General features: G+C 58.5%; 48 protein-coding genes, 1 tRNA gene and 2 pseudogenes (1 of these 51 running past the window's edge). 19 read left to right on the top strand and 32 right to left on the bottom strand.

The window, feature by feature from the left end:
- Positions 1 to 764, bottom strand: partial view of an aspartate aminotransferase family protein gene (locus AC1Q5O_RS24980; RefSeq protein ID WP_492566738.1) — the 5' portion only. It extends 442 nt beyond the left edge of the window; only the first 764 of its 1206 coding nucleotides appear in the window; its start codon is at positions 762 to 764; the stop codon falls past the left edge of the window.
- A gap of 483 nt (positions 765 to 1247) precedes the next feature.
- Here AC1Q5O_RS24980 and AC1Q5O_RS24975 point away from each other — a divergent pair, with 483 nt between their 5' ends.
- Positions 1248 to 1775 carry a GcrA family cell cycle regulator gene (locus AC1Q5O_RS24975; RefSeq protein WP_492566737.1) on the top strand — a complete coding sequence of 176 codons (528 nt, stop codon included), beginning with the start codon at positions 1248 to 1250 and terminating at the stop codon, positions 1773 to 1775.
- Between the two features lie 54 nt (positions 1776 to 1829).
- Here the strand turns inward: AC1Q5O_RS24975 and phoR are convergent, their stop codons facing one another.
- Positions 1830 to 3107 carry a phosphate regulon sensor histidine kinase PhoR gene (gene phoR / locus AC1Q5O_RS24970; RefSeq protein WP_492566735.1) on the bottom strand — a complete coding sequence of 426 codons (1278 nt, stop codon included), beginning with the start codon at positions 3105 to 3107 and terminating at the stop codon, positions 1830 to 1832.
- 162 nt (positions 3108 to 3269) lie between these two features.
- Between phoR and ppk2 the strand changes: the two genes are divergently transcribed.
- Entirely contained in the window at positions 3270 to 4112 is an 843-nt protein-coding gene (ppk2, locus tag AC1Q5O_RS24965) for a polyphosphate kinase 2 (RefSeq protein WP_492566922.1), read from the top strand.
- Here the strand turns inward: ppk2 and AC1Q5O_RS24960 are convergent.
- Complete coding sequence (locus tag AC1Q5O_RS24960; protein ID WP_492566734.1) at positions 4081 to 5925, bottom strand: glycosyltransferase; 1845 nt, start codon at positions 5923 to 5925, stop codon at positions 4081 to 4083. The genes ppk2 and AC1Q5O_RS24960 overlap by 32 nt on opposite strands.
- Before the next feature lie 367 nt (positions 5926 to 6292).
- Between AC1Q5O_RS24960 and AC1Q5O_RS24955 the strand changes: the two genes are divergently transcribed.
- From AC1Q5O_RS24955 to AC1Q5O_RS24945, 3 genes are all read left to right on the top strand, one after another.
- Positions 6293 to 7081, top strand: coding sequence for a transporter substrate-binding domain-containing protein (locus AC1Q5O_RS24955; protein WP_492566733.1), 789 nt, complete (start codon positions 6293 to 6295; stop codon positions 7079 to 7081).
- Positions 7082 to 7187: 106 nt separating this feature from the next.
- Positions 7188 to 8846: a lysine--tRNA ligase gene (locus AC1Q5O_RS24950; RefSeq protein WP_492566731.1), complete on the top strand. Its 1659-nt coding sequence runs from the start codon at positions 7188 to 7190 to the stop codon at positions 8844 to 8846.
- Positions 8847 to 8883: 37 nt separating this feature from the next.
- Positions 8884 to 9267, top strand: coding sequence for a VOC family protein (locus tag AC1Q5O_RS24945; RefSeq protein WP_492566729.1), 384 nt, complete (start codon positions 8884 to 8886; stop codon positions 9265 to 9267).
- Between the two features lie 14 nt (positions 9268 to 9281).
- Here AC1Q5O_RS24945 and AC1Q5O_RS24940 read toward each other — a convergent pair whose 3' ends face one another.
- The 6 genes from AC1Q5O_RS24940 to AC1Q5O_RS24915 all read right to left on the bottom strand — a co-directional run bounded on the left by AC1Q5O_RS24940 (position 9282) and on the right by AC1Q5O_RS24915 (position 17607).
- Positions 9282 to 10169 carry a thermonuclease family protein gene (locus AC1Q5O_RS24940; RefSeq protein WP_492566727.1) on the bottom strand — a complete coding sequence of 296 codons (888 nt, stop codon included), beginning with the start codon at positions 10167 to 10169 and terminating at the stop codon, positions 9282 to 9284.
- A 16-nt stretch (positions 10170 to 10185) separates the two neighbouring features.
- The gene (locus AC1Q5O_RS24935) at positions 10186 to 10830 is read right to left on the bottom strand and encodes a S24 family peptidase (protein ID WP_492566725.1); all 645 of its coding nucleotides are present in this window, start codon (positions 10828 to 10830) and stop codon (positions 10186 to 10188) included.
- A gap of 276 nt (positions 10831 to 11106) precedes the next feature.
- Positions 11107 to 13329 carry a 3-hydroxyacyl-CoA dehydrogenase NAD-binding domain-containing protein gene (locus tag AC1Q5O_RS24930; protein ID WP_492566723.1) on the bottom strand — a complete coding sequence of 741 codons (2223 nt, stop codon included), beginning with the start codon at positions 13327 to 13329 and terminating at the stop codon, positions 11107 to 11109.
- Positions 13330 to 13342: 13 nt separating this feature from the next.
- Positions 13343 to 14551, bottom strand: a complete 1209-nt coding sequence (locus tag AC1Q5O_RS24925; protein ID WP_464662682.1) for an acetyl-CoA C-acetyltransferase — start codon at positions 14549 to 14551, stop codon at positions 13343 to 13345.
- Positions 14552 to 14577: 26 nt separating this feature from the next.
- Entirely contained in the window at positions 14578 to 15750 is a 1173-nt protein-coding gene (locus AC1Q5O_RS24920; protein ID WP_223611901.1) for an acyl-CoA dehydrogenase family protein, read from the bottom strand.
- A gap of 63 nt (positions 15751 to 15813) precedes the next feature.
- Complete coding sequence (locus tag AC1Q5O_RS24915) at positions 15814 to 17607, bottom strand: acyl-CoA dehydrogenase C-terminal domain-containing protein (RefSeq protein WP_492566720.1); 1794 nt, start codon at positions 17605 to 17607, stop codon at positions 15814 to 15816.
- 535 nt (positions 17608 to 18142) lie between these two features.
- On the opposite strand from AC1Q5O_RS24915, the gene AC1Q5O_RS24910 reads away from it, so the two are divergent.
- The 3 genes from AC1Q5O_RS24910 to AC1Q5O_RS24900 all read left to right on the top strand — a co-directional run bounded on the left by AC1Q5O_RS24910 (position 18143) and on the right by AC1Q5O_RS24900 (position 23522).
- Positions 18143 to 21592: a peptidoglycan-binding protein gene (locus AC1Q5O_RS24910; protein WP_492566718.1), complete on the top strand. Its 3450-nt coding sequence runs from the start codon at positions 18143 to 18145 to the stop codon at positions 21590 to 21592.
- A gap of 191 nt (positions 21593 to 21783) precedes the next feature.
- The gene (locus tag AC1Q5O_RS24905; RefSeq protein WP_223611906.1) at positions 21784 to 22737 is read left to right on the top strand and encodes a sulfite exporter TauE/SafE family protein; all 954 of its coding nucleotides are present in this window, start codon (positions 21784 to 21786) and stop codon (positions 22735 to 22737) included.
- Entirely contained in the window at positions 22734 to 23522 is a 789-nt protein-coding gene (locus AC1Q5O_RS24900) for a TIGR02186 family protein (RefSeq protein WP_226904557.1), read from the top strand. Before AC1Q5O_RS24905 ends, AC1Q5O_RS24900 begins: the two co-directional genes overlap by 4 nt.
- Here the strand turns inward: AC1Q5O_RS24900 and AC1Q5O_RS24895 are convergent, their stop codons facing one another.
- From AC1Q5O_RS24895 to AC1Q5O_RS24865, 7 genes are all read right to left on the bottom strand, one after another.
- Complete coding sequence (locus AC1Q5O_RS24895; RefSeq protein WP_492566716.1) at positions 23523 to 24434, bottom strand: class I SAM-dependent methyltransferase; 912 nt, start codon at positions 24432 to 24434, stop codon at positions 23523 to 23525.
- A gap of 6 nt (positions 24435 to 24440) precedes the next feature.
- Positions 24441 to 25487: a hypothetical protein gene (locus tag AC1Q5O_RS24890; RefSeq protein ID WP_492566715.1), complete on the bottom strand. Its 1047-nt coding sequence runs from the start codon at positions 25485 to 25487 to the stop codon at positions 24441 to 24443.
- Positions 25488 to 25660: 173 nt separating this feature from the next.
- Complete coding sequence (locus tag AC1Q5O_RS24885) at positions 25661 to 26440, bottom strand: amino acid ABC transporter ATP-binding protein (RefSeq protein WP_346305632.1); 780 nt, start codon at positions 26438 to 26440, stop codon at positions 25661 to 25663.
- A gap of 14 nt (positions 26441 to 26454) precedes the next feature.
- Entirely contained in the window at positions 26455 to 27426 is a 972-nt protein-coding gene (locus tag AC1Q5O_RS24880) for an amino acid ABC transporter permease (RefSeq protein WP_288191684.1), read from the bottom strand.
- Positions 27423 to 28319, bottom strand: a complete 897-nt coding sequence (locus AC1Q5O_RS24875; protein ID WP_464662668.1) for an ABC transporter substrate-binding protein — start codon at positions 28317 to 28319, stop codon at positions 27423 to 27425. Before AC1Q5O_RS24875 ends, AC1Q5O_RS24880 begins: the two co-directional genes overlap by 4 nt.
- Positions 28320 to 28359: 40 nt before the next feature.
- Positions 28360 to 29160, bottom strand: a complete 801-nt coding sequence (locus tag AC1Q5O_RS24870) for a deaminated glutathione amidase (protein ID WP_492566712.1) — start codon at positions 29158 to 29160, stop codon at positions 28360 to 28362.
- The gene (locus AC1Q5O_RS24865; protein ID WP_492566710.1) at positions 29157 to 30152 is read right to left on the bottom strand and encodes a substrate-binding domain-containing protein; all 996 of its coding nucleotides are present in this window, start codon (positions 30150 to 30152) and stop codon (positions 29157 to 29159) included. Before AC1Q5O_RS24865 ends, AC1Q5O_RS24870 begins: the two co-directional genes overlap by 4 nt.
- Before the next feature lie 104 nt (positions 30153 to 30256).
- On the opposite strand from AC1Q5O_RS24865, the gene AC1Q5O_RS24860 reads away from it, so the two are divergent.
- Together AC1Q5O_RS24860 and AC1Q5O_RS24855 are read left to right on the top strand one after the other, a co-directional pair.
- Positions 30257 to 31597 carry an aminotransferase-like domain-containing protein gene (locus AC1Q5O_RS24860; RefSeq protein ID WP_464662664.1) on the top strand — a complete coding sequence of 447 codons (1341 nt, stop codon included), beginning with the start codon at positions 30257 to 30259 and terminating at the stop codon, positions 31595 to 31597.
- Between the two features lie 141 nt (positions 31598 to 31738).
- Positions 31739 to 32701 carry an NAD(P)H-dependent flavin oxidoreductase gene (locus AC1Q5O_RS24855; protein ID WP_492566708.1) on the top strand — a complete coding sequence of 321 codons (963 nt, stop codon included), beginning with the start codon at positions 31739 to 31741 and terminating at the stop codon, positions 32699 to 32701.
- Here the strand turns inward: AC1Q5O_RS24855 and AC1Q5O_RS24850 are convergent.
- Positions 32698 to 33216 carry a GNAT family N-acetyltransferase gene (locus AC1Q5O_RS24850; RefSeq protein WP_492566706.1) on the bottom strand — a complete coding sequence of 173 codons (519 nt, stop codon included), beginning with the start codon at positions 33214 to 33216 and terminating at the stop codon, positions 32698 to 32700. The two genes, AC1Q5O_RS24855 and AC1Q5O_RS24850, sit on opposite strands and share 4 nt — an antisense overlap.
- A gap of 29 nt (positions 33217 to 33245) precedes the next feature.
- On the opposite strand from AC1Q5O_RS24850, the gene AC1Q5O_RS24845 reads away from it, so the two are divergent.
- Positions 33246 to 33815: a helix-turn-helix domain-containing protein gene (locus tag AC1Q5O_RS24845; RefSeq protein WP_492566704.1), complete on the top strand. Its 570-nt coding sequence runs from the start codon at positions 33246 to 33248 to the stop codon at positions 33813 to 33815.
- Here AC1Q5O_RS24845 and AC1Q5O_RS24840 read toward each other — a convergent pair.
- From AC1Q5O_RS24840 to AC1Q5O_RS24830, 3 genes are all read right to left on the bottom strand, one after another.
- Complete coding sequence (locus AC1Q5O_RS24840; RefSeq protein WP_492566702.1) at positions 33812 to 34612, bottom strand: FAD binding domain-containing protein; 801 nt, start codon at positions 34610 to 34612, stop codon at positions 33812 to 33814. The two genes, AC1Q5O_RS24845 and AC1Q5O_RS24840, sit on opposite strands and share 4 nt — an antisense overlap.
- An 11-nt stretch (positions 34613 to 34623) precedes the next feature.
- A complete protein-coding gene (locus tag AC1Q5O_RS24835) occupies positions 34624 to 36969 on the bottom strand; it encodes a xanthine dehydrogenase family protein molybdopterin-binding subunit (protein WP_492566700.1) in 2346 nt (781 codons plus the stop codon).
- A gap of 88 nt (positions 36970 to 37057) precedes the next feature.
- On the bottom strand, positions 37058 to 37546 hold the full coding sequence (locus tag AC1Q5O_RS24830; RefSeq protein ID WP_105736548.1) for a (2Fe-2S)-binding protein: 489 nt from the start codon (positions 37544 to 37546) through the stop codon (positions 37058 to 37060).
- Between the two features lie 278 nt (positions 37547 to 37824).
- Between AC1Q5O_RS24830 and AC1Q5O_RS24825 the strand changes: the two genes are divergently transcribed.
- Positions 37825 to 37900, top strand: a tRNA-Thr gene (locus AC1Q5O_RS24825).
- A 29-nt stretch (positions 37901 to 37929) separates the two neighbouring features.
- Here the strand turns inward: AC1Q5O_RS24825 and AC1Q5O_RS24820 are convergent.
- Genes AC1Q5O_RS24820 through dcm form a run of 3 tightly spaced genes read right to left on the bottom strand, consistent with a single transcriptional unit; the run spans position 37930 to position 40962 of the window.
- On the bottom strand, positions 37930 to 38343 hold the full coding sequence (locus tag AC1Q5O_RS24820) for a very short patch repair endonuclease (protein WP_492566698.1): 414 nt from the start codon (positions 38341 to 38343) through the stop codon (positions 37930 to 37932).
- Positions 38344 to 38375: 32 nt separating this feature from the next.
- Positions 38376 to 39695, bottom strand: a complete 1320-nt coding sequence (locus AC1Q5O_RS24815; protein WP_492566696.1) for an MvaI/BcnI family restriction endonuclease — start codon at positions 39693 to 39695, stop codon at positions 38376 to 38378.
- Between the two features lie 55 nt (positions 39696 to 39750).
- Positions 39751 to 40962 (bottom strand): DNA (cytosine-5-)-methyltransferase, encoded by a 1212-nt coding sequence (gene dcm, locus AC1Q5O_RS24810; protein ID WP_492566695.1) that lies wholly within the window; start codon positions 40960 to 40962, stop codon positions 39751 to 39753.
- Positions 40963 to 41486: 524 nt separating this feature from the next.
- Here dcm and AC1Q5O_RS24805 point away from each other — a divergent pair.
- The gene (locus AC1Q5O_RS24805) at positions 41487 to 41810 is read left to right on the top strand and encodes a hypothetical protein (protein ID WP_492566693.1); all 324 of its coding nucleotides are present in this window, start codon (positions 41487 to 41489) and stop codon (positions 41808 to 41810) included.
- 6 nt (positions 41811 to 41816) lie between these two features.
- On the opposite strand, the gene AC1Q5O_RS24800 is transcribed toward AC1Q5O_RS24805, so the two are convergent.
- Positions 41817 to 42032: a VapE domain-containing protein gene (locus AC1Q5O_RS24800; RefSeq protein WP_492566920.1), complete on the bottom strand. Its 216-nt coding sequence runs from the start codon at positions 42030 to 42032 to the stop codon at positions 41817 to 41819.
- A gap of 162 nt (positions 42033 to 42194) precedes the next feature.
- A complete protein-coding gene (locus AC1Q5O_RS24795; protein WP_492566691.1) occupies positions 42195 to 42848 on the bottom strand; it encodes a Crp/Fnr family transcriptional regulator in 654 nt (217 codons plus the stop codon).
- A 350-nt stretch (positions 42849 to 43198) separates the two neighbouring features.
- On the opposite strand from AC1Q5O_RS24795, the gene AC1Q5O_RS24790 reads away from it, so the two are divergent.
- Entirely contained in the window at positions 43199 to 44419 is a 1221-nt protein-coding gene (locus AC1Q5O_RS24790) for a hypothetical protein (RefSeq protein WP_492566688.1), read from the top strand.
- A gap of 183 nt (positions 44420 to 44602) precedes the next feature.
- Here AC1Q5O_RS24790 and AC1Q5O_RS24785 read toward each other — a convergent pair whose 3' ends face one another.
- The 5 genes from AC1Q5O_RS24785 to AC1Q5O_RS24765 form a co-directional block, all read right to left on the bottom strand.
- A complete protein-coding gene (locus AC1Q5O_RS24785) occupies positions 44603 to 45400 on the bottom strand; it encodes a hypothetical protein (protein ID WP_492566686.1) in 798 nt (265 codons plus the stop codon).
- Positions 45401 to 45448: 48 nt separating this feature from the next.
- Positions 45449 to 46270 (bottom strand): acid phosphatase, encoded by an 822-nt coding sequence (locus tag AC1Q5O_RS24780; RefSeq protein ID WP_492566685.1) that lies wholly within the window; start codon positions 46268 to 46270, stop codon positions 45449 to 45451.
- A gap of 63 nt (positions 46271 to 46333) precedes the next feature.
- Positions 46334 to 47278, bottom strand: coding sequence for a DUF1254 domain-containing protein (locus AC1Q5O_RS24775; protein ID WP_492566683.1), 945 nt, complete (start codon positions 47276 to 47278; stop codon positions 46334 to 46336).
- A gap of 329 nt (positions 47279 to 47607) precedes the next feature.
- Positions 47608 to 48609, bottom strand: a complete 1002-nt coding sequence (locus AC1Q5O_RS24770) for a helix-turn-helix transcriptional regulator (RefSeq protein ID WP_492566681.1) — start codon at positions 48607 to 48609, stop codon at positions 47608 to 47610.
- 113 nt (positions 48610 to 48722) lie between these two features.
- Positions 48723 to 49553, bottom strand: coding sequence for a transporter (locus tag AC1Q5O_RS24765; protein WP_472461816.1), 831 nt, complete (start codon positions 49551 to 49553; stop codon positions 48723 to 48725).
- A gap of 265 nt (positions 49554 to 49818) precedes the next feature.
- Here AC1Q5O_RS24765 and AC1Q5O_RS24760 point away from each other — a divergent pair, with 265 nt between their 5' ends.
- The 5 genes and pseudogenes from AC1Q5O_RS24760 to AC1Q5O_RS24740 form a co-directional block, all read left to right on the top strand.
- Complete coding sequence (locus tag AC1Q5O_RS24760; protein WP_492566679.1) at positions 49819 to 49980, top strand: hypothetical protein; 162 nt, start codon at positions 49819 to 49821, stop codon at positions 49978 to 49980.
- A gap of 493 nt (positions 49981 to 50473) precedes the next feature.
- On the top strand, positions 50474 to 52879 hold the full coding sequence (locus AC1Q5O_RS24755) for a phosphoketolase family protein (RefSeq protein WP_492566678.1): 2406 nt from the start codon (positions 50474 to 50476) through the stop codon (positions 52877 to 52879).
- 4 nt (positions 52880 to 52883) lie between these two features.
- Entirely contained in the window at positions 52884 to 54065 is a 1182-nt protein-coding gene (locus AC1Q5O_RS24750) for an acetate/propionate family kinase (protein WP_492566677.1), read from the top strand.
- A 299-nt stretch (positions 54066 to 54364) separates the two neighbouring features.
- Positions 54365 to 56341, top strand: a complete 1977-nt coding sequence (locus AC1Q5O_RS24745; RefSeq protein WP_492566675.1) for an oleate hydratase — start codon at positions 54365 to 54367, stop codon at positions 56339 to 56341.
- 69 nt (positions 56342 to 56410) lie between these two features.
- Positions 56411 to 56491 (top strand): annotated as a pseudogene (locus AC1Q5O_RS24740) (IS5/IS1182 family transposase); the annotation flags it as partial.
- A 5-nt stretch (positions 56492 to 56496) separates the two neighbouring features.
- Here AC1Q5O_RS24740 and AC1Q5O_RS24735 read toward each other — a convergent pair.
- Both AC1Q5O_RS24735 and AC1Q5O_RS24730 read right to left on the bottom strand, forming a co-directional pair.
- Positions 56497 to 56919 (bottom strand): DoxX family protein, encoded by a 423-nt coding sequence (locus AC1Q5O_RS24735; protein WP_492566918.1) that lies wholly within the window; start codon positions 56917 to 56919, stop codon positions 56497 to 56499.
- 606 nt (positions 56920 to 57525) lie between these two features.
- Positions 57526 to 57671 (bottom strand): annotated as a pseudogene (locus tag AC1Q5O_RS24730) (class I SAM-dependent methyltransferase); the annotation flags it as partial.

Raw genomic sequence — 57671 nt, 5'->3', positions numbered from 1 at the left:
AGCGGGAAACCGCCGCCGATGCCCTTGGCGACAGCCATGATATCGGGCGTGATACCCGACCACTCATATGCAAAGAACTTGCCCGTACGTCCGACACCCGACTGAACTTCATCGAGGATCAGCAGCAGGCCGTTCTCGTCGCAAATCTTGCGCAGACGGCGCAAATCCTCATCCGGCACGGGACGCACACCGCCCTCGCCCTGGATCGGTTCAATCAGGATGGCAGCGGTCTGGGGACCAATGGCCGCCTTCAACGCCTTCTCGTCGCCGAAGGGCACCTGATCGAAGCCCGAGACTTTGGGGCCGAAGCCTTCGAGATACTTTTCCTGGCCGCCGGCAGCGATCGTCGCCAGCGTCCGGCCATGGAACGCGCCTTCGAACGTGATGATATGAAACCGTTCCGGGTGACCGTTGACATAGTGATAGCGCCGGGCGGTCTTGATCGCGCATTCCAGCGCTTCCGCCCCGGAATTGGTGAAAAACACCTTGTCGGCAAACGTGTTGTCCACGAGACGCTGACCAAGACGCCTTTGCCCCGGAATTTCATAAATATTGGACAGATGCCAGAGCTTGTCAGCCTGGGCCTTCAGGGTTTCGACGAGATGCGGATGCGAATAACCCAGCGAATTGACGGCAATGCCGGCAGCGAAATCCAGATAGCGTTCGCCGCTCTCGGTCGTCAGCCAAACACCGTCTCCTCGCTCAAAGCGCAGATCCGCACGAGCAAAAGTGTCGTATAGCGGTTGCGCGTTTGCGTCCGTCATGTCGTTTCGGGCCTCCAATACCCTGTTTTGATCTGCTGTTTGCTAAGAAGAAACCGGCAGCGATGAAATCAAAAAGCCGCCCACAAGGGCGGCCTGACGCTGGTAATATCATCATTCAATCCGCAATTGTCAAATGAACACTTCAAAAACATAACCGCGACAGTGCGTCCGCGCGAGGCGGTCTTTCCATAAGGTTTTCAAATCTGTAGCCAAGCGACCATACGGAAAGCGACGGGATTTGCGAGAAATGTCATTTATGCCGCGTTTTCACGCGCAAGTTGGGGAAAACCCAAAAAAGCAAGCCGCTTCCCACGCCCGACTCTTGTCACAGAGTCATCGCATATTGTAGCTTGAGAAACGGAATAGCTAGATTTCGTGCGGCGGACCTCGTCACCTGGATAGATATAGTATCTGCAATCTGGAGCAATCCAGATGTGAGGGAAGGATTCAGCCTAGAGTCCGCACAATACGGAGCCAAGGAAGATGAACTGGACAGATGAGCGCGTAGAACAGCTGAAGAAGCTTTGGGCCGAAGGTCTGAGCGCAAGCCAGATCGCTGCACAGCTGGGTGGCGTCAGCCGCAATGCGGTCATCGGCAAGGTGCACCGCCTGAAATTGTCAGGCCGCGGCAAGACCACATCGACCCAGACACGCAGCAAGAAAGTCAACACGACCGTTTCGGCCGGACATCGCAGCAGCGTCAGCACGTCGGCGCAGATGACGAGCCGCGTTGTGACCAAGAGCGTTGGCGCAACAGCGCTGCAGCAGGAATATTTTGTCGACACGGTTACACAGACCGTGATGAAGCCCTCGACGGATGTCGTGGTGCCGATCTCGCGGCGTCTCGAACTGGTGCAGCTCAGCGAGCGCACCTGCAAGTGGCCGATGGGCGATCCGTTGCAGCCTGATTTTCACTTCTGCGGAAATGATGTCGGCGAAGGCGGCCCATACTGCACCTATCATGCCCGCCTGGCCTATCAGCCGGCGTCCGATCGCCGCCGCGCCCGGTAATCGGCAAGGCACGTAGATAGGGAAAGGCGCCGTCAGGCGCCTTTTTTGTTGGCGTCAAGCCTTGGCTTTCTGCGGGCCGAAGGCAACCGTGAACGATGAGCCTTCGCCGACGCGGGAGCGAACGACAAGCCGGGCCCGGTGCCGCGTAAGGATGTGCTTGACGATTGCCAGACCGAGGCCTGTGCCTTTCTGGGCCCGGCTGGTTTCGATATTGACGCGATAAAAGCGCTCGGTCAGCCGCGGGATGTGCTCCTCCGGTATACCCGGGCCAAAATCCTGAATAGTGGCTTTGATCCCCTCGCCATTGTTTTTGAGCTCGACAACCACCTTCTTGCCGGACTGGCCGTATTTGCAGGCGTTCTCCAGAAGATTCTGGAAAACCTGCGTCAGTTCATCCCGGTCACCGAGGACCATGACCGGCCCGGGATCGATGTGACGCTCGATTTCAATGTCGAGGTTCGTGGCGAGCGGGCGGAGCGTATCCACCACATGATTGAGAACGATGGTCAGGTCCACCTGGTCCTTCACCGCGATATGGGCCTTCATTTCGATGCGCGACAGCGACAGAAGATCATCGATGAGCCGCGCCATGCGCTCAGCCTGCTTCTGCATGATCTCCAGAAAATTGTCGCGGGCAACGGCGTCGTTGCGCGCGGGACCGCGCAGCGTTTCAATGAAACCGCTGAGTGACGCCAGTGGTGTGCGCAATTCATGGCTGGCATTGGCGATGAAGTCCGAGCGCATGCGCTCCAGACGATGCGCCTCGGTCAGATCGCGGAATGACAGGAGATACTGGCGATCGGAACCGCCCTGATCCAGACGCAGCACTGTGGCGCGATACCAGCGTTCAACCGGGACACGCTCGGAATAATCAATCGATCCGGCCTGCGCATCCGACATGACCGACTGGACCAGCGTCTGCATCTCCGGTGCGCGGAAATGCAGGAGCAGCGTACCGCCGCGCGCCAGAGGCCCGAAGGCGCCGTTGGCCGCCGGATTGACGTAAAGAATTGTCCCTTCGTGATCAAAGATGATCAGGGGATCGGGCAATTGCGCCGCAAGCTGCTGACCGGACAGGCGGAAGATCGCCGGATCGCTGACCGGCTGCGCACGGTTGGTGTCGTCACTGCGCGGAATGCTTGCCGACAAGGCGACCACGCCCAGGAGCAGCACCATCAGAATTGCAAAGCTCAGCCACCAGGACACGCCGGAATTCAGAACGAGCGCGGTGAGAAAGGCAGCGGCACCAAGAATATAGCGTGCGCGGATGATCCGCTGCATCGCCCTTTGCCGCAAACCGCGGCTTTCCTGCCCTGAACCGAATATGCTCATGCGTTCAACTCCCTGCCCTGCCATGCTTGTCATCGACACTGGACGCCACAACGCTGTCCCAATAACATGGCTTCATGTCAATTGAGGGAGACTGTCTTGGCCAAAAATTCGAAAGAGAAATCCGACCAGCCGCATGTCGGTAAGACAACGCTTAAACTCAGGATCGATGGGAAGAAGCGGAGTTTCGATATCGACGATGCCAAACTGCCGGACTGGATTGACGACGGCGCCCTTGCGTCCGGTGACTTTCCCTACACGGATAAAATGAACAGGGCGGAATACGAAAAAACTCTCGAACAGCTGCAGATTGAGCTGGTCAAAATGCAGAGCTGGCTGCAGGAAACCGGCGGCCGCGTGATAACCGTCTTCGAAGGGCGCGATGCCGCCGGCAAGGGCGGAACGATCTTTACCTTGCGCCAATACATGAATCCCCGCAATGCGCGCAACGTTGCCCTGCCCAAGCCCACGGAAACTGAAAGCGGACAATGGTACTATCAGCGCTACGTCTCGCATTTTCCGACAAAGGGCGAATTCGTCACGTTTGACCGCTCCTGGTACAATCGCGGTGGTGTCGAACCCGTCATGGGTTTCTGTACGCCGGAACAGCATGAATCGTTCCTCGAGGAAACACCCGGCTTCGAACGCATGATCGTTGCCGACGGTATCTTCTTCTTCAAGTTCTGGCTCAATATCGGCCAGATCATGCAGTTGAAACGTTTTCACGATCGACGCCACAGCCCGCTGAAGAACTGGAAGTTCTCGCCGATGGATATTGCCGGTGCCGAAAAGTGGGATGACTACACCAACGCCCGGAACGAAATGATGGCCCGGACCCATACGGCGCATGCGCCGTGGACCGTGGTGCGCTCCAATGACAAGCGCCGTGCCCGCATCGCCGTTATCCGCCGGGTTTTGCTGAGCTTGCCCTACAAGGGCCGGGATGTCGGGGTGATCGGCAATGAAGACGCTCTGATCATTGGTTCCGGTCCGGGGTTTCTTGCGTAGATTGCGCGGGCCGATGCGGCGTTTTCTCCCATAGGAAAGGCCGCGTGTTCAACTGCCCCAAAGCGCGCCATGCCGCAAGGGACATGAGCAACCAGTAGAGCGGTATCCATGGCAGGATTCTGCCGGGCATCCCCTTGCCCGCCAGCGCACGCTGCCCCAGCCGGTGGAATGAGAGATACCCCATCACGATATTGATAAGATCGATGCAGAGAATATCCCGATGCCGGGCAAAGACATCGCTTCCGGAAAGCCAGTACAAGGTGACCGAGAGCATAAACAGCAGCGTGACGGGATAGAGCAGGGATGAAACGATCATCCCCACCGCCAGAAGGTGATAGACGACGAAGCGCAGAATGCCCAACTGGACGAGCAGGGTAAACGGCTGGCGCATCTGCACAAGCCACGTCTGCATCCAGCCCTTGAACCAGCGCGTCCGCTGGCGAAACCAGATGCCGATTTCAGTTGGCGCATCTTCGATCGTCGCGCGTTCGATCATATCCGTCCGATACCCCAGGCGCGCCAAACGGGTTCCGAGCTCCGCGTCCTCCGTAACGTTGTGCGGATCCCAGCCTCCGATGGCGGTCAGGCAATCGGAACGAAAATGATTGGAGCTGCCGCCAAGGGGCAAGACCAGCCCGCGATGCGCAAGCCACGGCAGGAAGCTCTGGAAGTGCGCCGCATATTCGAAGGCGAACAGACGCGCCACAAGACTTTCATGCGCATTGGCGACCTTCAACGGAGCCTGAAGGCAGCCGAGCTTTTCATCGGCGCGCTGGAAGCGTTGAAAGGCTTCCAGCAACTGGTCTGGGTGGGGGCGATCCTCTGCATCGTAAACCACGACAAACGCTCCCTTCGACAGCAGGAGCCCGTAATTGAGCGCCTTTGGCTTCGTCCGCGGGCCATATCCGGATACGGAAATGATGTCGAAGGGCTGAGGCAGCCCCTGGCGCCTCAATGCGGCGAGCGTCGCCGCGTCATCCCCTTCGCAGAGGAAGAGAACCTGAAGCTTTGAACGCGGCCAGTTCAACGCCAGCATGGCTCTGACGAGCTGCGGAACAATGTCTGCTTCCTGATACAGTGCAATCATAACCGTGTAGATCGGAAGCTCTGCTGGATTTATTGCCAGCAGGGGTAACGGATTGTCGCCACGCGCATTTTTGCATGCCACCAACCGCAGCAGGACACAGGCAAGAAAGAACAACGAGAGGATGACATGCGCACCCTTCCAGCTCAGCTGCTGCTTTTCAAAGGCGCCCAGCAGCAGACAGCTTGCCAATATGCCGATCAGGATGCCCTGCTGACCTGTCAGGACAGTTTTGGCCGAGTATTCGCAGCGGGAGTCTTCGATCATTCTTGCGGCTCTATCGGCGAGCAGATGCTGATGCCCGGCCCTGAGAAGCGCGCGCACCCCTGAGGGCGTGGTCACGCTCAAGCGGCCAGCCAGATCTTTGCGGCTCGACAGATAGCGTTTGACAACAGCAATGTCGGCGATTGTCGGCGCAATATAGGTCAATGCATTGCTGTCGTGGTTGAGCGTCGTCGCAATGCGTGCGTGCGGCAGAATGGTGATGTCCGGGCCCGATCGCAGAAAAATGCCGGTTGTTTGCGGTGCCGCTTCAAAAGCCAGTCCCGTTATGTCGGCGATACATTGGCCGATCAGCGCATCTTTGCCGCGAACGCTGGCATAGAGTTCGTCGATAAAGGACGTGTTGCCGGCAATGGAATCCCTGAAGGCCCGTACGATCAGGATTTTCGCCAATCCGGCGCGGTAGAGCCGCGCGGCCAGAGCCACTTCGATGTCTCGATGCAGCATCTTCCCTCTACCGGGAGCCTGATCTTTGAATATTATTGATCGTCAAGGCGCGTGTTTTCTGTAGAGGGAACGCCAACAGCATGAACTCAACTCACAATTCAAAATTGAAAATAAAATTCGGAACAATTTATAGCGTTATAAGCGAAGAATAATATTGTTACGTCTCTTTATACCAGTGGCAATTCTTCATAAGTCGAAGAACGGAACCTATTGCAGCCCATCACTCCGTGCAGCGGCACAGGACGGCCATCAAACCTGTCATGTCAGGATCACCCGTGCTACTCTTCGGGCAAATCACATGGGCTTCTCAAATCGAATGCATATCCGCACAATCGCTTTTTGCACGGCAGTTTTCCTTGGGGCAGGATTGTCTCAAATCAGTGCAGCATCGGATTTCCCGCACTATTGGGATGGCCGGGAACATGTTGCCAAGCCAAATCTTTCGACGGTCGAGCGCATCCGGTTTGTGACCACGGTGGACTATCCTCCGTTCAATTTCATCGACGCGAGCGGACGGATATCAGGTTTCAACATCGATCTCGTGCGGGCCATCTGTAGCGAACTGAATGTGACCGCGATTTGCCAGATCGAAGCGCGTCCATGGAATGAACTTCAGCAGACCGTGGAAAACGGCGAAGCCGAGGCCATTATCGCCGGATTGAAGCCCACGACACAATTGCGTGAAAAGTTTGCATTCACCGCCCCCTACATGCGGCTGCCCGCCCGTTTCGTCACCCTGAAGGAAACGACACTGGAGGAACCCCTGGCGGACAAGATCGACAAGAAAGTGGTTGGCGTCGTGGACGGGTCGGTGCATCAGGCGATTTTCGCCGATTACTTCCCCAGGGACAGATGGGTCGGCTATCCCACACGCGCGTTGATGCTGAAGGATTTGCGTGACAAGAAAATCGATGCGGTTTTTGGAGACGGATCCGACCTGTCGTTCTGGATCGGCAGCCCGGAAGCGCAGAATTGCTGCACATTTTCCGGCGGCCCGTATATCGCACCACAGTTTCTGGGCGACGGCATGATGATTGCCACAACAGCGAAGAACACCGATCTCGTCGACGCCTTCAATTTTGCATTGAAATCCATGGAGGAAAAGGGCACGACCTCTGAACTCTATCTACGGTACTTCCCCGTCGATTTTTACTGAAACCGCATGCAAAAGCCTTGTGAGACGCCGTGGCAATTGACGCGGCGAAGCTGCCGCCATAGTGTCCGCGCGCTTCACCACATGGCAGGAAAACAGGAAACCAAGAATGACTTCGCGCCCAAACACCCAAATCGAACTGACCCCCGAGTTGATCGCGGCGGCAGCCGAGGCCAAAGCATGGCCCTTCGAAGAGGCGCAGAAGATCATCAAACGTTATGAAAAGTCCGGCTATCCCGACTCGATCCTGTTCGAGACAGGATACGGCCCGTCCGGCCTGCCGCATATCGGCACGTTCGGCGAAGTCGCGCGCACGTCGATGGTCCGCCACGCCTTTCGTGTCCTGACGAAGGACAGCGTCAAAACAAAGATCCTTTGCTTCTCGGATGACATGGACGGATTGCGCAAGGTTCCGGACAATGTGCCGAACCGGGAGATGATGGCTTCGCATCTGGGCAAGCCGCTCAGCCGCATTCCCGACCCGTTCTCCAACGAGTATCCATCGTTTGGTGCGGCCAACAACGCGCGGCTACGGGCGTTTCTCGACCGTTTCGGTTTCGACTACGAATTTGCCTCGGCAACGGACTATTACGCCTCGGGCCGGTTCGACGAGACATTGCTCAAGATGCTGGCGGCCTATGATGATGTCATGAACATCATCCTGCCCACCCTGGGCGAGGAACGCCGGGCGACCTATTCGCCGTTCCTGCCGATCAGCCCGCGCACCGGCGTTGTCCTGCAGGTCCCGATGATCGCGCGCAATGTGCAGAAGGGCACCATCACCTATGAGGACCCCGATACCGGTGAACATGTCGAAACGGAAGTGACCGGCGGCAAGGTCAAGTGCCAGTGGAAGGCTGACTGGGCCATGCGCTGGACCGCCCTTGGCGTTGACTACGAGATGGCCGGCAAGGATCTCATCGACTCCGTGACCCTGTCATCCAAGATCTGCCGCGCCATTGGCGGCCGGGCGCCCGAAGGCTTCAATTACGAGCTCTTCCTCGATGACAAGGGACAGAAGATTTCCAAGTCGAAGGGCAATGGCCTGACCATCGATGACTGGTTGACCTACGCGCCGACCGAGAGCCTGGCACTTTACATGTTCCAGAAGCCGAAGACGGCGAAGAAGCTGTACTTCGACGTGATCCCGAAGGCCGTGGACGAGTATTTCACCTTCCTGTCCGCCTATCAGCGGCAGGAATGGAAGGAGCGCCTCGGCAATCCGGTCTGGCATCAGCATTACGGCAATCCGCCCGTGCTCGACATGCCGGTGCCCTTTGCCATGCTGCTCAACCTCGTCAGCGCGTCGAATGCCGAAAATGCCGATGTCCTCTGGGGGTTCATCTCCCGCTATGCGCCCGGCGTGACGCAGGACAACAATCCGAAGCTGAACGAGCTCGTCACCTATGCGATCCGTTACTTCAACGATTTCGTCAAGCCGACCAAGAAGTTCCGCCCCGCGGACGACGTTGAGCTTGCGGCGTTGAAGGGTATTGATGCGCAGCTTGCCACCTTGCCGGCGGATGCGGATGGCAATGCCATCCAGAACGCCATGCTGGATGTTGCCCGTGGCATCGAACGCTATCAGGATCACACCAAGAAGAGCCCCGAAGGCGGGCCCGGCGTATCGGTGTCGTTCTTCCAGATGCTCTATGAAGTGCTGATCGGACAGGAACGCGGGCCGCGGTTCGGTTCCTTCGTCGCGCTTTACGGCATCGCCGAAACGCGGGCCCTCATTAAAAAGGCGTTGATGGGCCAACTGGCATAGTCGCTCCATATCTGGAGCGAAATCGAGGGAGGACGGAATGATTGACCATATCGGAGTGAATGTCAGCAATTTCGACGAGAGCAAGAAATTCTACGAGAAAGCCCTCGCGGCCATTGGCTATGAATTGATCCTCGAGTTCCCGGCATCCGTGACCGGGAGCGCCGACGTTGCCGGCTTTGGCGAAGGCGGCAAGCCCGATTTCTGGATCGCCAGCGGCATCGCGAACAATCCGCCGGCGCATGTTGCATTTCGTGTCAACACGCGCGCACTCGTCGATGCCTTTCACAAGGCAGCCCTGGAAGCTGGCGGCAACGACAATGGCCAGCCAGGACTGCGCCCCCATTACCATCCGGACTATTATGGCGCCTTCGTGCGTGATCCGGACAACCACAATATCGAGGCCGTCTGCCACGAAGGCTGACACCTCCAACCTTTCTACTGCGGCTTTGGCGGGAACGGCGCATCCGGAGCGGGTACAGCCAGCGGTGCCGGCTGTGGTTCTGCCGATGGCAGCGGCAGGTCGCCGGCCGCAACGGGAGATGGCAAGTCGCTGGCGGCGGGAAGCGATGGCGGCGGGCTGCCGAAAATGCCGCGTTTTGCCTCCTGCGCCTTTTTCATATTATCGGCCAGGGGCGAGCCGTCACTGGCTCTCGCCCAGCCATTGTCAACTAGCCATGCGGCCAGATCGGTCGTACCAAGCTTGCACTGGGTGGAAACGAGCGCTTCCGGAGGAAGGTCGGGAACATTGCATTCTATGGCGCGCGAACGCAGCCAGTTGCGAAAGGCAGTGCGCGCCGCCGTGCCGCATGGCCACGACGTCCCGCCATCGACAGCGCATGTTTCTTCCGGCGGCACGACATTGATCCCCTCGATGGCGATCCTGTAGCCTGAGACATCCACGGTTCCTGCGGCCGTCGCTACCGGGCGGTAAAGCAGTTTGGGCCGTGCCGTCGTATCGACAGGCACGGGAGGCGGAGGGGGTGCAGGCGGGGTCGCGTGACCCATGTCACTCAAGGGTTGGCGTGGTTCGATACGCTGCAAGGGCCCGGATTGCTTGCCGGTCATCGAAAATCCATCCGGATCGACCTGCCGTGCGGCAGTGGCGGTTTGTGTTGGGGGTGATGCAGATTCCGGCTGTTGCGGCGGTGTGTCCGGCGCGGCCCCAACTGTATCAGCCGGCACCTGAAAATTTTCGGGGACAATCGTCACGTCCTGCCCGCTTACCCCTGCCGCTGGCAGCCCGATATAGAACGGGGAAACAAAGACATAAGCCAGACAAAGTCCGACCAGAACGGTCAGAACGTAAAGCGGTATCCGGCGCATGGGAAACGGCTCCCTGTTATTGGCTGGCCCACAGGATTCGGGCAATCCAGTCGATATGAACCGCATCAAACGTCCGGTTGGCATGCTCCGGATTCATTGATTGCAGTTCAATGGTGCGCGGGGTCTGGCGCGTCAGAATCTTCGCCATGACCTCGCCTTCCTTCGTACGGACCACGACGCGGTCGCCGCGGCGCACCGGAGCGCCAGGAGCGACAATGATCGTATCGCCGTCGCGATAAAGCGGCAGCATGGAATCCCCGGAAACCTCCAGCGCATAGACCGCATCTCCGGAACCGACGGGAAACTCAACCACATCCCAGCCCTGGCCGACCGGAAATCCCCCATCGTCGAAGAAGCCTCCGGCGCCCGCCTGGGCAAACCCCAGAAGCGGCACGGACCGCATTGCACCCATGCCGGCCCTTGTACCCTTGCCGCCGACAACCAGCGTCATGAATTCATCGATCGAAGCGCCTGTCGCTTCCATGATCTTGGCCAGCGACTCCGTCGACGGCCAGCGGGCACGACCGTCGACCGCATAACGTTTGGATTTGTTGAACGTGGTCGGATCAAGCCCGGCGCGTTTCGCCAGTCCCGAAACGGAAAGCGAATGACGTTCCGCCAGCGCATCGATGGCCGCCCAGATACGGTCATGTGAGAACATGGGACTCTTCCAGATAAAGGAAAAAATACCTTCACTAAAGTTTTAGGAGGGAATTGGGGAAAAGTCGAGATAAAACGCGGAAAACTTTCTTATATTGCGAGAGGACTCGTGCGTGGTTCGACAAGCTCACCATGAGGGAGGGCAAGGATTGCAGGGAGCTATATTCTGCAACGTTCGGGATTGGCCTTGCAGCCAAATCACTCCCCTCATGGTGAGCTTGTCGAACCACGCACAACAGCAATGAGGGGATCAGCAAGTGATCCCCTCATATCTCAGTCAGGCCGCCTTTTTCTTCTTGGCTTCAACCGGATAGGGATTGAAGCGTTCATAGAAGGTGTCGCCCTTCTCGGCCATGTCGAGCAACAGCTTCGGCGCCTTGAACTGGGCACCGTATTTGCGCTGCAGGCCCTTGGCGATTTCCACGAACTTCGCCGCACCGATGCCATCGATATAGGACAGCGTTCCGCCCGTATAAGGCGCAAAGCCGAACGCCAGGATCGAGCCGACATCCGCTTCGCGCGGATCGGTGACAATCCCCTCTTCCATGACCCGCGCCGCTTCCAGCGCGATGGTGAAGAGGAAGCGCTGCTTGAGCACTTCCACATCGATCTTGTCGGCGTCCTGCTGCGGATAGAGCGTCTTCAATTCCGGCCAGAGATGCTTCTTGGCCGGCTTGGCCGGATAATCATAGAAGCCCTTGCCGTTCTTGCGGCCACGGCGGTCGTACTTGTCGACAAGCGTGTTGACCAGTTCCACATGCCGCGGATCGACAGCCTTCGGTCCAAGATCGGCAAGCGTCGCCTTGAGGATTTTCTGCGACAGATCGATGGCCGTCTCATCATTGAGCGCGAGAGGCCCGACCGGCATGCCTGCCATGCGGGCGACATTCTCGATCATTGCAGGCGGAACGCCTTCAACGAGCATGTTGTAGGCTTCCGACATGTAGCGCAGGACGCAGCGATTGACATAGAAGCCGCGGGTGTCGTTGACGACAATCGGGGTTTTCTTGATCGCACGCACGTAGTCCAGCGCGACGGCCAATGCCTTTTCCGAGGTCTTCTTGCCGAGGATAACCTCGACCAGCATCATCTTGTCGACGGGCGAGAAGAAATGGATGCCGATGAAATTCTTCGGACGCACCGATACCTTGGCAAGGCCGGTGATCGGCAAGGTCGAGGTATTGGAAGCAAACACGGCCGCAGGCTTCAGCACGGCTTCCGCCTGCTCCGTTGCCTTGCGCTTGACATCGCGGTCCTCGAACACGGCTTCGATCACAAGGTCGGCACCGTCAAGCTCGGCATATTGCGTGGTGGCGGTGATCAGGCCAAGGAGCTTTTCCTTGTCTTCCGCGGTTGCCTTGCCACGCTGGATATCCTTGGTAATCAGCTCAGCCGTATGCGCCTTGCCCTTATCGGCGGCTTCCTGCGTCTGATCGATCAGGACAACGGGAATCCCGGCCTTGGCTGTGACAAAGGCAATGCCCGCTCCCATGAAACCGGCACCGATGACACCGACCTTCTTGAATTTGGTCGGCTTGACGTCGGCCGGGCGGCGCGCACCCTTGTTCAGTTCCTGCAGGGAAACGAACAGCGAGCGGATCATCATGCCCGCTTCCGTGCTCTGCAGGATATTGGTGAAGTAGCGCTGCTCGATCTTCAGACCGGTATCGAAGGGCACGAGGAGGCCTTCATAGACGGATTTCAGGATCGCTGCGGCACCGGGATAATTGCCATAGGTTTCGCGGCGCAGGATGGCCGTGGCGGCCGGCCAGAGATTGGCGCCGGCTGCCGAATAGATCGCGCCGCCGGGAAGCTTGAAACCCTTTTCATCCCATGGCTGGACCGGCTTCAAACCGGCCTTGATCATCTTCTTGGCGGTTTCGACGAGCTTCTTCGCCGGCGCGATTTCATGCACGAGGCCCATGGCCTTTGCACGCGCGGCAGTCAGGCTGGAGCCCGTCGTCATCATCTGCAGGGCATCCTGCTGGTTGGTCAGGCGCGGAACGCGCTGCGTGCCGCCGGCACCCGGGAAAATGCCGACCTTCACCTCAGGCAGGGCCATCTTCACCGACGGATCATCGGAAACAACGCGGCCATGGCAGGCCAGCGACATTTCGAATGCGCCGCCCATGCAGGTGCCGTTGATGGCCGAAACCCATGGCTTGCCCGATGTTTCGAGCTTGCGGAACAGGCCGCCCATCTTGCCGGTGTTTTCGAACAGGAGTTCGACCGCTTTCTTTGGGTCTTTGGCCTTTTCCTCCTGGAACAGCTGGAACATGCGCTTGAGCATGGTCAGGTCCGCGCCGCCGGAGAATGTATCCTTGCCGGATGTGATGACCGCACCCTTGATCGCCTCGTCCTTGGCAACGCGGTCGACGATGGCGTCGAGTTCCTTCATCACCTCTTCGGTGAAGACATTCATCGACTTGTCGGGCATATCCCAGGTGACCAGCGCAATGCCGTCCGCGTCGACGTCGAATTTGAAGTTTGTATAGCTCATCTTCTGCTCTCCCTCAGACGCGTTCGATAATCGTTGCGGTGCCCATGCCGGCACCAATGCACAGTGTGACCAAGGCCACATTCAGGTCGCGGCGTTCCAGCTCGTCAAGCACCGTGCCGAGGATCATCGCACCGGTTGCCCCGAGCGGATGGCCCATGGCGATGGCACCGCCATTCACGTTGATCTTGTCGCGCGGAATGTTGAAGGCCTGCATGTAGCGCAGCACAACAGCCGCAAAGGCCTCATTCAGTTCGAACAGGTCGATATCCGAAATCTTCATCCTGGCGCGCTTGAGCAGTTTTTCCGTCACATCGACCGGGCCGGTCAGCATCAATGCCGGATCGGAACCGATATTGGCAAAGGCGCGGATGCGGGCACGCGGCTTGGCACTCAATGCCTTGCCGGCACTTTTCGAGCCGAGCAGGACACCGGCGGCACCATCGACGATGCCGGAGGAATTGCCGGCGTGGTGTACGTGGTTGATGGTCTCAACTTCTGGATGCGCCTGAATACCAACGGCGTTGAAGCCGCCCATTTCGCCCGGCATCACAAAAGAGGGATTGAGCGACGCCAGCGCCTGCATGTCCGTTGCCGGACGCATGTGTTCGTCATGGTCAAGGATGGTCAGGCCGTTCTGGTCCTTGATGCTGAGAACCGAATTCTTGAAGTAGCCCTTCTTCCAGGCTTCCCCGGCACGCTTCTGGCTTTCGACGGCATAGGCGTCGACATCATCGCGGGTAAAACCATACTTGGTGGCGATCAGATCGGCCGATACGCCCTGCGGCATGAAATAGCCGGGCAAACCCACCGACGGGTCCATGTACCAGGCACCGCCGGACATGCCCATGCCGACGCGCGACATGGATTCCACGCCGCCGGCGATGACGATGTCATCGGCACCCTGCACGATCTTGGCGGCAGCAAAATTTACCGCATCGAGACCGGAAGCGCAGAAACGCGAAATCTGCATGCCGGGCGCCTTGAAATCGTATCCGGCTTCGAAAGCCGATGAGCGCGGAATGACCGCGCCCGCTTCGCCGACAGGATCAACGCAGCCATAGATGATGTCGTCGACCAGTCCCGTGTCGAGACCATTGCGGTCGCGCAACGCTTCCAGCACCTTGGCGCCAAGACGGACGGCGGGCACTTCATGCAGGCTGCCATCCTTCTTGCCCTTGCCGCGCGGCGTGCGGACGTGGTCATAAATATATGCTTCGGCCATTTCATTCTCCCTTTTCGAACCGCACCTCAGAGGCTGCGGGCGATCAAAAGCTTCATGATTTCATTGGTTCCGCCATAGATCCGCTGGACGCGGGCATCGCGGAACATACGTGCGATCGGGTATTCGTTCATATAACCGTAGCCGCCATGCAGCTGCAGGCATTCGTCAACGATCTTGTTCTGCAGGTCGCTCAACCAGTATTTCGCCATCGAGGCAGTGACCGGATCGAGCCCGCCATTGACGTGGCGTTCCACGCAGTGATTGTAGAAGACGCGGCCGATGGTGGCTTCCGTCTTCATTTCAGCCAGTTTGAACTGGGTGTTCTGGAAGTCGATGACCGCCTTGCCGAAGGCCTTGCGTTCCTTGACATAGTCCGAGGTAATCGCGATGGCGCGCTCGGCCATGGCAATCGCCGTGCCGCCGATCTGCAGACGTTCCTGCGGCAGTTGCTGCATCAGCTGGACAAAGCCCTGACCCTCTTCGGTTCCAAGCAGGTTCGCTGTGGGCACGCGGACATTGTTGAAGAACAGTTCCGAGGTATCGTTCGATTTCAGCCCGACCTTGTCGAGGTTGCGGCCGCGCTCGAACCCTTCCTGTCCGTCCGTCTCGACCACAATGAGCGATGTGCCCTTGGCGCCCTGCGACGGGTCGGTCTTGGTCACGACGACAACCAGATTGGCGAGCTGGCCATTGGTGATGAAGGTCTTCGATCCGTTGATGACGTATTGATTGCCGTCCTTCTTGGCGCTTGTCTTCACGCCCTGAAGGTCGGAACCGGCACCCGGCTCCGTCATGGCGATGGCGCCGATCAGTTCGCCGGTCGCCATCTTCGGCAGCCACTTCTTCTTCTGCTCTTCCGAACCATAATGCAGAATATAGGGAGCAACGATTGAATTGTGCAGGGCTATGCCGAAGCCATCGACACCAACATGGCTGATGGCTTCCAGGATGGCGCTTTCATGGGCATAGGTACCGCCGGCGCCGCCATATTCTTCCGGCATGGAGGCGCACAGAAGCCCGTTCTCGCCGGCAAGCTCCCAGATGGAACGGTCGAAAATTTCCTGCTTCTCGAAACGGTCGTAATGCGGCAGAACCTCGGCTTCGAGAAACTTCGAAGCCATATCCTGCAGCATCACCACATCGTCAGTCTTCCAGTCGGGTTTTGGTACGCCCAACACATCTTCCGGCCGAATAGACATCTCTAACCTCCCTAGAAATCACCTTTCGCTGCATATGGGAGCCTCCGCTCCCTTTTGCATCAATCAGAATGCCTCCGCCGTCAGCGCCATCATCGTGTCCGCACCGGTCTGGATGCGGGCGAGATGCGCCGATGTTTCCGGCATGACGCGTTCCATGAAGAACTTCCCGGTGACGAGCTTGGTCTCGTAGAAATCCTTCTTCTCGGCACCTTCCGCCAGCTTCGCATGGGATGCCTTGGCAATCTGCGCCCACATGTAGCCAAGCGATACCAGACCGAAGAGATGCATGTAATCGGTCGATGCTGCCCCGGCATTGTCTGGGTTCGCCATACCATTCTGCATCAGCCACATCGAGGCGGCCTGCAGGTCATTGAGGCCTTTCTTCAGATGCTTGGTGAAGAAGGCGAGGTTTTCATCGCCGCGGTTCTCCTCGCAGAAATCACCGACCTCCTTGAAGAACGCCATGACGGCGCGGCCGCCATTGGCGCCGAGCTTGCGGCCGACGAGATCGAGCGCCTGAACGCCATTGGCACCTTCATAGATCATGGCAATGCGCGCATCGCGCACATACTGGCTCATGCCGTGTTCTTCGATGTAGCCGTGACCGCCATAGACCTGCTGCGCCATGACCGCATGTTCAAAGCCCTTGTCCGTCAGGACGCCCTTCAGAACCGGGGTCATCAGGCCGAGAATATCATCGGCAATCTGCTTGTCACCCTCGTCGTCGGAACGGTGCGCGACATCGGACTTGAGCGCGGACCACAGGATGAAGGCGCGGCCCGCTTCATTGAACGACTTGATCGTCATCAGAATGCGGCGGATATCCGGATGCACGATCAGCGGATCGGCTTTCTTGTCCGGCGCCTTCGGCCCGGTCAACGAACGGCCCTGGAGACGCTCGCGCGCATAGTCCACCGCGTTCTGGTAGGCGATTTCCCCGATGGACAGGCCCTGCAGGGCAACGCCGAGACGCGCCTCGTTCATCATCGTGAACATGGCGCGCAGACCCTTGTTCTCGCCGCCAATCAGATAGCCCGTGGCTTCGTCATAGTTCATCACGCAGGTCGAATTGGCGTGGATGCCCATCTTCTCTTCAATCGAGCCGCAGGACACGCCATTGCGGGTACCGGCATTGCCGCTGTCGTCGAGATTGAACTTCGGCACGATGAACAGGGAAATACCTTTCACGCCTTCCGGCGCACCCTCGATACGGGCAAGCACCAGATGGATGATGTTTTCCGACATGTCATGCTCACCGGCGGAGATGAAAATCTTCTGGCCGGAAATCTTGTAGGAGCCATCGCCATTGGGCACGGCCTTGGTGCGCAGCAGGCCGAGATCGGTGCCGCAATGCGGTTCGGTGAGGTTCATGGTGCCAGTCCAGGTGCCATCGACCATTTTCGGCAGATAGGTCTGCTTCTGATCGTCGGTGCCATGCGTCAGGATCGCGGCAATCGCGCCCTGCGTCAGGCCAGGATACATCACCAGCGCCATATTGGCCGAGGACATGTATTCGCCCACCGCAACATGCAGCGCATAGGGAAGACCCTGACCGCCGAATTCCGCCGGTATGGCCAGGCTCATCCAGCCGCCTTCGCGGTACTGGTCAAAGGCAGCCTTGAAGCCTTTGGGTGTGGTGACCGTGCCGTCCGCATGACGCACGCAGCCTTCGTGATCTCCAGACTGGTTGATCGGAAACAGCGTATTTTCGGCCAGCTTGGCGCCTTCGCTCAGGATTGCCGCAACGATATCGGGCGATGCATCGGCGAAACCTGGCAGGTTGTTGTAGCGTTCATAGCCCAGGACATCATTGAGAATGAAAAGCGTGTCTTCAACGGGCGCGCGATAACTCGGCATCAGTTTCCTCCAAAACATAAACGAGCAAAACGGCCCGGAGACTTCGGTGCCGTCGGATTTTCCATCTCTTTAACAAATTTTGACGTTTCCGTAAACGTCAAAATTTTGTGAAATTTTGCTCCTGTGGATCAATCTTTCTGAATGGGATGCCCTGTTCAACGAGACGATGGCGATGAGAGATGGATTCTAGCGATTTCGGCTGGTGCCGCGTCTATGAATTACAATGCCAGCGTATCACATTTTTAACGCTTCTGGCCCATCTCTTAACCAGTTGTTTACCACGTTTCGCCAATGTCACGGTGTCGGTAAACCGTGTCTATGAGTGATTTGTTTTTCACGGCTTGTCGGACCGCATGGGGCAAACGGTCCCGGCTTTCCGGATTGGCAATGTGCAGAACGCATTCTTGAAGTTCGGAAGACCGAGACCAGACAAAGCCAGAATGGCAGGCGAACATCGCCAGCGCTTCCGGCCCTGCCCCGCGGAACAGAATTAACCCGCCGGATCACTGGCGTAAACACGGCAAAGCAGGCGTCCATGACGAACCAAAGGTCACTACTGGAACAGGTCAATGTGAACCGGTCACGCCGCGAGACCACATCGCTCGACAGTATCAACCGTACGCTCGAAGCGCTGGAAAGCCAGCTGCGCGAGACGATGGAGCCGGATTATCCGGATTTCGACCAGGACCAGACGGATATTGCCGACCGCTTCGCCGCACTGGCTTCCCGCGCGGGCGCGGCATCAGCGCCGAGACACAAGCCATCCGACGACCTGCCGTCCTTTGCCAGCAAGCCCCATAACGGCAAGCACGATCTTTCGGCCATTGCTGCCCGCATCAAGCAGTTGCGCGAAGAAATGCGCGACGATGCCCGTGCACCGGCCCGGCATCATGCCGAACCGCACACGGAAACCTTGCAGCGCCTGCACCAGTCAACTGCAAGCCGCAATCTGGACGACAGGTCCGGGCGCGCGGACAATGGTCATCTGTCGATGCTGCGCGGCGATCTTGATGAATTGAAACGCACCGTTACGACACTCGCCCGCGAAGAATCGGTCAAAAGCCTGAACAATCGCTGGGATGCGATGGACGAACGCTTCGACGCCTTCCGTCAGGATCATCCGCTGGGCGGCCGGCTCGACCAGATCCGCCAGGCGGTGGATGTATTGCCGCAATCAATTCCGCTGAAGAAGGTCGAAGACAAGCTCAAGACACTGGCAAGCGCCGTGGAGCAGATGTCGCGCACGGGAACATCAGGCGTGAATGGCGACTTCATGCGCCAGATGGACGAGCGGCTCGATGAAATCAGCCGCGCCATCGTGGCAACAGCCCGCCCTGCCCAGGCAAATCACATCGACACCGACGCGTTCGAGCGCCTTGAAGCACGCATCGCAACCCTGAGCAGCAAGGTCGAAGCGGTTGCCTACGACCGCACCTCGGACACGATCCTGCAGCGCATGGGCGAACTGGCCGAGCGCGTTGATCATCTGGCAGCGATGCGCGCAACACCGGCCATCAATCTTGACGCGCTGTCCGAACAGCTGTCGTCCGTCACCCGTCATCTGGAGAATACACCGGCCTCCATCAGCATTTCCGATTTCCGCGATCTGGAAGACCGGGTCCTGCACATCATCCATCGTCTGGAAACAGCGCCCCAGCAGGCACCGGCCGCCGATCCGGCATTCATGCACCAGATCGACCAGCGCTTCGAAGAGCTGACCCGCCGCCTCGATGACCATCACATGATGGCCGAGCACAGCGACATCCGCCTGACCGACAATCTCGAAGCCCGCTTTGACGATATGGCACGCTATATCGCCCAGAACGTGCCGCAGGCCGATGGTTCGAACGATGCCATCCGCAATCTCGAGTTGCAGATTGCCGGTCTTGCCGAGCATCTCTCGCATTCCAACGATCGCTATTCGGAATTTTCGGCCATTCCGCCGCGCCTCGACGCCATCGAGGAATCGATGGCCATGAACCGCGACTTCGTCGTGGAAGCCGCGCGCCAGGCGGCATCGGAAGCCATCCGCAATTCGGCCAATTTCGGCAATGCCCATGACGGTGTCATCGCCCGCGAGCTCGCCGACGATCTGAAAACACTGGAAAGCCTTGCCCGCAAGTCGGAAGACCGCAATTCCAAGACTTTCGAGGCCATTCATGACACGCTTTTGAAGATCGTTGACCGCCTTGGCTCCCTGGAGAATGGCGCTGTCGCCGGATCGCATGTCACGGCGGCCGCCAAAACCAAGACCGTGGTTGATGCCTATGAGGCACCATACCGCGACGCCGAGGCCGCTTTTGAAGCCCCGGTCTTTTCCAAGCTGGATGATGTTCCGGCGCAAGTGACAATGGCCGCAGACGACGCTGACCAGCTGGAACAGACGACTCCGGCGCGCAAATCCCTGCTGGGCAGCCTGACCCGCGGCATGAAATCCCGCAGCAAACAGGAACAGGCGCATCGGGAACCAACCATCGAGACAATCGGCAGCGATGAAAAGATCGACGACAAGGCCGATCTTGACGCCGAAATTCTCAACCGGCCGCTTGAACCCGGCTCGGGCATGCCGGATCTCAACTCCATCCTCAAGCGCGTGCGTGACGAACGCCGCGAGATGAACCTTGGCGGCGATACGGGCATTGGCAAGGCGGATTTCATTGCCGCAGCCCGCCGCGCCGCGCAGGCAGCGGCAGCGGAAGTCGAAAGCCAGACACGCGGTTCCAGCCGCAGGGACAGCGCGGAGGGCAAGAAGGGCAGCCTGCTGGCCCGCCAGCGCAAGCCCATTCTCCTTGCCATCGGCGCCATCATGATTGCGATCGCGGGCCTGCAACTCAAAAACGCCTTCTTCAGCGGCCCCGCAGCAGTGAACGGCGATACCGGTTCCGTCGCTGCGCCGATGGTACCGACAGTCGAACCCAAGGCGCAGCTTGCCGCATCGGCAGCTCCTGCAGCACCGGCACCGTCCGCTCCTGCCCCCGCACCGCAAACTGCCGCCGGAAGCACCCCGAACGAGGAACAGACCGCTGCACCGGCACCAACGCAGGAAACCGTGGGCAGCCTGATTGCCGCCCAGTCTTCCGGTACGGATGTCCCGGCATCGGCGAAGGTCGATACGAGCGTGAGCCAGATTCCTGCCATCCCGGTCGAAGCAGGCCCGGAACCGCTGCGCGAAGCGGCGGCCAGCGGCAATACCAAGGCTCTGTTTGAAATCGGCGACCGCTACATGGAAGGCCGGGGCGTCCAGAGCGATTACACCAAGGCCGCCGAATGGTACACGCTTGCCGCCGACAAGGGCTTTGCGCCGGCTCAATACCGCCTGGGGAATTTTGCCGAAAAGGGTCTCGGCGTTCCGCGCGACCTTGCCAAGGCAAAGACCTATTACCAACTGGCCGCCGAACAGGGCAATGCCAGCGCGATGCACAATCTGGCCGTGCTGTTCGCAGCCGGAGCGAATGGCGCGCCGGACAATGAATCCGCGGTCATGTGGTTTACCAAGGCAGCCGAACTCGGCGTGAAGGACAGCCAGTTCAACCTCGCCATCCTGTCGGCCAAGGGCATGGGGATGCGGCAGGATCTGGAAGAAAGCTACAAATGGTTTGCGCTTGCCGCCAATGCCGGTGACAAGGACGCAGGCCAGAAGCGCGACGAAGTGGCAAAGGCCATGACCTCCGATCAGCTGACCCGGGCCCGCGAAGCCACCGCGCTGTGGAAGCCAAAACAGATGAACCCGGAAAGCAATGCCTTGAGCGTGCCGGAGGAATGGCGCGAGAGCCCGGCCACCACCGGTTCGATCAACATGGAAAAAGCCGTCCGCAATATTCAGCTAATCCTCAACAAGAATGGCTATGACGCCGGCGGCTCGGACGGCAAGATGGGCACGAAAACCCGCGATGCCATCATGGCGTTCCAGAAGAGCAACGGCTTGAAGCCAACGGGCAATATCGACAAGGACCTGGTCAAGCGGCTGCTCGAAAAGAACACCTGAACCGGCCAAGGCGACTGTTGCGACACACGGGTTCGTGTTTGGGGCAACACGTTGACGCCCCAGCAGTCATTGTTTGACTTGGCGCGCGGCTGAGGGCAAGAAACTTTAACGCATTCTGTGTCAGCCTGCGCGCAGAATGCATTAAAGAATTTCTGTCATTATGGTGTGCGAACAATCGCCATAACGCCGTGATGGGTTCGGGGTCTGAATTGGGAATCTACCTGCCAATAGCCGAGATTTCGGTCAATATCTTCGTGCTGTTCGGCATGGGGGCAGCGGTTGGATTCCTGTCGGGCATGTTCGGCGTCGGCGGCGGATTTCTCATCACGCCGCTGCTGATCTTCTACAACATCCCGCCCGCCGTTGCCGTTGCCACCGGCGCAAACCAGGTTATTGCCTCGTCCTTCACCGGTGCGCTGTCGCATTTCAAGCGCGGCACGCTCGACGTCAAGCTGGGAACGCTGCTTGTCATCGGCGGCGTGGTGGGCGCAGGCGTCGGCATTTACGTCTTTGTCCTGCTGCGCGAACTCGGCCAGCTCGACCTGATCGTGTCGCTGCTCTACGTGATCTTCCTGAGCACGATCGGCGGGCTGATGCTGCTGGAAAGCGTCAGGTCCATGCGCCGGACAAGGGCCGGCCAGCTTGCCAGTCTCAAGAAACCGGGACAGCACAATTGGGTGCACCGGTTGCCCTTCAAGATGCGGTTTCGCGCCTCGAAGATCTATGTGAGCATCATCCCGATCCTGGCGCTGGGCGCGGCCATCGGCTTCCTCTCGTCGATCATGGGCGTCGGCGGCGGCTTCATCATGGTCCCCGCCATGATCTACCTTCTCAAAGTGCCGACCAATGTGGTTATCGGCACTTCGCTCTACCAGATCGTTTTCGTGACGGCTTTCACCACCGTCATGCAGGCAACGACCAACCAGTCGGTCGATATCGTGCTGGCCTTTCTGCTGATGAGCGGCGGCGTCATCGGCGCGCAGTACGGCACCCGCATCGGGCAAAAACTGCGCGGCGAACAATTGCGTGCATTGCTGGCCACGCTGGTTCTGGCCGTGGGCCTGCGCCTTGCCATCGAACTTTTTGTCACCCCCGACGATCTCTATTCGATCGCCATCGCGCTTGCCGCGCCGGGGGCGTCATGAGAATTCTGGCAACTGCCCTTCTCCTCATCCTGGCGTCGCTGTCCGCGGCCATGGCACAGCAGTTGCCGGGGAACAAGGAAACGATCGAGATTGGCCTGTCGACCGATACCATTGCCATCACCTCGGGCTTTCGCGGCACGGACCTAACCGTCTTCGGCGCGCTCGACAATGCCGATCCGCTGATCCAGCGGCAGGGCCGTTATGATATCGTCGTGATCCTGCAGGGACCCGAACGCGATTTCGTCGTGCGCCGCAAGGACCGGTTTTTCGGTGTCTGGATCAATGCGGAATCGGTGTCGTTCCAGCATATTCCGGCATCCTATTCCCTGGCCTCGACGCGGAACCTTCAGGACATCGCCGTTCCCAAGACATTTGCCCAATTGTCACTCGGCGTGAACAATATCTTTTACGAGCCCATGCCCGACGGTTTCGGCTCCAGCGCATCGCTGCGGGAATTCACCAAGGAGCTGCCAAGGCTGAAGCTCAAGCAGAACCTGTACAGCCAGCGTCCCGGTGACGTGCAGTTCCTGTCATCGACCCTGTTCCGCGCAACACTGTCCCTGCCTGCCAATGTGCCGGTCGGCAAGCATCAGGCGCGGGCCTTTCTGTTCCGCAATGGCGAATTCCTGCGTGAAAGCTCGACCAGCCTCAATATCGTGAAAGCGGGGCTGGAATACCGCATCTATAAGGCCGCGCACGAGAACAGCCTGCTCTATGGTCTGTTTGCCGTGTTCCTGGCCGTGATTACCGGCTGGATGGGCCGCCTGATGTTCCGGAAAGACTGATCAGGCGCGCCCGGCAACGACGATCAGGCCCTGCAGGGGCTCACCGCGGTCAAAGCGGATCGCCTCGCGCCCGATCGTTGCCGGAGCAAGGCCATGTTCGGCCAGAAGGCGGCGGACATAGTCTTCCGAATGGGTGTAGCGCAGCGAGGATTGCAGGATCAGTTCGCCATCGTCGGCATGGGTTTCCACCGAGAAGGCAAACAGCCCGTTGGGGCCGAGCGCATGGACAAGACGGGCGAAGGCTCTGTCGAGATCGCCGACATAGACAAACACATCCGCCGCGATAATGAGATCGGCCGAACCTTCGGGATAATCGAGTTCGTTGACATCGCCTTTGAAGAGGCGGTCATAGACGTGCTTTTCCTCGGCCTTCTGCAGCATGGCTTCGGAGAGGTCCATGCCTGCCATATGTTCCACATCCGCCCGGAAATAGTCGCCCATCAGCCCGGTGCCGCAGCCAACATCGAGCATGGACTGATAGTGTCTTGCCGGCGCCGCCGCCTTGATGGCCTTGGCCAGCAGTTCCGGCACGCGATAGTGCAGCTTGTCCAGAAGCGCCGCCTCGAAGGTCGGGGCATAGGCATCGAACAGCGTCTCGACATAGGCCGTCGGCGGATTGTCCGGCACCACCGCATAGCCGGAGGCCGCCAGTTTCAGCGTCGCACCAAAGCGGTCGTCGGGATCAAGTTCCAGCAGGCGCCGCCAGGTTTCGGCTGCGGCGTCCTCGTCACCCGCGGCTTCCTCCATTTCGCCCAGGCGATAGAGTCCGGCGGTCCATTCCGGCGTGATGTCCAGCGCCTGCCGCATCAGATCGGCGGCGGCTACGTGATCACCGGACTCGAACAGCATGTCGGCATAGGAAGCGCGGCGGTCCGCAATCAGATCACCCGAGGACAGGAACGCCCGCGCCATGCTGGTTCAGTTCGCAACCAGCACGCGGATGGAAAAGATATCGATCGCTTTCCCCGTGCGGGCAATGTCCGAGTTGATCTTGATGATACCGCCCGCACCCGGCTTCTTGCCTTCCGGGAATTGCAGTTCGAACAGATACTCGTTGCTCGCATCGGTCACGTCGTAACGCTTGCGTCCGCAATCGCCGAGGGCACCGAAATCACAGCTGACCGCCATCTGCGTCGCGGAACCGTCCTCGGCCTTGGCAATGATATCGAAGATGGCATGCTTGCCCGCCAGTTGCTGCAGAACGCCCTGCCCGACCTGGAAGCTGATATCGTCGTTCTCGCCCGGCGACTTGATGCGCACGAATTTCTGCAGATTGTCGCCGGCAACGCTGGCGGTCGCCCGGCCCGCCATCGAAACGCGGGTCATGTCGGACGGGTCGAAAATCGAGATCCAGTTGCCATCCGCGGCAAGCTGTCCGCCCTTCATCGGCTCGTGGCTGCCAACGGCAGGACCAGCACTCGATGAAGGCGGTGTGCTGCCCGATGGCTTCGAATTGATCAGGCCCGATGCAACAAGCCAGAGAAGGCCGATGGCTACCAGCAGGATCGCCACCATGATGACGAATTTCTTCAGGCCACGCGCCTTCTGGCGTTCGCGGGTCTTCTTGACACGCGGCTGGTTGTAGGCGGGCCGGTAATTGTCGGCGCGGCTGTTGTCCGTCGGGCCGAGGTCGGAATCCAGCGATCCGCCCATGGAGGGTTCGACGCGGCCGGATGTTGTCTGCCTGGATTGCGCAGGGCCCACCGACATGGAAGGCTCGCGCCGTTCCGCGACGGGTTCCGGCGCAACACGCGAAGAGTCGCGCGATTCACCCTCTATGCGTGTGATCGTGGCCTTCAGATGCTCCCGGCGCTCTTCACGCTCGGCCTCATCCAGCGCGCCATTCGCGATCAGCGAACGCTCATGCGCGGTCCAGGCTGATTCGTAAATTTTCTGACGAACGGCAGGGTTGCTCACATCCGCTTTGGCGAAAGCATTTCGGATGGCTTGTTCAATCGCTTCCAACTCGACGATTTCCCCTTCAAAGCAGCTCGTATGACCCGGCTAGGCATAGACGATTTGACTGCTTATTCAAGACTACCGCGGCGCAATGATGGCGGTTTTCGCCCGAATTGGCGCTCTATACAAAGCGAATATCCCCGGCATCGAACGCGAGCGGACGGCCGGGGGATCGATATTCAGATGAAACGGCTGAGAAACGCCCGCGTGCGGGGATGCTGCGGGTTGCCGAGAACGTCTTCGGGTTTGCCCTGTTCGACGATGTAGCCGCCATCCATGAAGACCACCCGGTCAGCGGCTTCCCGGGCAAAACCGATTTCATGCGTGACCACAATCATGGTCAGCCCCTGGTCAGCCAGATCGCGCATGGTCGCCAGCACTTCACCGACCAGTTCCGGATCGAGCGCCGAGGTCGGCTCGTCGAACAGCATCAGTTTGGGCCGGATCGCGAGGGCGCGTGCGATGGCGATGCGCTGCTGCTGGCCCCCGGACAATTGCCGGGGGTAGGCATCGGCCTTGTGGGTCAGCCCGACGCGGGCCAGCAGTTCCATGGCAAGTTCCGTGGCTTCCCTGCGGCTTTGCTTGTGCACGCCGATGGGCGCTTCGATGATGTTCTGCAGGGCGGTCATGTGCGGGTAGAGGTTGAACTGCTGGAACACCATGCCGATCTGGCGCCGCTGCACGGCGATGGCCCGCGCCGGCAGCTTGTTGAGCCGGCCATTGCGCAGGGAATAGCCGATCTGTTCCCCCGCCACGACAATCGAACCGCGATCGATCGCCTCCAGATGGTTGATGCAGCGCAGGAACGTGGATTTGCCCGAGCCCGAAGGACCAAGCACAACCACGACTTCGCCAGGGGCAACATCGAGGTCGATGCCCTTCAACACTTCCACTTCGCCGAACGACTTGTGGACATTGCGGGCCCGCACCAGCGCTTCGCCCGGTTCGGTGCCATTCATGGAAAACTGCGCGGTCATTTGCTTGCCTCCTGCGCCAGGGCTGGCACTGCGGCGCTCAACGCGGCAGCGGCAACCTTGTCCTGCTTCCTGGCCGTTGAAGAACCCCGCTCGCCGCGACCGTAGTAGCGCTCGATGAAGCCCTGTCCGACGTTGAGGATCGAGGTGATGAACAGATACCAGATGACGGCGACCATCAGCATCGGGATGACCTCGAAGGTCCGGTTATAGACCGCCTGCACCGAATAGAGCAGATCGGCCATGGCGATGACGCTGACGAGTGACGTCGCCTTGATCATGCTGATCAACTGATTGCCGGTCGGCGGTACGATGGACCGCATGGCCTGGGGAATGATGATGCGCCTGAGCGCGCGGGTGCGCGTCATGCCGAAAGCTTCGGTGGTTTCGATCTGCCCCTTGTCGACGGACAGAAGACCGCCGCGAATGATTTCGGCCATATAGGCAGCCTCGTTCAGCGCAAGGCCGGCAATGGCCGCCGTCATCGGCGTGATCAGATCATTGGTATTCCAGCTCGCCAGCGTCGGGCCGAAGGGAATGGCAATGGAAATTTCCGGAAAAAGCGTCGAGAGGTTGTACCAGAAGATCAGCTGAACCAGCAGCGGCGTCCCGCGGAAAAACCAGATGTAAAGACCCGCCAAGGAACTTGCCAGCCGGTCGTTCGACAGGCGGGCAATGGCAAGAACCAGCCCGATGACCACGCCGATGGCCATGGCAACAACGGTTAGGCCAAGCGTGACATAGAGGCCGCGCAGCACGGTGGCTTCGGTGAACCATTGAAACACGATCGGCCAGCCGAAATTCTGGTTGTTGGCGACGATCCAGAGGAAGTTCGCGGCAATGAGAAGCGTGATACCCCACAGGAGCCAGCGATCCGTGCGAAAGGGCTTATGCGCATTCGCCACATCGCGAAGCGCAGCCTCCGCATCGCCCTTTGCGGGCGATGCCAATGTTTGCGTGTTTCCGGTCATTTTGCGGCTTTGCCCGCGAGATTGATCCCGGGCTCCTTCAACATGTTCTTCTCAAGGCCCCACTTCTTCAGAATGGCGGCGTAGGTGCCATTGTCCATGAGGGTCTTGATGCTTTCCAGAAGGACGCCGCCAAGCGGCGAACCTTTGGCGACCACGGCGCCCTGGAAAATATCGTCGAATCCGTTTTTCAGGCCGGTGCCCGTCAGTTCAAGCTGGCCATTGGCCTGCTCGACGAAATAGATCAGCGGCGCCTGCGAGGAGAAGAATGCGTCGGACCGCTTTGAGCGAACCGCCAGGATGGAAGTGGGCTGGTCGGTGAAGGACTGGACCTCGATGGCCGCCTTGCCATCTTTGGTGCATTTCTCCGCCTGCTCCTTGATGACTTTTTCCGCCGAACCGCCAGCCATGACGGCAATGCGGCTGCCGCAAGTGTTGTCGAGTGAGGTGATGCCCTTGGGATTGCCCTTCTGCACGGCAAACACCACGAACTCCTGCACATAATCGACAAAATCATTGGCACCCTGGCGCGAGGGATAATCGCCCACGGGGCCCATGGCGAACTGATAGCGGCCGGAATTGATGCCGCTCAAGAGCGCCGGAAGGCCGCTGACCGTTGCGTGCTTGATCTCGACACCCCACAACTCGCCGACAGCCTTGGTCAGATCGGCGCTGGCGCCCTGCATTTCAGTGTTGCCGGTGACGATTTCATAGGGCGGGAAGGAGCCGTTGTTGACCGAGGTGATGCTTCCGGCCTTGCGGATTTCCTCGGGCAGCTTGGCCCGTAGTGCCTCGTTGACCGTCTGCTTGGCGATGGCCACCTCCGCGGCCATTGCGGGTGCAGCGACGAGCGTTGCCGCAAACAGCGCGGCAAAGGTCAGGTGTTTGAATTTCATTATTATTCCCCTTTTTATATCTTTTGAAAACCTATTGCGTTCAGGCAGTCGTATCGGCCAGTTCGGGCCGGGCAAAACGGCGGTTGGCGAGAACCGGCAGGACCGCACGCGCATGACTGATGCGCTTGGGATCGATGTCGGCGAAGATCAGCGCTGGGCCTTCCCCTGCCCGCACGACGGCCACTCCGAGCGGGTCCACCACCATGCTGGCACCGATATTGCGCTCGCCGCACTCGCCCACGGCAACGATGTAGCAGGTGTTTTCCAGCGCCCGCGCCGTCACCAGCACCTCCCAATGCGCCTCCTTGCCGGGGCCCTTGACCCATGCGGCGGGAAGGATGAGCACATCCGCGCCATCCACCGCATGGCGGCGCGCCAGTTCCGGAAAGCGCAGGTCGTAACAGGTCATGAGGCCAAGCTTGAGCCCTGCAATTTCGATAAGACCGGGAATCTCGCCGCCCGGCTGTACATTGGTGGATTCCTTGGCGGCAAAAGCGTCATAAAGATGAAGCTTCAGATATTGCGCGACGATTTCGCCGCCGCGGATGGTCACCAGATTGTTGAAGACGCGCTGACCGCCGGTCGGAACGTGCACGCACATCATCACGGTCATGTCGCTGTTGCGGCTTTCGGCCAGTAATTGCGTCATGAACGGGCCATCCAGCGGCTGCGCTGTCTTCAGCACGATATCCGGATCGGTGATGTCACGGGCAAGGATGCCTTCCGGCAGAACCAGGAGATCGGCACCGCCCGCATGCGCATCGCGCATCAGCTTCGTGCAGATGTCGGCATTTTCCTGCCAAACCTTGCTGACGACAAATTGACCCAGCGCCACCCTCATGCCGGCACTCCCGTGCGGCTGGTGGAGCCGGAAGTCTGGCCGCTGTGATGCGGGAAAAGGTCAGCGGGCGAGAGCAGCATCGGTGTCAATCCTTGCAGGTGCAGTTGTTCGGCAAAATCGGCGATCATCCGTTCGTTGACGGCAAACCCGCTGTCGTTCCAGTGGGCCGGCAAATCCCGGGCGACGTGGCCAAGCTCATCAATGATCCATGGCGTGGTATCGGCATATTTGCGCCGCTTCTCCAGCCAGACCCGCTGGGATTCATCCAGCAGGTTGCTGAGCTCATCCGGCAGCCAGGGATGCTCGGCGACAAAGGATGTTTTCAGGCCCAGAAGATGCATGCCGGGAACGTAGCCAACCTCGTGGAAATAGGCGAGTTCCTCTGCCCGGAAATCCGTCAGCACATGGCGGAATTTGGAAGCTGGGCTAAAAAAGCCTTCCGGCATGAATGGGGTGAACACGGCGTCAAGCTCGCCGGTTTCCAGCAGCTGCATCATCGGCCGCTCGCCCGGCACCGCTTCGATGCGGCCGGGGCGGCCAAAACCGTCGAGCCTGTCGGTGATGGGATGGGCCTCGGTCAGGCGGCCGGCATACCAGAATGCGTCCTCGATACCGACGCCGGCATGGGAAAGCGCCGCACGGGTCCAGGTATTGCCGGAATCGCGCCAGCCGGTCACGCCGATCTTCTTGCCCGCCAGATGTTCCAGCCGGGTCACCGGGCTGTTCCTGGCCGTGATGATGCAGCGATGGCGAAAGCCGCGCATGACAAAGTTGGGAACGCCAAGGACATCGGTTTCGCCATTGGCGCGCGCTGACGCATAACGGCTGAAGGACATTTCAGCGGCATCGTGATGCGGATCGGCGGCGACATTGCCGATCAGCGTGCCGACGCGATCAACTTTGACATCAAGCCTCTCGGAGGTGACGTCACCCAACGCCAGCGGCGTATAATAATCCCAATCGCGAACAGCCAATCGAACAGTGATACGCAAGACATTTCCTCGTTGCAATTTCGGTTTTCGTGCGGGAAGCTAAATGTTCATTATTGACTGATCAAATACTATTACGTTACTGAACATTTAAAAGAGGGACAGATATGAGCGAATTGGCCTCAGTTCAGTGGTTTGCAGAGAAGTTACGTGACCGGACGATGCGCGGCATCGCCATCGAGACCAGCGCACTGATCCGCGCCGGCGCCATTCCCGTCGGCACCAAACTGCCCGCCATCCGCGATCTTGCCTACACCCTCGGCATCAGTCCGGCGACAGTTTCCGAGGCCTGGAGCGAGTTGCGGCGGCAGAAGATCATCACCGGGCGCGGGCGCAACGGCACATGGGTCAGCGGCGACCGCATTGCGCCGAAACCCCTGCGGCTGGCGAGTTCAGGCGATTACGGCGATGGCGTGCTCAACCTTGCCATCGCATCGCCTGACGTGGATGTGCTTCCGCCTCTTGAAGAAGCCTTGAAACATGGCGCGACAGCGGAAGCGCTGAACAGTTACCAGCGCGTCCCGATACTGCCCGAGTTGCAGGCGGCGGTGGAGCCGAACTGGCCCTGCAGGCCGGAGGCGTTTCTTGCGACCAATGGCGGCTATAACGCCGTCTACGCCCTTCTGCATGCGCTCGTCATGCCGGGATCGTTCGTGGCGATCGAGGAGCCGACAGCCCTCAGGCTTCTCGACATCCTCGAGGATCTCGGCGCGCACATCCTGCCGGTGGCGTGCGATGACAACGGCCCGCTGCCCGATGCTTTGATGGAGGCCCTCAAACGCAAGCCGGCTGCTTTCCTTTTTCAGCCACGCACCCACGCGGTGACCGGACGGGGTGTCAGCCGGGAACGGCTTGCCGCGCTGGGCGATGCCCTTGCCGACAGCGACGCGCTCATCATCGAGGATGACGGTGTCGGCGATATCTCGTCCCTGCCACCGATCAGCCTCGGGGACCGGTTTCCGGACCGGGTCATTCATATCGTTTCCTATTCGAAATCCCTCGGCCCCGATCTGCGGCTGGCAGTCCTGTCGAGTTCGACGCGCATCGTCGAACAGATCCAGTCCTACCGCAGCTTCAGTGCAGGCTGGACCAGCCGGGTGCTGCAATCAGCCGTGGCTTTCCTGATCAAGGACGCGGCAACACAGCTGAGCTTACAGAGGGCAAGAGGTATCTATCGGGAGAGGCGCGAGGGGTTGATGCAGGCACTGCGCGAGCGCGGCGTTCATCTTTCCGGCGGCGAAGGGTTCAGCCTCTGGGTTCCCGTGGCTTCGGAACAATTTGCCCTCGTGACCCTCGCGGCACGCGGAATCGCGGTGGGCATCGGCCGCAAGTATGTCGTGAACCCGTCGCCGCATATCCGCGTGGCCACCAGCATCTTGCGGGACAGGGAAGACGAGGTGGCCGATGCGATCGCCCTTGCGGTGAGGCACCCGGATCATCTTTACTGAGATCAACGCATCGCCCACGCTCACACGCCTTTGATCAGGCGCAGGCAACCGCGCCAACCTTTCGCTTGATCACGGCACGCGGTCTGATAAAAAGAGTTACGTTTACGGAAACGTCAAAATTTATTCCATGGGAGGAAACACATGGCATTGCCCGAAATCCTGACGAAAAAGCTGCGCATTCCCGTTGTCGGCGCGCCGCTGTTCATCATTTCGCATCCGGCCCTCGTGCTGGCGCAATGCAAGGCCGGCGTTGTCGGCTCCTTCCCTGCCCTGAACGCACGGCCCGAGGCCCAGCTCGACGAATGGCTGGCCGAAATCACCGAAGGCCTGCGCGACCACGACGCCAAAAACCCAGACCGCCCGGCAGCACCGTTTGCGGTCAACCAGATCGTGCACCGCTCCAACAAGCGGCTCGAACATGACCTTTCCATGTGCGTGAAATACAAGGTGCCGATCGTTATCTCCTCTCTCGGCGCCGTACCGGAAGTCAACGCTGCCATCCACTCCTATGGCGGGATCGTGCTGCACGACATCATCAACAACCGCCATGCCAACTCAGCCATCCGCAAGGGTGCGGACGGGCTGATCGCGGTTGCCGCCGGTGCAGGCGGGCACGCCGGACCATTGTCGCCCTTCGCGCTCATCCAGGAAATCCGCGAATGGTTTGACGGGCCGCTGCTTCTGTCCGGCGCCATCGCCACGGGCAAGGCCGTCCTGGCAGCACAGGCCATGGGTGCGGACCTTGCCTATATCGGCTCGCCTTTCATTGCGACCAAGGAAGCGCGGGCAGTCGACGCCTACAAGCAGATGATCGTTGATTCCGTCTCGTCCGACATTGTCTATTCCAACTATTTCACCGGCATTCACGGCAACTATCTCAAGCCGTCCATCACCAAGTCTGGCATGGATCCCGATCACCTGCCGGAAGCCGACCCCTCAAAGATGGATTTCGAAGCGGCAACCACCGGCGCCAAGGCCTGGAAAGACATCTGGGGTTGCGGCCAGGGTATCGGCGCGATCAAGGAAGTAACCGGCGCCGCAGAATATGTTGCGCGGCTGGAACGCGAATACCACGAGGCGAAGGCAAAACTCTGCGCCGCCTAACGCGGTGGAGCCTTGTCCAAAGTGATCTGCATGAATGTCAGGTCAAGCCATTTGCCGAATTTGGTTCCAACTTCCGGCAGATGGCCCACCGCCTGAAAGCCCAGTTTTTCGTGCAGGCGGATGGACACCGCGTTGCCGGACTCGATACCGGCAACCATGGCGTGCTTGCCAAGCTCGCGGGCTTTGCCGATCAGCGCCAGCATCAATGCCTTGCCGATCCCGCCGCCGCGCGCCGCCTTGTGCACATAGACGGAATGCTCGACCGTGTGACGATAGCCATCGAAAGCACGCCAGTCGCCGAAGGAGGCATAGCCGGTGACACCACCGTCATCATCGACGCTGACCAGCACCGGAAATCCCTTTGACTGCCGCTCGCTGAGCCACGCCTTGCGGTTGGCCAGATCGACCTGCGTTTCGTTCCAGATCGCCGTGGTGTTCAGCACCGCATCGTTGTAAATCTCGAGAATGGCTGGAAGATCCGCCTCACTGGCCGCACGCACGATCACAACTTGCATCCTTTTCAATCGTCTACTATAGTTTCACTATGTCTCATAAAATAGACGATGTCGATGCAAAAATCGGTGCCCGCATCCGGATCGAGCGGGAGGCACACGGCTGGTCGCTGACAGAACTCGCGGAAAAATCCGGCGTATCACGCGCCATGATCAACAAGGTGGAGCGCGGCCAAAGCAGCCCGACGGCCATGCTGATGGCGCGATTCTCAGGCGCTTTCGGCCTGAGCATGTCGACGCTGATGGCACGGGCGGAAATGCAGGAAGGACGGCTGCTGCGCCACAAGGACCAGCCGCTGTGGACCGATCCCGAAACCGGCTATATCCGCCGCCATGTCTCGCCTGCCTCCGACCTGCCCATGGATGTGGTGCATGTCGACCTGCCGGCAAAGGCGCGGGTGGCACTCCCCGCGTCCGCCTACACCTTCCAGCGGCAATTGATCTGGATTTTAGGCGGCGTGCTGAGCTTTACCGAGGGTGAAACGTTTCACCGGCTCGAAAAGGGCGATTGTCTCGAACTCGGCGCCCCCCATGACTGCGTCTTCGCCAATGAGAGCGCTGAGCCCTGCCGCTATGCGGTGATCGTACTGCGACAGGCCTAGCCCGCAATCTCCGCCACGGCGCGCTTGGCCATGACCTTCACCAGATTGGCGCGGTAATCGGCCGAGGCATGCATATCGGACATCAGGCCATCGGCGGAAACCACAACGCCGTCCAGCGCCGCAGCACTGAAACTCTTTGCCAGAGCCGCCTCCAGCGCCTGCGCCCGGAACACGCCATTCTCGCCAGCCCCGGTCACCGCAACCCGCACCTCGCTGCCAGCCTTGGCAACGAACACGCCGGCCATGGCATAGAGCGAGGCGGGATTCGGGAACTTTTTGTAGGCCGCCCTGTCGGGCGCGGTGAATTCGACGGCCGTGACAATCTCGTCCGGCTCCAGCGCCGTTTCGAACAGACCTGCAAAGAAATCCGCGGCGGCAAGCGAGCGCGCGCTGGTGATGACGGTTGCATTGAGGGCGAGCAGCGCCGCGGGATAGTCGGCCGCCGGATCGTTGTTGGCGACCGAGCCGCCAATGGTGCCCATGTTGCGCACCTGCGGATCGCCGATATGTGCCGCGAGATGCGTGATCGCCGGGCAGAGCCTTGCCAGCTCGGCATGGGTCGCGACGTCATAATGCGTGGTCGCCGCGCCGATACGCACGGTTTTGCCCGTGATGGTGATGCCTTTCAAACCGGGAATATGGCGCAGGTCGATCAGATGGCTCGGTGACGCCAGCCGCTGCTTCATGGTCGGGATGAGGGTCATGCCGCCGGACAGGAATTTGCCGTCCTCTGCTGCGCCCATCTGCCTTGCGGCGTCCTCGACCGAAGTGGCCCGATGATACTGGGTTTCATACATGGCACATCTCCCTATTTCGCCGCCTGAATGGCAGCCCAGACCTTTTGCGGGGTCGCGGGCATGCTCAGGCTGTTGTTGCGGATGGCATCGGTGATGGCATTCATCACGGCAGGCGGCGAACCGATGGCGCCAGCCTCGCCGCAGCCCTTGATCCCCAGCGGGTTGGACGGGCACGGGGTTTCCGTCGTCATGATGTTGAACGACGGCAGGTCCTGCGCGCGGGGCATGGTGTAGTCCATGTAGCTCGCCGTCAGCAGCTGGCCGCTTTCATCGTAATGCGTGCCTTCCAGCAGCGCCTGGCCGATGCCCTGCGCCAAGCCGCCATGCACCTGCCCTTCGACGATCATCGGATTGATGATCTTGCCGAAATCGTCGGCAGCAACGAACTGCACGATCCTGGTGGTGCCGGTTTCCGGATCGATCTCCACCTCGCAGATGTAGCAGCCTGCCGGAAAGGTAAAATTACTCGGGTCGTAGAACGCCGTTTCCTTCAGCCCCGGCTCCATGCCGGAGGGCAGGTTGTGCGCGGTGTAGGAGGCGAGCGCCACCTGGAACCACGGCAGCGACTTGTCCGTCCCCGCCACCCGGACATTGCCGTCCTTGATCTCGATATCCGCCTCGTCGGCCTCGAGCAGGTGCGCGGCGATCTTCTTGGCCTTGGCCTCGACCTTGTCCATGGCCTTGACCACCGCGGACATGCCGACCGCACCGGAGCGCGAGCCATAGGTGCCCATGCCCATCTGCACCTTGTCCGTGTCGCCATGGACGATGGAAATGCTGTCGAGCGGTACGCCGAAACGCTCCGCCGCCAGCTGGGCGAACGTGGTTTCGTGCCCCTGCCCGTGCGAGTGCGATCCGGTGAGGATTTCGATGGTGCCGACGGCATTGACCCGCACCTCGGCGCTTTCCCACAGGCCGACACCGGCGCCCAGCGCCCCGACCGCCGCCGACGGCGCGATGCCGCAGGCCTCGATGTAGCAACTCATGCCGATGCCGCGCAGCTTGCCGCGGCTGGCTGCCTCGGTGCGGCGCTTTTCGAAACCGGCATAGTCCGCCGCCTTCATGCTGGCGTCGAGCGTCGCGTCGAAATCCCCGGCATCATAGGCCATGATGACTGGCGTCTGGTGCGGGAAGGCGCGGATGAAATTGCGCCGCCGCAATTCCGCCGGCGATATCTTCAGCTCGCGCGCCGCTGTCTCCATGATGCGTTCCAGCACATAGGAAGCCTCCGGCCGCCCGGCGCCGCGATAGGCATCGACCGGCGCCGTGTTGGTGTAGACCGTCTTCACATTGGCGTGGATCGCCGGAATGTCATACTGGCCGGACAGAAGCGTCGCGTAGAGATAGGTCGGCACGGAACTCGAAAACAGCGACATGTAGGCGCCGAGATTGGCGATGGTTTCCACCTTCAGGCCGAGAATTTTGTGGTCCTTGTCAAAGGCGATCTGCGCATGGGTGGCGTGGTCGCGCCCGTGCGCATCGCACAGGAAGCTTTCCGTGCGGTCCGCCACCCACTTGACCGGAACGCCCGTCTTCTTCGACGCCCACAGGCAGACGATCTCTTCCGGATAGATGAAAATCTTCGAGCCGAAACCGCCGCCGACATCCGGCGCGATCACCCGCAGCTTGTTCTCCGGGGCAACATTGTAGAACGCGCTCATCACCAGCCGCGCCACATGCGGATTCTGCGAGGTGGTCCAGCAGGTGTAATGATCTTCTGCCGCATCGTACTGGCCGAGCGCCGCGCGCGGCTCCATGGCATTGGGCACGAGGCGGTTGTTGTCGATATCCAGCGTCGTCACATGCGCCGCGCGGGCAAAGGCGTCAGCCGTCGCCTTTTCATCGCCGATATCCCAGTCGAAAATCAGGTTGCCCGGCGCTTCCCGGTGCACTTGCGGCGCGCCCGGCTTCAGCGCCTCGACGGCACTGACGACGACGGGCAGCTCCTCATAGGCGATTTCCACCGCCTCGGCGGCATCGCGCGCCTCGCCCTTGGTATCGGCGACGACGATCGCCACCGCATCGCCGACATAGCGCACCGTATCGGTGGCGAGCGGCGACCAGGCGCCCATCTTCATCGGCGTGCCGTCCTTCGACTGGATCATCCAGCCGCAGATGAGATTGCCGATGCCGTCGGCCTTCAGTTCCTTGCCGGTGAGCACCCCGATGACGCCGGGCATCTTGAGTGCCGCGCCCGTGCTGATCCCGGTGATTTTCGCGTGGGCATGCGGGCTGCGCACGAAGACCGCGTGCTTCATCCCCGGCACGACCATATCGTCGGTATAGCGGCCCTTGCCGGTGAGGAACCGCTTGTCCTCCTTGCGCAGAACGCGTGATCCAATGCCTTCGACACCCATGACATTACCTCCCTGTCGCAGGCGCCTCGCCAAAATGTCTCAATTGTCTGTTTGGCCGGAAGCGGACTGCACGACGTGAATTGATTTCTCAGGCGGCCTTGACGGCGCCCTTGCCCATTTTTTCCGATGCGTCGAGCACGGCCTGAACAATGTTGTGGTAGCCGGTACAGCGGCAGATATTGCCTTCCAGCTCCGCGCGCACCGTCGCCTCGTCGAGCCCTTCCGGGTGGCGGCGGATCATATCCACCGACGACATGATCATCCCCGGCGTGCAGAAACCGCATTGCAGACCGTGATGTTCGCGGAAAGCCGCCTGCACCGGATGCAACTCACCATTGAGGGCAATGCCCTCGATGGTTGTCACCTCGGCGCCGGACGCCTGCACCGCCAGCATGGTGCAGGATTTGACGGCCCGCCCGTCCACATGCACGACGCAGGCGCCGCATTGCGAGGTGTCGCACCCCACATGGGTTCCCGTCAGTCCCAGATTTTCACGCAGGAAATGCACAAGCAGCGTGCGGTCTTCGGCTTCGCCCTTGACGGCGCGCCCATTGACCACCAGTTCGACTTTGGCCATCGGTTCCTCCCAGAACGCCTTGGTCACCGCCCCTCCCTGGGCCGCATGACCACAACCGAAAGTTTAACCTGTCCTGCACGCTTGTCTATCGGCAAAATGGAAATATTCCAATCTGGCTGTACTGTGCGGGACAGAGGTGGTGCGTAGAGGGATTTTCGCGGTTTCAGCCAAAAGCCGGCATGACGAGGCTTGCATTCCGCATGCAATAACGCTATCAGGCGCGTCATCCCTCCGGCACATTCCGATGGCCGGTCCAGGGATCGGGAAGTCCCTTCCCTGCCGCTTTAGCTCAGTTGGTAGAGCACATCATTCGTAATGATGGGGTCCTCGGTTCGATTCCGGGAAGCGGCACCACAACTTCAATGACTTAGAGGCGTCTTGCCTCAGCTTTCAAGAAAATCGCGAAGTCGTGCAGCAACCACGTTCTCGTCTTTAAGCTCACATTCCCAGATTGTCAGCACACGCCATCCGTCCGATACAAGCGCTGCTTCATTTGCCGCATCACGCTCTTTGTTCTTTTCGAGCTTCGGCACCCAGAAATCCATACGTGTTTTTGGAATCACCGAATTCCTGCATGACGGGTCGGGATGACTGTGCCAGAAGCATCCATGTACAAAGACGACCGCCTTGCGCGATGAGAACACCAGGTCGGGCTTTCCGGGAAGATCCTTGCGGTGCAGGCGGTAGCGATAACCCATCCCGTATGCGATGCGCCTGACAGTCATTTCGGGCTTGGTATTTTTTGCCCGAATGCGGCTCATGTTTGCACTTCGGCGCTCGGGTGTGATCTTGTCCATGTGCTGGAGGAGGCTCCTGTCCGGCTTCAGAACTAACCTAGCTCAATCCTCTCGATCGATGAATAGAGATCCTTGAGCTGATTATGCCGCACGCGGAACTGACTGCGTTTTTTGGGTAATGGTCTCGCAAGACGCATATTTTCCAGCTTCATACCAGGATCGAAATAAACGGTTCCTGCAGCAATCGCCTTGATAAACAGATCAAAATCAGTACCGACGCACAACTCCACGAACCTTCCATAGGAATATTCGATGGGTGGCTCTCGTTTCAATGACGGCACATACACCGTCTTGGCATGCTTACGATTCCAGTGCGCAAGCAATCCTGCATAGTGCCAGATAGCCGCAACGGTGCCGTCCGTCGCTACGAGAGCAATGCCTTGTGTAATATCCGTTATAAGCCCCCGATCCTTATCGAAGCCAAGCAGCTGCAGTTCCACTTTTGTATCAAGATGAGGTGGCGACCCCACTTTGTACACACCGCCGAAATTGAAGCGGTCTGCCTTGCCGCTTTTATCCGCATAACCGAAGCGGCGCATGAAGAATTCAAAACCATCGGATTTGTAGCAACCCCCAGTTGGTTCGGGTGTCATCAGAGTTACCGGATTTTGAGGCAGGTAGGCCGTGAAATTATTCACCGCATACTGTTTCACTTCCCATCCGAGATAATCAGGCTCGGAATACCCGTTCGGAGAAATCCCGAGTTCCGCTTCAAGAGTATATCCACCTCCATTGCGGGCGGCATAGGGCATGAGCCCTTTGGCACTTAGGCGTTGAGACGGAATCCATGACCTGCGATGAATACGCAGCAATTCCGCAAGCAGCTGACCACGATTATCTCCCGAGGCGGTCGCATCCGCACTTAGTTCAATGAAGACACCGATTTGGGATGGATTACCCATCGCGTCAAGCTCCCGCCGAAGCGGGCTATCAGGCCAAACCGCATGACCGAATATCCTGCCGTCCGGCGTCACACCCAGAAACAATGTGCGCCCTTCATCCCGGCAGGTCATGATTGCGGACGGTGCCTGACGTGCTCTCAGCAGAAATCCTGACATCCGCACTTCAGGATACTCAGGGTAGAAGATCAGCTTGGCTTCCGGAGCGTGATGAAGACCAGCCTCATCAACCCAGTAGAAGGACAGACCAGCCTTTGCGCGATCACGCTTTGAGCCTGCTCGATGCTTGGCGTCGATCTCTACAGATCCGAACGGGAGAAGATTGATCGCGTTGAAACCTTCACCCAGATAGACCTGATTTTTGGAGTTGTCGTTGGGTGAAAGTTTCTTGGCATAGAATTTGGCGGCCCCATTGGCCTGCATGGCTGCCAGCAGCTTCTTCAGACTGTCCATTCACTCCCCCGCAGCTTCGAATCGAGGGAAGCGTAGGAAAGAATCGGAACTGTAGCTAGTCCTGCCTCACAGGCAGCAATGAAAGGATATGAGGCAGCATTGTACGTGCGACCGCCCGGAAAACAGGAACCGCCACCGAGTTGCCGAACTGCTTGTAGGCCTGAGTATCAGAAACGGGTATCCGGAAACTGTCATCATACCCCATAAGCCGCGCGCATTCCCTCGGCGTCAGGCGCCGAGGGTTTTTCCCCACGCCGCGACTGATCAATATTTCCGAGCCGTCCTTGTAGTAGCGTGCAGAGAGAGTTCTGCACGTATCATCAGGGCCAACGAGTCCGTAACCGAAACCATTGCCCTGAGCTTTATGCTTCTTCGCATAATTCTGCAGGTACAGCCAAAGCTTGCTGGTTAGTGTATATTTGTCATTGACGGAGGCTTTTTCTCCCAGTGTGAATTGTCCTTCCGGGTTCTCTGTTCCATCTTCGGGATGCAGAATATCGGACATCACCCTCTCGCCGATCGGCGGTAATTCAAGGTCATCCCACGAGAACGGTACGTTTTCCCTGAAACCCACAATAACAATGCGCTGCCTGTGCTGCGGCAGAAAGTGCCGCGCATCAATGACTCTCTCATGCACGTGATAACCCAGTTCATCCCTGAGAACGTCACAAATGATTTTGAATGTCCGGCCTTTATCGTGGCTTTTAAGATTCTTGACATTTTCAAGTAGAAAGGCCGCAGGCCTGTGATGCTTGATTATGCGCGCAACATCGAAGAACAGAGTTCCCTGTGTTTCGTCAGCGAAACCATGTTTGCGGCCGAGTGCATTTTTCTTCGAGACACCGGCAATGGAAAAGGGCTGGCACGGAAATCCGGCTACAAGCACATCGTGAGCTGGTATTTCTCCCTCGTCAATTTTTGTAATGTCGCCTTCGACCGGGCGATTATCACGAAAATTGGCCAGGTAGGTCTGCTGGGCATATTTATCCCATTCTGACGTAAAAACGCATCGGCCTCCGATGCTTTCAAATGCCCGTCGCAGGCCTCCGATCCCGGCAAAGAGATCGATGAATGTAAACGGCGTGGGTTCTTCAGCAGATTGGGTGGGGGGAACAAGATTTTTGAGAGCCGAAATAACCGAGGCTCTCGGCACCACGTCACCTTTTTCCAATCGATGAAGGTGACGCATGCTGTAACCCAGTTGCTCCGAAAGCTGACTGTCGTCTAGTCCTGTCTGAAGTTTCAACAGCGCAAATTCATTGTGCATGGCAATCTCGATTCGGGAATGATTCTGTCAAAATGTCAAATTTTATCCCCCCGCTCAAGATGAGACCGTACCGATCCACGTCTGTACACAGAGGAATTCTGGTTGAAGATGAAATCCAAATTTAAAATGCTCTAAAAAAATTGATAAGCAACGCTCTTACTAATACCGGCTTTGCGCCGAAACACAATCAGGGTGCAAACAATCCAGACATCATATCTATGGCACTTCTCGTATCGAAACTCTGATTTCCTCCCCACCCCTTTCACCTCCTCCCATTTCCCACTATGATTCCCGGTGAGACCGGTCGAAATGGATCGGTCTTGGGGCTTCGTATCCTCTTACTAGGCGGTCGGTGTCGACCGCAATGACACCTCCTCAGCCCTATGGCCGGGGAGGCTTCGGCGTATGTCCAGAGCTTCGGCTTAAAGGCCGTAGCGGTCGTCCTAGTACGACTACGAACTCCCCGGTCACCAGAGGATAAACCTCGGGTGGCCGCTTTCCTCACGCGAGAAAAGGGAGTGCACATGAACGATTACAATTTCTGGTCAGACCTGCTCGATACGTTTCAATCCTCGCCGGACTGGATCAAGGCTTTGTGGCTGCTGATCCCGCCCGGCTTTCTGCTTGGCCTTGTGGCGCTGACGCTGCGCTTCAGGATCGCCGCCAAACAGATGGAGCAAAGCGCTGGGGGTGAGCTGATTTATTCAATCCATCGCGATGCGGGCCAGTTGCGTGTCGTCAGCCATATCCCCATTACGGACGGCAATCCGGCATTGCTCCTGCTTGACCCGCCTGCCAGCGGCGAAGCGGGATCGCAGGAAACGAGCCGCCTCGCCCCGCCCGCATAGGCGCCGTCAGAACGCGCAAGCCAGGTAATGCCGGGTATTGGCGGCCAAGCAGGCAAGCCCTTGGCTTGTAACCTGTAACTGTAACCTTGGCCTCAAAAGAAATACGCGGGGAGTGGCAACCGCCTCCGCCCAAAGCTGATGGACATCACGGCTGGAGCGTTCAATGTCGACAGTCTTCACCCGCACCGGCCAGAACCGGCGATTGCCGGTGAGGTCGCGCAGATAGGTTGTCTGCGAGGCTTACCGCCAGTCGGGGCGCAGATGTTCTTGCCGCGTTTTCACGAGCGCGGCGTCGGATTAATGACAAGACCGGTCGCGTATTGCATGCGAGCGGCTGCAGCCAAACTCGATGCTTCGCCACGGCACTCCGGCCGCTGGAACAGGTCAGTCCGCAACATCCTGTTCTGCATGCCGCCGCAAAGCCACGGGGTTGGTGACGGTTATGGACCGATAACCCGTCTCAATCCAACCCGCCTCGATGAAACGTTGGATGGCGCTATTGACCTGTTTGCGAGAGGTGTTTGTCAAGATACCAAGATTTTCCTGGGAAACGGAAATCGGAACATCCGTCGCCCATGACATGCGATGCAGGACTGACGCGATCCTGGAGCTGACACTTTTTTTCTGCAGATCATGCACGATCCTGAGAAGCTTATCGGCTGCCAAGATGGAAATGACGCCGAAAGCGCGAATGTTGCCAGGATCCGAGGCGGCCATCTGCTCCATCGTCTCAAGCGGCACATGCATCACCCATGTCTCACTCCGCGCGAATAGCTCTATCCGTCTCGGCTTGCCGGTCATGAAGCTGTCTTCGCCGGTCCATCCGCCGGGTACGGCGATATGGATCAGGCGCGGCGTTGAGTCGAGAGGCGCGGTATCCACCGTCACAGTCCCTGAGACGAGACCATAGATGCCGCCGGCCGGGTCGCCCGGGCGGAATATGACCTGGCCTGCGTCAAATTTCTGAAGCAGCGCATTTTGCAGCAGGCGCACCCGGAAGGTTTCGGGCATTTGAGCCAGCCAGCCGGCCTCGCACATGATGCGTTCCGCATTCGCCCGTGACATACGCGCCATTTTCTTCCCCCCGATTGTGCGGTTTGACACAATGTCCCGTTCAAAAGCCTTGTATCAACTTTGTGACAAGAGAAAAGAGGCCGCGACGATCGGGGGGGCAAGGCGGCTGGCATCGAAACCGAAGCGCGTTTTGCGGGCGGCGACGGCTTATGGCTGCTCGCGTCCTGATGCCTGCCCATCCCCATTGAATTGTTCGGCCGCGCCTGCGTAACCGCCTTGAGGTCGCATGCGCAGGACTGCCATGGGAACGACAACCATCCGTGATCGCAGCATGGCGTTGTCGAGGGTCGCTATGTCAACAGATGGATTGCGAAATGAACGATACATCCAACCAGAGTTCAGCGAATACAGAAAATCCGGTCCTGAGTGGCGAGCCTGGTCTCGATGAATTTCTTGTCTCCCACGGCGGGCCCTTCTTCGAACTTCAACGGCAACTGAAATTGCTTCGCCACAATGCGCTTTGCGTCGGGCCCCGAGCCGCCCTGTTTGTGGCCCTGGCCTGGGGCGTTCCGTTTCTGCTTGGCTTACCGCGCAATTTCTCTTTGGAGCACAGCCAGGGAGCCTATCTTGCCGATCTCGGAGTATGGGCAAAGTTCTTTATCGGGATCGGTGCCTTTGTTCTGGCCGAGCGACAGGTAGAAGCTGGCCTGAAGGCCAGGCTGTCCCATCTTGCGCGCGCACCCATCATAGCCCCGACATTCATCCCGACCGCCGCCGGCATCGTAGCCTCCACGCTTCGCGAGCGCGATTCCCGCATGGCTGAATTTGCCTGCCTGGTCCTGGCGCTTTTCGCCTCGATCCTCTCCTATCTCAACCTCCACGCGACACAAGAATCATCATGGGCGGTTGAACATCTCGCTGCCGGCAATCGCGTTACGCTTGCCGGCTGGTGGTCGATCTGTGTCAGCCTTCCACTGTTCGTCTTTCTTCTTGCGCGGGGCGGATGGAGGCACTTCTTGTGGGCACGCATGCTGCGCAAACTTGCAAAGCTTGATCTTCGACTGGTTGCAACCCATCCTGACGGCAAGGGCGGATTGGCGTTTCTGGGACGGTATCCGAATGCCTACGCCATTTTTGTCTTTGGATTGAGCTGCGGCATTGCGTCAGTCGTCGCCAAGAGCCTCGCCCACGAGGATCCCTCCATAACAACACTCAGCATGGTCATGAGCGGTTGGCTGGCGATCGTCATCGGCTTCTTCGCCTACCCGCTATCTGCCTTCACCCCTCCTCTTCTTCGATTGAAGGAGGAAAGCCTTTCGTTGCTGGGCGCTCAGGCAACGCAATTTTGTCGATCTGCGGAGCGCAAGACCCTTGGCCGGAACGTGTTTTCCGATGCCGCGTCCGAGCCTGATACGGAGCTTTCGGACCCAAGCAAGCTCTATGACGCGACACGCAAGCTTTCAACGATCCTCGTTGACAGAAGCGCCGTCGTGCCCGTTGCGGCCGCGGCCCTCATTCCGTTCGCAGTAGTGGGCGCGACGAAACTACCCTTCAAGGAGGTGCTATCGCTCGTGAAGAAATTGCTCCTTCTTTGATGCACAGGGCCGATCAACAGTAACGGTGAACACGGCAACCGGCATGGGCTCCAACGCGAGGGCCTCAATCAGGAGGTGAAAGCGCAGGAGCACCCGTCCTTTGAGCCCAGCATCAATCGTTGAGCGGTGAAATTCACACCACCTGCGTAGGAGAACGCCGATTTCACATCCGTTCGCCCAGGGCTAGAAATGGAACACCATTCCCAATATTGGTCCCTTTTGAACCACGTCGTAGACGAAGCCATCCCGACTGTAGTCGACACCAAGCGCGCGATAGCCTGCGACCGCCGACAGGTTGTCTCTGAACTGGTATCCGAGTGTTCCGGCCAGGTCCCAATCGAGCTTTGCCTGTCCGGCACCCACGACGCCCCAGCCGCTGAAATACACAGTGTCTGTGAGGAAATATTTCCCCCTTATGCCTGCGACAGCATCAACCCATGCGGCGCTGTCGCGCCCGCTGTGTCCGTCGAACAATCCGCCATTAAAGGAGATTTCCGTGCTCGCATACCAGACGCGTCCTCCCGCCACTGCGTCAAGACGGTTTTTTCCATCTTCAAGCAGACTGTAACCTCCGCCGAAAAAGCCGGAAAATGTCTGAGATGTAACATCGACACTTTTGCTGAAGACGCCGAGAGGGGTCTGACCAGCTGTCGATATCTTTGTATAAATGATATCGCTGAACAGACTGTAGCGGTCATAATGCCCTTCGATGATACCCATGAACGAGAAGTCAAGGTCATCGAAAAGGCTGCCGAAGTCGGAATGCATTTTTGCAGGAGGCAGCCCAAATTGACCCGCAGTGCCACTGATACCGGCGGCCCAGAAATAAGGACTTGCGCTAAAACGCCATCCATCCGGTTTGATCTCCCGCCTGTCAAATTCAGGCACGGCGGGCGTCAACGGAATATCCGCGGCGACAGCCACAGACTGGCTGCCAATCAACGCAGCCAGTGAAAGCGCGAGTAGTCTATGGTGATGCATTGGTCCCCCCGAAATTGCGCTGCGGTGATTTGTTTGGAGAATGATTTGTCAGCGCTTTTGCTCTGAGAGCACTTCGTTCTCGACGGCACAGTCGACTGCCGGGGAACTGGCTGTTTCCAATTCCTTGCGCGCGGTTTGAATATCGGCAAGGAATTCGGGATTGCTATGGAGTTTAGCAACCGTCGCGGCGCCCATAATGCGTCCCCCGTCGACATCGCTTTGCCAGTGGGCGTTGCAGATCACCCGGCTTTGCCCGAACGACAATCCGCGCTCGAGCAGATTATCAGCTCGCTTTGGATTGACTTCGGCCAAAGTGAGCGCCCAGGCCCAGCCCGCAGCAGTGTGCCCCGATGGATAGGAACCATCCTGGCGCAACACAGCTTCTTCGTCTGGCTGACACGTGCCCTCATTGTGCACGACGAAAGGACGGGTCCTGTTGTACCGGTTCTTGATGCCATAGGTCGACAACCCTGCATCCGTCAGCACGCGCTGCATCAGGCGATAGAGATGCGGTGTCTTCTCTTCGCTGATATCCGCGCCCATAGCACAAGAAAAGTTCTTCGCAGGCTGGGGAAACTGCAGATCAGCGTCTTTGCGCGCAAAATCCCAGCGCGCTTTTCCGCGCAGCGCCATCGTAGCTTCTCTGGCAGCCTCATCGCGCGCCAGCGCCGCACTTCCGTCCGCTGGAGGGGGCCCAAGTAAAACGAGACTGTTGGGAAGCTCGCTCGGTTGCAGATAGCCCGGCGCCAGATGAAAATGTGGATCAGTCACCGTCGGCCCAACGGCCGTTTCCGCGATAGCAGAACTTATATTCTGGCCAGATAAAGCCACCGCGGTGAACAAGGCCATTTGACAGATCTTTGACAACATCCAACTGCTCCTCAAGATATAGCTCCGGATACCATCTGCGCGTGGTTCCACCCGGGACTGGGTTTAGTGCTTGGCCTCGGGAAGCTTCCACTCACCACTCACAAGGGTTGGCTCCGGACGATAAAGCCGTACAGTGTAGTTCCAGCCCTCAACGATTGGCAGGCAGTTCGGGATTTTGCCGTCGCAGCCTCCGAACTGGGCAGTCACCGATCCGTCGGCATTTTTCGTCGCAGTGATGTCATTGATCGAATAGGCATTGTAGTCGTTTTTCTCGAAGAAGCCTTTTGCGTTGTAGACGCTGATCGACCAGAAAGCCTTTACCGGCACGCTCTTTGGCACGTTAAGGGTGTAGACCGTCTTGCCATCGTTTTTCTCAGGAGTGAAACTCGGGTACATGGCGTCCTTTTCCGGAATGCCACCCCAACCGGAGGCAGTGCCAATCAAGTGCTGGATCGGATCGACCTCGCCGCGGGCTCCAAAGGAATCGTGATAGGACGTCTGATGTTTTGCCAGCGCAAGCAGCGCATTGCGAACATCCGTGAGGCCCTCTTCATCCCAGTTTGGAAGGTCGAGCTTGCCTGCGTCCTTCTGGCTGACCTTGATGGCATCCTGAAGCTTGTGAACCTCGTCGAGATCCTTTGGATCATTAGGGTCAACCAGCGTCCGGACAGCGACGAAGGCATATCTGGTGCCAACCGATTTCTGCGTCAGCGTAACCGGGTTCGTCCCGTAGGCGACGATTGGCAGATAGTGATCCTGATCAACGACCATCATCGACATATAGCGTTTGCCCGCATCAGGCAGCGAGAGCGTTACCGGCCCGCCAGCAAGATCAAACACAGCAAATGAATACAGCGTATCCCGGTTCATACGGATGACCGTTTGCTTGTCAACCGGCACAGGCTCGCGGGAGTGCTTGAACTTGCCCAGTCCGCCTATGTCCTTTGTATTAGCCGCGAGGTAATGGTCGGTCTCCGCGCGGGCGAAATTGTCAACTGTGACCGGCATTTTGCTGCCTGATGTTTCGGCAAATGCTCCGCTGGCCCATACAACCGAAGCAACTGCTAGACTGATCTTAACCGAGCGGAACATGGATATACCTCTTCGTTCAAACTGACTAACGACCCCGCGCCATTCCACAGGGGGGCGACACGGAGCATGCGAACACCATCTGATCGATCATCATGTGACCAACCGGCAAATTCTAATCAGTCCATTTTAGGCATAGACGGATCACCGGTCTTGCCATTTTGTGCCAATGTCTGTCCGGCGGCGGCATTTCTCCCATCCAAGAGAAAAGGCGCGGAATGGCGACAAATATTCCGAGAGAAACACACCTATCGCAACTGCGATTGCGCGCGAAACTGCTGCGGCGTAACACCGGCTATTCGGCGGAACGCGCGGCTGAAATGTGCCGGATCGGAATATCCGGAAGCAAATGCGATATCAATGATCTTGGAATCGGTATCCTGTAAAAGGGCGCTCGAGCGCTCAAATCTGACGGTATCGAGTATATCGGAATATGCAAAATCAACATGAGAGAGTTTGCGTTGAAAGGTGCGCGTGCTGACGCCCGCCATCTCCGCGACCTCGGGAAGCGTTGGAACGGCTCCGTCGAGATAGGATGGCAACATCAGTTTGAGCACCTCGACGATATCGTAGCCGGAAGGCCCATCCTCATGCTCATGCGACGAGGCAAACAATTCGGTCGAATGATTGGAGAGACTAAGGCACGCAATCGGTATGCTGATCCAAGCGGCACGCTGTTCAGACAGGAAGCGCACGTTTGGCCAGGAGGATTGCGTCGCCGCACTCGGCGTGTAACGAGCTTCAAAAGCCATCGTCGCCGGCATCCAGTTGGGCCCTGTGAATTGCCGGACGATGTAGACAGAGAAAATATTCTGGAGCCATTGCGCATGCTCCAGATGCAGGAGCGCGCTTGTTCTGCCCAGCCTGCTGCAAACCCGCACGTGGTCACTATCGTGTTCGATCCACATGCTCAGGACCGTATCCTCCCGTGAGGCCCAGTTGCAGGCGTGCCGCAACGCAACAAGCAGTGTCGGGGAGTAAGCGATCAGCGCTCTGGTCTTTTCTCTCAGATGCGAATAATGCAGGCGCTGGCTGGCCAGGAAGCCAAAATCTTTGATGCCCTGGGTGCTCTGGGCGGTCTCAATAAAGTGGATTGCCGGCAAGAGCGGGACGTAGAGATCGCTTTTCGGCTCCAGAGACGATGGCAGCCGAAATTTTTCCAGAAGCGAATGCGTCGGCGCACCAATTTCATCGAGAATCCCGATAAAAGGAAGAAGAAACTGGCTGCGCGTTATGGGAATGGTAGCCATTGCACCTCGTCGCACTCACGTGGTTGACACTATCACTTGCCAAAATCGCGTGGGATTTACAACTTTTGGGGGTAGTGAATTTCACCGTTATATTGCCAACACATTCGGCTCACTTATTTGGCAAACATAAAAGTCAGGGTCGTGCGCAGCCCCCATTCTGGACTGCCCGCGGGTCCATCGGCGTAGTAACGCCCGCCCAGTTGCAAGCTCATAGCCTGGTTATTGATCTTGAAAACCTGGCTAGCGCCCAAATTGATTGGCACTGTCCATTGATTAGCCTCCCAGTCATAGGTTGAATCCACGCTGAGCGACATCGATCTTCCCTGGCCAAAATTATAGGAAACAAATGGCTGCAACAGACTGGCACTGACATCCTGCCTGCTCGAAGACCCAGCGACCGACCAAATATGATTGCCCAATGCGCCGACCGTCCACTCCTTTCGCTGGACAAGCGCCACCGCTGTCGGCCCAAGTCCGAATTTACCGCTACCAAGATAATCATCAGTGGCCGTGGGCAGAAGAAACACGGGACCGGCGCCCCATATCAAACCGCCAGGCCCTGCGTTTTTGGGAGATAGAAAAAGGCTGGCATTTATATCGCCTAAACCGGAAACGCTTCCACCTGGCGTGTAATCCCGATAGGCGATCGGTATAATCGTGCGTGATATAACGTTCCACTCATCGTTTATGCTGAATGGAATAACAGGCTGAATGTTGAGCCCGTAAGCAAAGCCGCCTTTGTTGGCACCGGCTTTAAAATCAAAATTGCTTTGAAGGGGAACGCTGATCAGACTGGCCAGCGGATTGGCTAATTGTTGCGACAGATCGTCAGCAGAAGGTTGCGACCAAGCCGCGCCAGAGTTAAATGTAATAAAACCAATAACCGAAATAATCGTGGCGCAGGGCCGCTTAAGCCCACCGAACAGATCATTTATGTACTGCATTTTCCACCCATCCCCTAAACATCCCGAGAACTAGTCTTGCATTAGCAAGACTATGTTATTTGCAACATTTCACGTTTTCCCATCGGAAACTGTGCCGATCCGCACAGTTTCCGATGGGAAAATTTGCTTTTATTGTCATTGTTTTTTGGCAGTCCACATCTCGGCAAGATCGGATCGCCAATGAGAAATTGATACGCGGCGTTTGGGCAATGACTCTTGTCAAATGATACAATTGGAGAAAAGGTGCCGCGTATGTCGCGAGCGAATGCCGAAAGCACAGCCCTTTTCTTCCATGACCCAGGTCACGGTGCTCCTCCTGACCAACGAGCCCCATGCCATTCCACAGGGGATCGACACGGAGCAAGAAAACGCCATCCAGCCGATCACAGCGCGATCGACCGGCAAATTCCAGTTAGCTCGTTTTTAGCATTGGTGGATCATCGGTCTTGCCATTATGTGCCAATGCCTGTCCAGCGACGGCCTTTGGCCCATTCAAGCGAAAGGGTGTTGAGTTCCGTCACCGGTTGACCTGATTTTCCATCTGCGGTTGACCAGAGTCGATCAAGACAAAATGAACACAAACATGAGTTTCGTGCGGATTCGGCGGGTCAGGGCGACATGGCTATTGCGGTCGACGGTTGAAGATTTCTGGTGCGGCGGGCGGCTCCAACTCGCGCCCCCGATAAGTTTCCAATGCAGCAGTGCTGTTCAGTTGTCTCGTTGATCCGATGTTACGGTTACGTACCTTCCGGGATTGAAGCACTTCGGCGATGCTGGCGTTTCGACGGGAGATGTCCGACCAAAACCCGGCGTGTTCGAGCTTTGGGAACATATGACAGGGCTGCGGACTTCTGACCGCAGGCTGTCGCAGAACGTACCCCGGAAGCATACTTGACTGCAGCACACGAAAAGGAGCGGCAATGCAACAGGAACTTCCCGATGTTCTCGATCCGCGCGAACTCAGTCTGATCGACCGCTACTGGCGCGCTGCAAACTATCTTTCTGTCGGTCAGATTTACCTGATGGATAACCCCCTATTGCGGCAACCCCTGAAGCCCGAACATGTAAAGCCACGCCTCCTGGGACACTGGGGAACGACACCGGGGCTGAACTTCATCTATGCCCATCTCAACAGGTGCATCAAGGCGCGCGATCTCGATATGATCTATGTTTGCGGACCTGGCCATGGTGGCCCCGGCATGGTTGCCAACACGTATCTCGAGGGAAGCTACAGCGACATATATCCGGCTATCTCCCGCGATGAGACTGGCATGAGGAAACTGTTCAGGCAGTTCTCGTTTCCCGGAGGCATTCCAAGTCACGCCGCACCGGAGACGCCCGGCTCGATCCATGAAGGAGGCGAACTTGGCTATGCGCTCGTTCATGCCTATGGCGCGGCCTTTGACAATCCGGAACTCACGGTCGCATGCGTTGTCGGCGACGGTGAAGCCGAGACCGGCCCCCTCGCCGCCTCCTGGCATTCGAACAAGTTCCTCAATCCCGTGCATGATGGGGCCGTCCTTCCGATCCTGCATCTGAATGGTTACAAGATAGCCAATCCCACAGTGATGGGGCGCATGCCGGACAGCGAGCTGAAAAGCCTGTTCGAGGGATACGGACACGAACCCCTGTTTGTCGAAGGCAGTGATCCCCAACGGATGCACCAGTTGATGGCGTCGGCTTTAAACAAGGCCTTCGACCGCATTTCTGCGATACAATTGGAAGCCAGAACAGCCGGCAAGGCGTCAAAGCGGCCCAAATGGCCAATGATCATCTTGCGCAGCCCGAAAGGCTGGACGGGTCCCAAGGAAGTCGATGGCAAGAAGGTCGAGGGATTTTGGCGCAGTCACCAGGTGCCCATTGCGAATGCGCGCAACGACAGCAACCACAGACAACTTCTTGAGACCTGGATGCGAAGTTACGCCCCCGAAAACCTGTTCGACGCGAGCGGCAGGCTGGTCGAGGATCTGCAGGCGCTCGCGCCTTCCGGAGACAGGCGGATGGGAGCCAACCCGCACGCCAATGGAGGTGGGGCACATCGTAAGCTGGATCTACCTGACTTTCGCGAACACGCCGTCCCGGTACCGGAACATGGCACCGCTACGGGAGAGGCGACACGGGTTCTCGGCGGGTACCTGCGCGACGTAATGGAGCGAAGCGCTGGAAGCCGGAATTTTCGCCTCTTCGGACCGGATGAAACAGCTTCCAACAGGCTGGACGCGGTCTTTGATGTGACGGGTCGCGTCTGGATGGAGACCATCGAAGCCTTCGACGAGAACCTTGCAACGGACGGCAGGGTGATGGAGGTGCTGAGTGAACATCTGTGCCAGGGATGGCTGGAAGGCTACACCCTCACCGGACGCCACGGATTGTTCTCCTGCTATGAAGCATTCATCCACATTGTCGACTCGATGTTCAATCAGCACGCCAAGTGGCTCAAGGTCATCAATGAACTTGCGTGGCGCCAGGACGTGCCGTCCCTGAATTATCTGCTGACCTCCCATGTGTGGCGGCAGGACCATAACGGGTTCAGCCATCAGGACCCCGGTTTCGTTGACCTCGTAGCCAACAAGAAGGCAGAGATCGTCCGGGTGTATTTTCCGCCTGATGCCAATACCCTGTTGTGGGTGGCTGATCACTGCCTGAAGACGCACAACCGCGTCAACGTCATCGTCGCGGGTAAGCAGCCCTCACCCCAGTGGCTGGCTATCGAAGACGCCATCAAACATTGCGAAGCCGGAGCAGGCATATGGGACTGGGCCGGCAGCAATGCCGACTATGGCGAGCCTGACGTCGTCATGGCATGTGCCGGCGACGTACCGACACTCGAGACGCTCGCCGCGGTCGATCTCCTGCGGCAATGCCTGCCGCAATTGCGTGTCCGGGTCGTCAACGTCGTCGACTTGATGACGCTTCAGCCGCAGGACCGCCATCCGCATGGTCTGACGGATGCGGCATTTGATGCGCTGTTCACAACGACACAGCCGGTGATCTTTGCCTATCACGGCTATCCCTATCTCATCCACCGCCTGACCTATAGCCGCAGCAATCATGCCAACATCCATGTCAGGGGTTTCAACGAAGAAGGAACGACGACGACGCCGTTCGACATGGTGGTTTTGAACGAACTCGACAGGTATCACCTTGCCATCGAAGCCTTGAAACGCCTGCGCGGACAACCACCCCGCGGCGCTGAACAGGCCGTCGAGCATTTTCGCAGCAAGCTTGACGAACATGCCCGCTATATCCGGATGCATGGCGAAGACATGCCTGAAATCCGGGAGTGGAGCTGGCCCTACCCGTCGGCTGCCGCAACCGGGGATTAAGGCCGTGCCGGACTTGATCCTTGTTCTCAATGCCGGATCGTCAAGCCTCAAGTTCGGGGTGTTTGCGTGCTCTGAAACGGCCGTGACGGAGGTCGCCAGGGGGAAATATTCCGACCTCCACGGCACACCGCATTTCTCCACAAGCACCGGCACACGCAAAGCCTCCGGGCTCTCGTTGGAAACGGGCAGTTCATTGCGCCATGTTTTGGAGCACTTGACCGGATGGCTCGCAAGCGAAGGACATATGTCATCGATCGTTTCGGCCGGACATCGTATCGTTCACGGCGGCACCAAATACCATGCGCCGGTCCGGCTGACGAACGATGTCCTTGACGAACTGGACGCGCTGACCCCGCTGGCTCCTCTCCATCAGCCCGCCAGCCTTGAACCGGTCCGCGTGTTACGGGACGTGCTGACCGGCCTTCTGCAGATCGGATGCTTTGACACGGCCTTCCACCATCATCTCGGTATCGAAGCCCGCAGCTACGCACTTCCGATCAGGTATCAAACGCAAGGCATCCGAAAATTCGGTTTTCACGGTTTATCCTACCAGCACGTTGCATCCGAGCTTGCTGCCGTCTCCCCGCAACTGAAGGGAAAACGAACCGTCGTCGCGCATTTGGGCAACGGGTGCAGCCTTTGCGCCATGCGGGATGGCACCAGCGTGGACACGACGATGGGGTACACCCCATTGGACGGGCTGATGATGGGAACACGATCGGGGGGCTTGGATCCCGGACTTCTTCTCCACCTGATACGCGAGCTCAAAATGAGTCCCGATGCAGTGGAACATCTGCTCTACAACCAGTCGGGCCTCCTGGGAGTCTCCGGAATATCCGCCGACATGCACACCCTGCTGGACTCGAGCGACCCGCACGCCTTGGTGGCAATCAATCTGTTCGTCTACCGTGCCGTCGCCGAAGCCGCCAGAATGACAGCCGCGCTCGAAGGTCTGGAGGTGCTGGTTTTTACCGGAGGCATCGGCGAAAATTCCTGGCAGATTCGTGAACGGATCTGCGCCAGATTGGCTTGGCTCGGCGTTCTTCTGGACCATCGGGAAAATCGTGCCGGAGCGGCCATCATCAGCAAGCCCGAAAGCAAGGTTGACGTCCATGTTGTCGCTGCCAATGAAGAGATCGTCATAGCGCAAAGTGTGGCAGGCGTGCTGGAAATCCAGGGCGCTTGACCTTAGCGATCAGGTCCTGAGCGAGCTGCATTCGAGCATTCTGTTACTGTTACATGCTTCCATTGCTTCAATGCATAATCAATTGTTTACTGGGGGAACCGCCTTCGATTCTGGAGATTGCACCAAACTTTATCGATAGCAGCTCAGGCAATTTCGAACTTCGAAGATCTTGAACAAGTGGAAGAAGTGGTGTGTTGAGTTCATCCGATGGATCACGATTTGACGTCACCCGCCATCAAACTGATAAATCCCGCAAAGCATTCAAGCTGGAATTTCAACTCGATCCGGAGAGAGATGCCATGACCAACTCGAACACCACCGCCAGCAAATCCGGCAAAACGTTCACGGTCGAGGCCGATGCCACCGCCGCCTATTGGCACAACAGCGCCGGCAACAGCCTGCCGCCTCCCGACATGATGGGAGCGTATATGCGCAACCGCCCGGTCCTGACCGGGCCGGCTGAACGCCGCAAGGCCTGGATCATCGGCAGCGGCATCGCGGGCCTTGCCGCAGCCTTTTACATGATCCGCGATGGCGGCATGGCGGGCGAGGACATCACCATATTGGATACGATGCACATCGAAGGAGGCTCGCTTGACGGCGCGGGCAATCCGGAGGACGGCTATATCGTCCGCGGCGGCCGCGAGATGAACTGGAACTACGATAATCTGTGGGACATGTTCCAGGACGTGCAGGCGCTCGAACTGCCCGAGGGCTATAGCGTCCTCGACGAATATCGGTTGGTCAACGACAATGACCCGAACTTCTCCAAGGCCCGGCTCATGCACAAGCAGGGCCAGATACGTGATTTTTCGACGCTGGGCCTCTCCAAATCGCAGCAGTGGGAACTGATCCGCCTGATGTTGAAGCGTAAGGAGGATCTCGACGACATCACCATTGAGCAGTATTTCAGCGCGGGCTTCCTCGAAACCAATTTCTGGTATCTCTGGCGCTCCATGTTCGCGTTCGAAAACTGGCAGAGCCTTCTTGAAATGAAGCTCTACATGCACCGGTTCCTTGACGCGATCGATGGACTGACCGACATGTCGGCGCTGATCTTCCCGAAGTACAATCAGTTCGACAGTTTTGTCCGTCCGCTGGTAGCGCATCTGCGGGAACGCGGTGTGAAGGTGCAGTTCGACACGCGCGCCTATGATCTCGAAATGACCGTCGAAGGCGAGGCCCGCACGGTAACAGCCATCCGTGCCAAGGTGGGCGGTGCCGATACCGCCATTGCCGTCGGCTCGAAGGATCTGGTCTTTGCGCTGACCGGGTCGATGACCGAGGGCACTGCCTATGGCGATATGGACAATGCCCCGGTGCTCGACCGCGGCAGGCATGATCCGGGCGACGCGAGCGATTGGGCACTGTGGAAGAATCTCGCCAGGAAGTCGCCCATCTTCGGCAAGCCCGAGAAATTCTACGGCAATGTCGACGGCTCGATGTGGGAATCCGTGACACTCACCTGCAAACCGTCGCCCTTTGTCGAAAAGCTGAAAGAGCTTTCGGTCAACGATCCCTATTCGGGCAAGACGGTGACCGGAGGGATCATCACCTTTACCGATTCCAATTGGGTGCTCAGCTTTACCTGCAACCGCCAGCCGCACTTCCCGACCCAGCCGAAGGATGTTCTGGTGGTCTGGGTCTATGCGCTGCTGATGGACAAGGAGGGCAACTTTGTCAAAAAAGCGATGCCGGCCTGCACCGGGCGTGAGATCCTGGCCGAGCTTTGCTATCATCTCGGCATTGAAGATCAACTCGACGATGTGGTGGCAAACACCAAGGCGCGCATTGCGCTGATGCCGTATATCACAGCGCAGTTCATGCCGCGTGCGGCGGGCGATCGTCCGCACGTTGTGCCCGCGGGCTGCACCAACCTTGGCCTGATGGGCCAGTTCGTCGAGACGTCGAACGACATCATCTTCACCATGGACAGCTCAATCCGCACCGCACGGGTCGCCGTGTACACGCTTCTGAACCTGCCAAAGCAGGTGCCGGACATCAGCCCGACCCAGTATGATATCCGCTCGCTGCTCAAAGGGGCACGGGCGCTGAACAATGGCGAGCCGTTTCCAGGCGAACGCCTGCTGCATCGTCTGCTGGACAAGACTTACTATGCCCACATCCTGCCGCCGCTGCCCGAAGCCGACGCCGCCAAGCGCGGGACCGCCGAAAGCGAACTGACGGGACTTCTCGGCAAAGGCAACCAGGCGCTCGGCACTGTGTTCGCTTGGCTGGAAAAGATGCGAGAAAACTTCACCACAAACAAGAATTAGGGTTCGCTAGATGACGCGTTAAACAGCCGATTTCAGCGCGGTTCTCTTTTCTCGCTTCAGCAGGAGGCTTACCCTGAGCGCAATCTGATCGAGCGGTTTTTCTCCAAGCTGAAGCATTTCCGACGCGTCGCCACACGCTATGACAAGCTCGGCGCTCAGGCCCTGCCTTGCCAGCCCGCTCCGAGCGCAAGCACGCTCCCCGGTCCGTGCACGGCAGCGAAGAACAACCCGGCTACGAAAGTGAAATGGTCGACAAAGAAGCCGAATTCGGCCTGGTTGCTGGCCCAGTGCGACGGGCCGTGGAATGAAAATCCGAGAAAGATGACATAAACGGCCGCGACCATCGCCGCCGGAGTGAAAACGGCGCCGGTCAGGAAAGCAATGACCAGCAGCATTTCGAGGATCGCTGCGCACCAGGCGAGAAACAGCGGGAACGGGAAGCCGGCGGCGGCGATGTAACTTGCCGTCGCGCCCATATCCATGAATTTGAAGGTGACAGCCATCAAAAAGACAGCGGCGAAGATAATGCGGGCAATGAGAATGGCGGCAGTCTGCCAGGCCGTTTGAGCGTTTTCCATGATGAACCTCCCGGTTGAAGCGGTTGATGCTGCAAGGACGGCCAAGATAGGGAGTTTCCGACAGGTCTGGGAAAATTTGTTTTGCCGGGCGATCACCTGCATGGGAAAGGCCCGCCAAGTCAGGAGTTCAATTGGGAATTTCCGGGATACTTTTAAACACTGCACCGTGCTGGAAGATGTCCGAGGACGGCAGGATCGGAACTGCAGGGTAGAGCTCGAGAAGTTTGCGGGCTATTATTAACTAGACGTCACCGGTGTGCCGCTCGCATCTGGACGGGAGCTTCTTCAGCTCGCAATACGCTTGCAAAGGATCGGTTGTACGCGCCGCAGACGCCTTGAAAATCTTCCTTTGAAAAAGGCGAAAACAGGCGAGTTTGGGACATTTTCATTTTAGCCCGAAAGTCTACAATCCAGATCAAAAAACCCGATGTATCGTGCCTTTTGGCAAAAACATGAACAAAGGCAGTCAAACGAACAACGGCCGCTTCGCGCGCCCGCATCCCTGTCGATGGGTAATTGTGCCTTCGCCTGGAAGCCCACATTGCGGTGACCGCCTGGAGCTCATAGTCGCATCACAACCGGCCATTCCCGCAAGTTCTGTGTGGATCACGCCCGGCTCGCCCGAACGCTCAGCCACCGATCATGGGGCTTTCCAACGCACCGATGTACCTCGCTGACGATCCAGCCGGCGTCTGTGAGTGCGGACCGCAGGGCAGACTCGCGCCAGTACGTCTCGACGTAGCGCCGGGGCG

The sequence above is a fragment of the Phyllobacterium sp. MT110 genome (assembly GCF_058792715.1).
This window is presented reverse-complemented; position numbering and strand designations above follow the sequence as displayed.

Bases quoted from the DNA above. Each gene is read 5' to 3' on its own strand.
- AC1Q5O_RS24975 (WP_492566737.1), top strand. From the start codon at position 1,248: ATGAACTGGACAGATGAGCGCGTAGAACAGCTGAAGAAGCTTTGGGCC.
- phoR (WP_492566735.1), bottom strand. From the start codon at position 3,107: ATGAGCATATTCGGTTCAGGGCAGGAAAGCCGCGGTTTGCGGCAAAGG.
- AC1Q5O_RS24960 (WP_492566734.1), bottom strand. From the start codon at position 5,925: ATGCTGCATCGAGACATCGAAGTGGCTCTGGCCGCGCGGCTCTACCGC.
- AC1Q5O_RS24950 (WP_492566731.1), top strand. From the start codon at position 7,188: ATGACTTCGCGCCCAAACACCCAAATCGAACTGACCCCCGAGTTGATC.
- AC1Q5O_RS24945 (WP_492566729.1), top strand. From the start codon at position 8,884: ATGATTGACCATATCGGAGTGAATGTCAGCAATTTCGACGAGAGCAAG.
- AC1Q5O_RS24940 (WP_492566727.1), bottom strand. From the start codon at position 10,169: ATGCGCCGGATACCGCTTTACGTTCTGACCGTTCTGGTCGGACTTTGT.
- AC1Q5O_RS24935 (WP_492566725.1), bottom strand. From the start codon at position 10,830: ATGTTCTCACATGACCGTATCTGGGCGGCCATCGATGCGCTGGCGGAA.
- AC1Q5O_RS24930 (WP_492566723.1), bottom strand. From the start codon at position 13,329: ATGAGCTATACAAACTTCAAATTCGACGTCGACGCGGACGGCATTGCG.
- AC1Q5O_RS24925 (WP_464662682.1), bottom strand. From the start codon at position 14,551: ATGGCCGAAGCATATATTTATGACCACGTCCGCACGCCGCGCGGCAAG.
- AC1Q5O_RS24920 (WP_223611901.1), bottom strand. From the start codon at position 15,750: ATGTCTATTCGGCCGGAAGATGTGTTGGGCGTACCAAAACCCGACTGG.
- AC1Q5O_RS24915 (WP_492566720.1), bottom strand. From the start codon at position 17,607: ATGCCGAGTTATCGCGCGCCCGTTGAAGACACGCTTTTCATTCTCAAT.
- AC1Q5O_RS24910 (WP_492566718.1), top strand. From the start codon at position 18,143: ATGACGAACCAAAGGTCACTACTGGAACAGGTCAATGTGAACCGGTCA.
- AC1Q5O_RS24905 (WP_223611906.1), top strand. From the start codon at position 21,784: ATGGGTTCGGGGTCTGAATTGGGAATCTACCTGCCAATAGCCGAGATT.
- AC1Q5O_RS24900 (WP_226904557.1), top strand. From the start codon at position 22,734: ATGAGAATTCTGGCAACTGCCCTTCTCCTCATCCTGGCGTCGCTGTCC.
- AC1Q5O_RS24895 (WP_492566716.1), bottom strand. From the start codon at position 24,434: ATGGCGCGGGCGTTCCTGTCCTCGGGTGATCTGATTGCGGACCGCCGC.
- AC1Q5O_RS24885 (WP_346305632.1), bottom strand. From the start codon at position 26,440: ATGAATGGCACCGAACCGGGCGAAGCGCTGGTGCGGGCCCGCAATGTC.
- AC1Q5O_RS24880 (WP_288191684.1), bottom strand. From the start codon at position 27,426: ATGACCGGAAACACGCAAACATTGGCATCGCCCGCAAAGGGCGATGCG.
- AC1Q5O_RS24875 (WP_464662668.1), bottom strand. From the start codon at position 28,319: ATGAAATTCAAACACCTGACCTTTGCCGCGCTGTTTGCGGCAACGCTC.
- AC1Q5O_RS24870 (WP_492566712.1), bottom strand. From the start codon at position 29,160: ATGAGGGTGGCGCTGGGTCAATTTGTCGTCAGCAAGGTTTGGCAGGAA.
- AC1Q5O_RS24860 (WP_464662664.1), top strand. From the start codon at position 30,257: ATGAGCGAATTGGCCTCAGTTCAGTGGTTTGCAGAGAAGTTACGTGAC.
- AC1Q5O_RS24855 (WP_492566708.1), top strand. From the start codon at position 31,739: ATGGCATTGCCCGAAATCCTGACGAAAAAGCTGCGCATTCCCGTTGTC.
- AC1Q5O_RS24850 (WP_492566706.1), bottom strand. From the start codon at position 33,216: ATGCAAGTTGTGATCGTGCGTGCGGCCAGTGAGGCGGATCTTCCAGCC.
- AC1Q5O_RS24845 (WP_492566704.1), top strand. From the start codon at position 33,246: ATGTCTCATAAAATAGACGATGTCGATGCAAAAATCGGTGCCCGCATC.
- AC1Q5O_RS24840 (WP_492566702.1), bottom strand. From the start codon at position 34,612: ATGTATGAAACCCAGTATCATCGGGCCACTTCGGTCGAGGACGCCGCA.
- AC1Q5O_RS24835 (WP_492566700.1), bottom strand. From the start codon at position 36,969: ATGGGTGTCGAAGGCATTGGATCACGCGTTCTGCGCAAGGAGGACAAG.
- AC1Q5O_RS24830 (WP_105736548.1), bottom strand. From the start codon at position 37,546: ATGGCCAAAGTCGAACTGGTGGTCAATGGGCGCGCCGTCAAGGGCGAA.
- AC1Q5O_RS24820 (WP_492566698.1), bottom strand. From the start codon at position 38,343: ATGGACAAGATCACACCCGAGCGCCGAAGTGCAAACATGAGCCGCATT.
- AC1Q5O_RS24815 (WP_492566696.1), bottom strand. From the start codon at position 39,695: ATGGACAGTCTGAAGAAGCTGCTGGCAGCCATGCAGGCCAATGGGGCC.
- dcm (WP_492566695.1), bottom strand. From the start codon at position 40,962: ATGCACAATGAATTTGCGCTGTTGAAACTTCAGACAGGACTAGACGAC.
- AC1Q5O_RS24805 (WP_492566693.1), top strand. From the start codon at position 41,487: ATGAACGATTACAATTTCTGGTCAGACCTGCTCGATACGTTTCAATCC.
- AC1Q5O_RS24795 (WP_492566691.1), bottom strand. From the start codon at position 42,848: ATGTGCGAGGCCGGCTGGCTGGCTCAAATGCCCGAAACCTTCCGGGTG.
- AC1Q5O_RS24790 (WP_492566688.1), top strand. From the start codon at position 43,199: ATGAACGATACATCCAACCAGAGTTCAGCGAATACAGAAAATCCGGTC.
- AC1Q5O_RS24785 (WP_492566686.1), bottom strand. From the start codon at position 45,400: ATGCATCACCATAGACTACTCGCGCTTTCACTGGCTGCGTTGATTGGC.
- AC1Q5O_RS24780 (WP_492566685.1), bottom strand. From the start codon at position 46,270: ATGTTGTCAAAGATCTGTCAAATGGCCTTGTTCACCGCGGTGGCTTTA.
- AC1Q5O_RS24775 (WP_492566683.1), bottom strand. From the start codon at position 47,278: ATGCCGGTCACAGTTGACAATTTCGCCCGCGCGGAGACCGACCATTAC.
- AC1Q5O_RS24770 (WP_492566681.1), bottom strand. From the start codon at position 48,609: ATGGCTACCATTCCCATAACGCGCAGCCAGTTTCTTCTTCCTTTTATC.
- AC1Q5O_RS24765 (WP_472461816.1), bottom strand. From the start codon at position 49,553: ATGCAGTACATAAATGATCTGTTCGGTGGGCTTAAGCGGCCCTGCGCC.
- AC1Q5O_RS24760 (WP_492566679.1), top strand. From the start codon at position 49,819: ATGCCGAAAGCACAGCCCTTTTCTTCCATGACCCAGGTCACGGTGCTC.
- AC1Q5O_RS24755 (WP_492566678.1), top strand. From the start codon at position 50,474: ATGCAACAGGAACTTCCCGATGTTCTCGATCCGCGCGAACTCAGTCTG.
- AC1Q5O_RS24745 (WP_492566675.1), top strand. From the start codon at position 54,365: ATGACCAACTCGAACACCACCGCCAGCAAATCCGGCAAAACGTTCACG.
- AC1Q5O_RS24735 (WP_492566918.1), bottom strand. From the start codon at position 56,919: ATGGAAAACGCTCAAACGGCCTGGCAGACTGCCGCCATTCTCATTGCC.